Annotated in this window: 40 protein-coding genes and 1 pseudogene (1 of these 41 running past the window's edge); 23 read left to right on the forward strand and 18 right to left on the reverse strand. The window is 71.4% G+C overall.

Annotated elements, in window-relative coordinates; translation table 11 throughout:
- Window positions 1–249: 249 nt before the first annotated feature.
- Window positions 250–2631 carry a family 43 glycosylhydrolase gene (locus FLX08_RS26915; RefSeq protein ID WP_142622654.1) on the reverse strand — a complete coding sequence of 794 codons (2382 nt, stop codon included), beginning with the start codon at window positions 2629–2631 and terminating at the stop codon, window positions 250–252.
- Between the two features lie 203 nt (window positions 2632–2834).
- Complete coding sequence (locus tag FLX08_RS26920; RefSeq protein WP_142622656.1) at window positions 2835–5768, reverse strand: family 43 glycosylhydrolase; 2934 nt, start codon at window positions 5766–5768, stop codon at window positions 2835–2837.
- Window positions 5769–6417: 649 nt separating this feature from the next.
- Between FLX08_RS26920 and FLX08_RS26925 the strand changes: the two genes are divergently transcribed.
- The 3 genes and pseudogenes from FLX08_RS26925 to FLX08_RS43470 all read left to right on the forward strand — a co-directional run bounded on the left by FLX08_RS26925 (window position 6418) and on the right by FLX08_RS43470 (window position 8352).
- On the forward strand, window positions 6418–7224 hold the full coding sequence (locus FLX08_RS26925; protein WP_244312910.1) for an SAM-dependent methyltransferase: 807 nt from the start codon (window positions 6418–6420) through the stop codon (window positions 7222–7224).
- Window positions 7225–7289: 65 nt separating this feature from the next.
- Window positions 7290–7695, forward strand: a pseudogene (locus tag FLX08_RS40845) (class II aldolase/adducin family protein); the annotation flags it as partial.
- A 15-nt stretch (window positions 7696–7710) separates the two neighbouring features.
- A complete protein-coding gene (locus tag FLX08_RS43470) occupies window positions 7711–8352 on the forward strand; it encodes a S8 family serine peptidase (RefSeq protein ID WP_425280644.1) in 642 nt (213 codons plus the stop codon).
- 98 nt (window positions 8353–8450) lie between these two features.
- Here FLX08_RS43470 and FLX08_RS26940 read toward each other — a convergent pair whose 3' ends face one another.
- The 3 genes from FLX08_RS26940 to FLX08_RS26945 all read right to left on the reverse strand — a co-directional run bounded on the left by FLX08_RS26940 (window position 8451) and on the right by FLX08_RS26945 (window position 9987).
- On the reverse strand, window positions 8451–9023 hold the full coding sequence (locus tag FLX08_RS26940; protein WP_142622661.1) for a TIGR03086 family metal-binding protein: 573 nt from the start codon (window positions 9021–9023) through the stop codon (window positions 8451–8453).
- Window positions 9010–9150 (reverse strand): hypothetical protein, encoded by a 141-nt coding sequence (locus FLX08_RS40850; RefSeq protein WP_167530585.1) that lies wholly within the window; start codon window positions 9148–9150, stop codon window positions 9010–9012. Before FLX08_RS40850 ends, FLX08_RS26940 begins: the two co-directional genes overlap by 14 nt.
- 126 nt (window positions 9151–9276) lie before the next feature.
- Window positions 9277–9987 (reverse strand): sulfotransferase family protein, encoded by a 711-nt coding sequence (locus FLX08_RS26945; protein WP_142622663.1) that lies wholly within the window; start codon window positions 9985–9987, stop codon window positions 9277–9279.
- A gap of 406 nt (window positions 9988–10393) precedes the next feature.
- Here FLX08_RS26945 and FLX08_RS26950 point away from each other — a divergent pair, with 406 nt between their 5' ends.
- The gene (locus FLX08_RS26950) at window positions 10394–12778 is read left to right on the forward strand and encodes an extracellular catalytic domain type 1 short-chain-length polyhydroxyalkanoate depolymerase (RefSeq protein ID WP_167530586.1); all 2385 of its coding nucleotides are present in this window, start codon (window positions 10394–10396) and stop codon (window positions 12776–12778) included.
- 153 nt (window positions 12779–12931) lie between these two features.
- Here FLX08_RS26950 and FLX08_RS26955 read toward each other — a convergent pair whose 3' ends face one another.
- A complete protein-coding gene (locus tag FLX08_RS26955) occupies window positions 12932–13465 on the reverse strand; it encodes an XdhC family protein (RefSeq protein ID WP_142622665.1) in 534 nt (177 codons plus the stop codon).
- Window positions 13466–13670: 205 nt separating this feature from the next.
- Here FLX08_RS26955 and FLX08_RS26960 point away from each other — a divergent pair, with 205 nt between their 5' ends.
- Both FLX08_RS26960 and FLX08_RS41540 read left to right on the forward strand, forming a co-directional pair.
- Window positions 13671–16700 (forward strand): MGH1-like glycoside hydrolase domain-containing protein, encoded by a 3030-nt coding sequence (locus tag FLX08_RS26960; RefSeq protein ID WP_142622667.1) that lies wholly within the window; start codon window positions 13671–13673, stop codon window positions 16698–16700.
- A 154-nt stretch (window positions 16701–16854) separates the two neighbouring features.
- Window positions 16855–18492: a serine/threonine protein kinase gene (locus FLX08_RS41540; protein ID WP_208761680.1), complete on the forward strand. Its 1638-nt coding sequence runs from the start codon at window positions 16855–16857 to the stop codon at window positions 18490–18492.
- Window positions 18493–18501: 9 nt separating this feature from the next.
- On the opposite strand, the gene FLX08_RS26970 is transcribed toward FLX08_RS41540, so the two are convergent.
- Window positions 18502–19533, reverse strand: coding sequence for a LacI family DNA-binding transcriptional regulator (locus FLX08_RS26970; protein WP_142622669.1), 1032 nt, complete (start codon window positions 19531–19533; stop codon window positions 18502–18504).
- A gap of 137 nt (window positions 19534–19670) precedes the next feature.
- Between FLX08_RS26970 and FLX08_RS26975 the strand changes: the two genes are divergently transcribed.
- The 4 genes from FLX08_RS26975 to FLX08_RS26990 are packed head-to-tail and all read left to right on the forward strand — an operon-like array spanning window position 19671 to window position 24876.
- Window positions 19671–21041, forward strand: a complete 1371-nt coding sequence (locus FLX08_RS26975) for an ABC transporter substrate-binding protein (protein WP_142622671.1) — start codon at window positions 19671–19673, stop codon at window positions 21039–21041.
- Window positions 21041–21967 carry a carbohydrate ABC transporter permease gene (locus FLX08_RS26980; RefSeq protein WP_142622673.1) on the forward strand — a complete coding sequence of 309 codons (927 nt, stop codon included), beginning with the start codon at window positions 21041–21043 and terminating at the stop codon, window positions 21965–21967. The genes FLX08_RS26975 and FLX08_RS26980 overlap by 1 nt, the downstream gene beginning before the upstream one ends.
- Window positions 21964–22806, forward strand: a complete 843-nt coding sequence (locus FLX08_RS26985; protein ID WP_142622675.1) for a carbohydrate ABC transporter permease — start codon at window positions 21964–21966, stop codon at window positions 22804–22806. Before FLX08_RS26980 ends, FLX08_RS26985 begins: the two co-directional genes overlap by 4 nt.
- Before the next feature lie 30 nt (window positions 22807–22836).
- Complete coding sequence (locus tag FLX08_RS26990) at window positions 22837–24876, forward strand: glycoside hydrolase family 2 protein (protein ID WP_142622677.1); 2040 nt, start codon at window positions 22837–22839, stop codon at window positions 24874–24876.
- Window positions 24877–25061: 185 nt separating this feature from the next.
- Here FLX08_RS26990 and FLX08_RS26995 read toward each other — a convergent pair whose 3' ends face one another.
- Both FLX08_RS26995 and FLX08_RS27000 read right to left on the reverse strand, forming a co-directional pair.
- Window positions 25062–26153: a winged helix DNA-binding domain-containing protein gene (locus FLX08_RS26995; RefSeq protein WP_142622679.1), complete on the reverse strand. Its 1092-nt coding sequence runs from the start codon at window positions 26151–26153 to the stop codon at window positions 25062–25064.
- 79 nt (window positions 26154–26232) lie between these two features.
- Window positions 26233–27075 carry an NAD(P)H-binding protein gene (locus FLX08_RS27000; RefSeq protein WP_142622681.1) on the reverse strand — a complete coding sequence of 281 codons (843 nt, stop codon included), beginning with the start codon at window positions 27073–27075 and terminating at the stop codon, window positions 26233–26235.
- 380 nt (window positions 27076–27455) lie between these two features.
- Here FLX08_RS27000 and FLX08_RS27005 point away from each other — a divergent pair, with 380 nt between their 5' ends.
- Window positions 27456–29456 (forward strand): erythromycin esterase family protein, encoded by a 2001-nt coding sequence (locus FLX08_RS27005; protein WP_142622683.1) that lies wholly within the window; start codon window positions 27456–27458, stop codon window positions 29454–29456.
- Window positions 29457–29538: 82 nt separating this feature from the next.
- On the opposite strand, the gene katG is transcribed toward FLX08_RS27005, so the two are convergent.
- Both katG and FLX08_RS27015 read right to left on the reverse strand, forming a co-directional pair.
- Window positions 29539–31770, reverse strand: a complete 2232-nt coding sequence (katG, locus tag FLX08_RS27010; RefSeq protein WP_142622685.1) for a catalase/peroxidase HPI — start codon at window positions 31768–31770, stop codon at window positions 29539–29541.
- Between the two features lie 32 nt (window positions 31771–31802).
- Window positions 31803–32240: a Fur family transcriptional regulator gene (locus FLX08_RS27015; RefSeq protein WP_142622687.1), complete on the reverse strand. Its 438-nt coding sequence runs from the start codon at window positions 32238–32240 to the stop codon at window positions 31803–31805.
- Between the two features lie 257 nt (window positions 32241–32497).
- Between FLX08_RS27015 and FLX08_RS27020 the strand changes: the two genes are divergently transcribed.
- The 5 genes from FLX08_RS27020 (at window position 32498) to FLX08_RS27040 (ending at window position 37253) form a co-directional block, all read left to right on the forward strand.
- Window positions 32498–32800, forward strand: coding sequence for a hypothetical protein (locus FLX08_RS27020; RefSeq protein ID WP_142622689.1), 303 nt, complete (start codon window positions 32498–32500; stop codon window positions 32798–32800).
- Between the two features lie 38 nt (window positions 32801–32838).
- On the forward strand, window positions 32839–34206 hold the full coding sequence (locus tag FLX08_RS27025; RefSeq protein WP_142622691.1) for a cytochrome ubiquinol oxidase subunit I: 1368 nt from the start codon (window positions 32839–32841) through the stop codon (window positions 34204–34206).
- Window positions 34206–35219, forward strand: coding sequence for a cytochrome d ubiquinol oxidase subunit II (locus FLX08_RS27030; RefSeq protein ID WP_142622693.1), 1014 nt, complete (start codon window positions 34206–34208; stop codon window positions 35217–35219). Before FLX08_RS27025 ends, FLX08_RS27030 begins: the two co-directional genes overlap by 1 nt.
- A gap of 76 nt (window positions 35220–35295) precedes the next feature.
- A complete protein-coding gene (locus FLX08_RS27035) occupies window positions 35296–36690 on the forward strand; it encodes an MFS transporter (protein WP_142622694.1) in 1395 nt (464 codons plus the stop codon).
- 197 nt (window positions 36691–36887) lie between these two features.
- A complete protein-coding gene (locus FLX08_RS27040; RefSeq protein WP_142622696.1) occupies window positions 36888–37253 on the forward strand; it encodes an MmcQ/YjbR family DNA-binding protein in 366 nt (121 codons plus the stop codon).
- 16 nt (window positions 37254–37269) lie between these two features.
- Here FLX08_RS27040 and FLX08_RS27045 read toward each other — a convergent pair whose 3' ends face one another.
- From FLX08_RS27045 to FLX08_RS27055, 3 genes are all read right to left on the reverse strand, one after another.
- The gene (locus FLX08_RS27045; RefSeq protein WP_142622697.1) at window positions 37270–38595 is read right to left on the reverse strand and encodes a glycoside hydrolase family 6 protein; all 1326 of its coding nucleotides are present in this window, start codon (window positions 38593–38595) and stop codon (window positions 37270–37272) included.
- Between the two features lie 299 nt (window positions 38596–38894).
- The gene (locus tag FLX08_RS41545) at window positions 38895–40361 is read right to left on the reverse strand and encodes an MFS transporter (protein ID WP_208761682.1); all 1467 of its coding nucleotides are present in this window, start codon (window positions 40359–40361) and stop codon (window positions 38895–38897) included.
- Between the two features lie 43 nt (window positions 40362–40404).
- Window positions 40405–41061: a GntR family transcriptional regulator gene (locus FLX08_RS27055; RefSeq protein ID WP_142622699.1), complete on the reverse strand. Its 657-nt coding sequence runs from the start codon at window positions 41059–41061 to the stop codon at window positions 40405–40407.
- A gap of 345 nt (window positions 41062–41406) precedes the next feature.
- Between FLX08_RS27055 and FLX08_RS27060 the strand changes: the two genes are divergently transcribed.
- The 6 genes from FLX08_RS27060 (at window position 41407) to ligA (ending at window position 50512) form a co-directional block, all read left to right on the forward strand.
- On the forward strand, window positions 41407–42705 hold the full coding sequence (locus tag FLX08_RS27060; RefSeq protein ID WP_142622701.1) for a dicarboxylate/amino acid:cation symporter: 1299 nt from the start codon (window positions 41407–41409) through the stop codon (window positions 42703–42705).
- A gap of 189 nt (window positions 42706–42894) precedes the next feature.
- The gene (locus tag FLX08_RS27065) at window positions 42895–44514 is read left to right on the forward strand and encodes a M1 family metallopeptidase (RefSeq protein WP_208761683.1); all 1620 of its coding nucleotides are present in this window, start codon (window positions 42895–42897) and stop codon (window positions 44512–44514) included.
- A 97-nt stretch (window positions 44515–44611) separates the two neighbouring features.
- Window positions 44612–45505: a response regulator transcription factor gene (locus tag FLX08_RS43020; RefSeq protein WP_280117135.1), complete on the forward strand. Its 894-nt coding sequence runs from the start codon at window positions 44612–44614 to the stop codon at window positions 45503–45505.
- Between the two features lies 1 nt (window position 45506).
- Window positions 45507–47021, forward strand: coding sequence for a sensor histidine kinase (locus tag FLX08_RS27075; RefSeq protein WP_244312911.1), 1515 nt, complete (start codon window positions 45507–45509; stop codon window positions 47019–47021).
- 292 nt (window positions 47022–47313) lie between these two features.
- On the forward strand, window positions 47314–48363 hold the full coding sequence (locus tag FLX08_RS27080) for a D-alanyl-D-alanine carboxypeptidase family protein (protein ID WP_142622703.1): 1050 nt from the start codon (window positions 47314–47316) through the stop codon (window positions 48361–48363).
- A 61-nt stretch (window positions 48364–48424) separates the two neighbouring features.
- Window positions 48425–50512, forward strand: coding sequence for an NAD-dependent DNA ligase LigA (ligA, locus tag FLX08_RS27085; RefSeq protein WP_142622705.1), 2088 nt, complete (start codon window positions 48425–48427; stop codon window positions 50510–50512).
- Window positions 50513–50552: 40 nt separating this feature from the next.
- On the opposite strand, the gene FLX08_RS27090 is transcribed toward ligA, so the two are convergent.
- Window positions 50553–51791, reverse strand: a complete 1239-nt coding sequence (locus FLX08_RS27090) for a sensor histidine kinase (RefSeq protein ID WP_142622707.1) — start codon at window positions 51789–51791, stop codon at window positions 50553–50555.
- A 387-nt stretch (window positions 51792–52178) separates the two neighbouring features.
- Between FLX08_RS27090 and FLX08_RS27095 the strand changes: the two genes are divergently transcribed.
- Window positions 52179–53009, forward strand: a complete 831-nt coding sequence (locus FLX08_RS27095; RefSeq protein ID WP_142622709.1) for a helix-turn-helix transcriptional regulator — start codon at window positions 52179–52181, stop codon at window positions 53007–53009.
- Here the strand turns inward: FLX08_RS27095 and FLX08_RS27100 are convergent.
- From FLX08_RS27100 to FLX08_RS27110, 3 genes are all read right to left on the reverse strand, one after another.
- Window positions 52996–55362, reverse strand: a complete 2367-nt coding sequence (locus FLX08_RS27100) for a hypothetical protein (protein ID WP_142622711.1) — start codon at window positions 55360–55362, stop codon at window positions 52996–52998. The two genes, FLX08_RS27095 and FLX08_RS27100, sit on opposite strands and share 14 nt — an antisense overlap.
- A gap of 5 nt (window positions 55363–55367) precedes the next feature.
- The gene (locus FLX08_RS27105) at window positions 55368–57455 is read right to left on the reverse strand and encodes a hypothetical protein (RefSeq protein ID WP_142622713.1); all 2088 of its coding nucleotides are present in this window, start codon (window positions 57453–57455) and stop codon (window positions 55368–55370) included.
- A gap of 99 nt (window positions 57456–57554) precedes the next feature.
- On the reverse strand, window positions 57555–57671 hold the 3' portion of the coding sequence (locus FLX08_RS27110) for a hemopexin repeat-containing protein (RefSeq protein WP_167530587.1). The gene runs 1134 nt beyond the window's last position; the window shows 117 of its 1251 coding nt (coding positions 1135–1251); its start codon lies beyond the right edge, outside the window — the gene reads right to left on this strand; it ends in the stop codon at window positions 57555–57557.

Consider the following 57671-nt stretch of genomic DNA (forward strand, 5'->3'; position numbering starts at 1 on the left):
GGGGTCGTCGTCGGCCGCCGCGGGGCCGGCCAGGCCGGCACCCGCGAGGGTGAGGCCGAGCACGGACGCGGCGAGTATCTGGCTGGACCTGGTGATCTTCATGAATCGCTCCATCTATAAGGGGCTGGTCGGATTCGTGGGGGATGGGGCCGGCCGGCCCCGGGTTGTGCACCGGCGGTGTCCCCTGGCGGCTGGGCGGTGGTCACCGCCGGTGGCCGGCCGGCGATCGGCTGCCGGCCGGCCACGTCGTCAGCGGCAGCTCGCCGCGGTGTAGCCGGCGTCGTAGGACGAGGTGGCCTGCTTGCCGTCGATGGTTGCGGTCGCCTTCACGGTGACCGTGCCCGCGTCGATGTTCCCGGCCCGGGTGTTGAAGGACTGGTAGGCCTGCTTGCCCGGAGCCACGTCGGCCACCGTCTTGGACCCGTACGGGGTGGTCAGCGTGATCGTCGCGGGCACGCCGGAGTCGTTGACGGCCGTGACCGCCACGTACGCCGAGGTGCCGATGCAGCGGGAGGACGCGGTGACGGTCAGCGCGACCTCCGACGCGGCCTCGAACGACCAGGAGTCGACCTCGAAGAGGTCGGCCCCGTCGGGCCCGGCGTAGGTGAAGTACACGTCGTGCACGCCCGTGACGCCGTCGAGCGGGGCGGTCAGCTTCGTCCACTCGCCGAGCGGCGCGTCGACGGGGATGGTCGCCACCACGGGTGAGGTGCGGCCGTCGAGACGAACCTCGATCTTCCCGCCGGCCGCGAGCGGGCGCACCTTGGCGGTGACGCCGGTGGCGCCCGCCGCGCCGAAGTCGACCTTCGCGAGCGACGTCCAGTCGCCGTTGTCGATGTCGTGCACCACGAGGTTCGGGGCCTGCGCGCCGAACTCCTCCGACCCGCCGTCGATCTTCTTCGTCGCGATGCCCTGCTGCCAGGCGATCGTCTCGGCCTCGATCACCCGGTAGGGGTCGAGGTCGCGGATCTGCTCGACGCCCTTGTAGTCGCCCCGCACTTCCTTGATCGTGCCGTCGGCGTTGAAGTCGAGCTTGGCGAGGTGCGGGCTGCGGAAGCCCTGGGTGGCGCCGCCCGTGATGCGGCTGTTGAGCGTCTGGGCGTGGTAGGTGAAGTAGTACTGGTCGCCGAGCTTGAACACCGACTGGTGGTTGTTGCCGCCGGCGCCGAAGTAGGTGCCCGGGTTGCGGAAGATGATGCCCTTGTACGTGTCGGGGGTCCAGGGGCCCATCGGGCTGTCGGCCATGAGGTAGGCGATGGCCCCGGTCGGCGGGCCGTTGGGGTCGATCGGGCCGCCGAAGCCGAAGTTCGACGAGTACGAGTAGTAGTACTTGCCGTCGCGCTTGAACAGGTGGCCGGCCTCGAACACGAGCGGCGCGTCGATGACCTCCGCCGAGCCCTTCGTGCTGATCATGTCGTCGCCCAGCCTGATCACGCGCGTGGACTTCGGGTGGTTGGTGTTCTCGGCGCTGCGCGTGCCGTCGTCGCCGCCACCGCCGAAGACGAGGTAGCCCTGGCCGTCGTCGTCGATGAACACGCCGGGGTCGAACAGCCAGTTGATGCCGTTGGACGCGCCCGGCGTCGCGCTCGTGATGAGCAGGTTGCCCCGCTCGTCGTGCCACGGACCGATCGGCGAGTCGCCGACGATGACGCCGGAGCCGCCGCCGTTGTTGGCGAAGTAGAGGAAGAACTTCTCCTTGCCGTCGACGACCTTGCTCTCCATGGCCGGGGCCCACGAGTTGTTCGCGTAGCGAGCGATCCCGTTCGGGCCGGCGACGGGGATCTCGCCGTGGTCGACCCAGTTCATGAGGTCGTCGGACGAGATGACCGTGATCGTGTTGATGCTCGCGTACGTGTTCGTCGAGGAGACCCCCGTGGGACCGGGCTTGTACTCCTGCGTGTCGTTGGTCATGTAGATGTACACGCGGCCGTCGTGGACGAACGCGTTGCCGTCCGCGCCGAACTTGTGTGAGATGAGCGGGTTGCCCTCGCCGGGGTTCTTGCCGAGCGCCTCGATGGTCGTGGACGGCACGAACTCGGAGACGGACACGTCGTCGACCTTGAAGTCCATCAGATGCGTGTCCGGGGCGGACCCGGGATCCGACGTCCAGGGCGTCTCGATGAAGAGCCGCGCGGTCGCGACGCTCTGGCCCGCGGGGATCGTGAACGTGCCCTGGATGAGCCCCCACTGCCCGCGCGCGACCGTCACCGTGCCGACGTTCGTGTAGGTCGCGCCGCCGTAGTGCATGGTGGCGAAGAACTGCTTGGTCGCCGGGCTGTTGGGGTTCTCGTACTTCACCCGCGCCGTGACCGCGTACGTCTTGCCGGCCTGCACCTTGCCGGACAGGTCCTGCATCGGGCCGGAGCCGGTCGTCCTGCGGCCGGTGACGAGCACGGCGCTCGAACCGGCGTACGCGTCCGTGGTGGGCGACAGCGTCGCACCGTCGGTCGCGTTTCCGTTGTTGACGAACCAGCCGGCGAGGCCGTCCTCGAACCCGCCGTTCACGATGATGTTGGGGGCGGCGGCCTGGACCGGCCCCGCCGTCGCGGTGACGGCGGCGCCCAGCAGAGCGCCGGCCATGGCCATGGCGGCGACCCGTCGCCGGGTCGTCCTTCGAACGCGCTTCAACACGAATTATCTCCTTGACCTCGGACTTCTCCGGCAACACGACGCCCCGGCGAACCGCGCAGACGCGCGCGACGTGTTGTGGGGATGGGGCCGGCCGGATGGGCGGCCGGCCGGCCCCGGGGTGTGCTCCGGCGGTGGTCCCTGGCGGGTGGGCCGTGGTCACCGCCGGTGGCCGGCCGGCGATCGGCTGCCGGCCGGCCACGTCGTCAGCGGCAGCTCGCCGCGGTGTAGTCGGCGTCGTAGGTCGAAGTGGCCTGCTTGCCGTCGATGGTGGCGGTCGCCTTCACGGTGACCGTGCCGGCGTCGATCTGGGCGGCGCGGGTGTTGAAGGACTGGTAGGCCTGCTTGCCCGGAGCCACGTCGGCGACCGTCTTGGTGCCGAACGGGGTGGTCAGCGTGATCGTCGCCGGCACGCCGGAGTCGTTGACGGCCGTGACCGCCACGTATGCCGAGGCGCCGACGCAGCGGGAGGACGCGGTGACGGTCAGCTTGACCTCGGGCGTGGCGGACGCGAGCGTGCCGAGCCGGGCCAGCTGGTAGCTGAGCGCCCGCTCCGGCGCGTCGATCTGGTTCTGGGTGCCGAACTCACCGGCCCGCGCCGCCGTCGCGGCGTCGAGCGCGGCCTGCATGTCCGCCCAGGCGTCCGCCGGATAGTCGTGCTCGTCGAGCGTGCCCGCGTGTGCGATGGCCGCGTCGAGGGCGCTCGTGTCGAGCGCCTTGTTCTGCGCGGTCAGCGTGTCGCTGAGCTTGTAGTAGTCGAAGTCGACGTGCCCGCCCTTCTCCTTCGTCGCGTAGTCGAACAGGCCGACCCGGTGCCCCATGAAGTGCGAGAGGCTGCCGTCCAGCGTCTGCGGGCCGACACGGCTGCCGAGCCGGGTCCACTGCAGCCCGTCGAGGCTGTAGTAGAACGTGGTCCACAGCTGCCCGGCGGGCGAGCTGAAGTCGAGGTCCGCCTTCACGTACACCTGCGTCGCGTCGCCCAGCGGCACCGTCGTGCCGGGCACGAAGCTCTCGACCGCCGACTGGTCGATGTCGACCGCGAACGGCTGCACGCGGTTGACGACGCCCAGCGTGTTCTGGCCGTCGACGCGCTTGACCGCGACATAGGAGAAACCGCGGTTGTAGGCGGCCAGACCGGCGACGTCGCCGTTCTTCATGCCGGAGATGTCCATCCTGGTCTCGACCGACTGCCGCGGCCCGAACGTACGCTGCGACAGCGTGTTGCGCGCCTCCTCGAACCAGGTCAGCTCGTCGCGGCCGGACAGCTTGCCGTAGACGTACTTGCCGGTGACCACCTTGCCGGTCGTCAGCCGCAGCCAGCCGTCCCGGTCGGTGAGCGACCAATAGCGGTTGTCGGGGGCGTGGTTCCACTCCCACACCGGGTCGAGCCGCGACCCGTTGGGGGCGATCTCCTCCTCGGACGGGCTCTCGGTCGTCACCGGCTGCCCGACGATCGAGACGTCGTCGACCAGGTAGTCCACACTCGACGACGCCGGCTGCGGGTTGGCCCACGGGGTCTCGATCGCGAACTTGAAGTTGTCGACGTTGGCGGTCGCGGGAACGGTGTACTGGCCCGTGACGGTCGTCCACTGCCCGGCGGGAACGTTCCCGGACGCCATCGTCTGGACGCCCGTGCCCCAGTCGGCCACCAGGTTGAACCGGATGCTGCTCGGGCCCGAGGTGTACTTGATCTTCGCCGACACGGTGTAGGTCACACCGCGCTGCACCTTGCCGTTGAGGAACTGGTTGGGCCCGGAACCGTTGAGGGTGCGATTGCTCACCTTCAGCGCCGCCGCGCCCGCGGCCGGGTCGGTAGTGTCGCGGGTGATCGTCGCGCCGTACTGGGTGCCCCACGGGGAGACCGCGCCGGCCTCGAACCCGGGGTTCTGCAGGAGCTCGACGCCGATGAGGGAGTCGTCGTACGCGGGCGGGTCGGGGATCGTCCACTGCTCGTCCATGTACGGCCGGTGCGGCGCGTCGTTGGCGAAGTCGTCGGAGGCGACGAGGCTCTTCTGCCGCTCGAACGTCTCCTCCGCCGGGCTCAGCGTGATCGGCTTGGCGAACGCGCCGCCCACCGGCACGACCCCGTCGGTGCCGAACGTCGGCCAGCCGTCCTGCCACGTGGCGGGGATGAGCGCCGGAGTGCGCCCGATCGGGAAGTTGTCGCGGAAGAACATGCCATACCAGTCGGTGCCGCCGTCGCGGGAGATCGGCACGAGGCTGCCCTGGGCGAAGCCGTTGGAGTTGAGCACCCCGCGCGCCTCGTAGGTGTTCGAGCCGTCCGCCGACGTGTAGCGGCCGAGCAGGTCCTTCGAGCGGAACATGACGACCTGGCGTCCCTGCCCGGACGGCCAGGTGATGATGACCACGTAGTAGTAGCCGTTGATGTGGAAGACCTGGGCGCCCTCGAACAGCCCGCCGATGAACGGCTTTCCGGCGTAGTCGTTCGCCGTGAAGATGTTCGGATAATCCCTGTCGATGCCCGACATATCGGGCTTGAGGCGTACGGCGCTCGTATTGCCCGACCCATAGAAGATGTACGGCGTGCCGTCGTCGTCGAAGAACAGCGACGGGTCGTGCAGGCCGCGGCCGAGCGGGGTGCGCGTCCACTTGCCGTTCTCGACGTCGTCGGTGCTGTAGAGGTACGCGCCGCCGAGGTTGTTGGTGTTGAAGACGACGTAGAACCTGCCGTCGTGGTAGCGCAGCGACGACGCCCACTGGCCCTGGCCGTAGGAGTTCTGCCCGTTGCGCAGGGAGAACGCGTCGCCGATGTCCGCCCGGTCGAACACGTAGTTGACGATCTCCCAGTTCACCAGGTCGTACGACTTCATGATCGGCGCGCCCGGGCTCAGGTGCATGGTCGTGCTGATCATGTAGTAGACGTCGCGGTGCTCCTTGTTCTCCGCGGCCGGGACGCGCTCCACGCTGATGTCGGGCACGTCGGCGTTGGTGATCGGCACGGTGTAGGTGCCGTCGCCCTCGTCGGTCGAGGTGTACGACGGCACCGGCGACCACCCGGCGGAGGCGTTCGCCACGCCGCCGTGGGCCGCGAGACCGCCGCACACGAGCGCGGCGGCCGTCGCGAGTGAGATCCTCCGCAACCGTCGGGGGATCGCCGGGGATCGGCGATTTTCGGGCACGCGAAACTCCTCTGCTGAGCGATGTCAGGCAATGCCTGACACCAGGGGGGTGTGAGATCGGAGTGAGCGGTCGACTGAGGTGCCGCGGAACACCGGCCCGCGAAGGAGGGCCGGTCCCGGGTTCCGACCGGCGTGGTGGTCCCGCCGGGAGGGGCGCGGTGCGGGCGCTGTCCTACCGGTGGTGCCGGGTGGAGAGCGCGGTGTTGACCTCAGGCGCGTGGGTGGGCGGCCGTGAGGTGATCACTCGTGGGCGGGACCGTGTTCGTATGGGCGGGACGGTGCGAACGTTCCCGTGGAGGGGCGGGGTGAGCCGCGGTGGGGGGACCGCTTCTCATCAGGAGGGCTCCTCGGCTGTTAGCGCTAACATTTCGTGTTGCGGGTAGATGGCGGCGATGTTTCGTGACCGTAAGTGGGACGGCCCGCACTGTCAAGAGTGGGGGACGTGCATCGCGGCCGGTAACGTGCTGTCCCGAAAGCCGGAAAGTTACCGTCTCGGCACGTCAACGAGCGGTCCGGGAGCGTGGGTAACGGATTCGTCTAGCGGCATCCGCTTCGTGCCGGTTCCTGGCCTTGGATGACAAATCGGTGACGTGTCTTCCCTGTTGCGATCAAGGCCGTACGATCTTTGATGTACGACGAGGGGAGTGTTGTGGACGAGCGTAAGGCGCCCGCGGGCGTCGACCCGTTTACTCCGAGCGTCGCCCGGATGTACGACTACTACCTGGGCGGCAAGGACAATTTCGCGGCGGATCGCGAGGCCGCCGAGAAGATCATCGAGATCCTGCCCAACCTCCCCGACATCGCCCGGGAGAACCGCGAGTTCCTGATCCGGACCGTCACGTATCTCGCGGGGCAGGGCATCCGCCAGTTCCTCGACATCGGCGCCGGGCTTCCGACGCAGCGCAACGTCCACCAGGTCGCCCAGGAGCTGGCCCCGGAGTCCCGGGTCGTCTACGTGGACAACGACCCCATCGTCCTCGTCCACGCGCGGGCCATCCTGGCCGAGAACGAGCGGGTGCGCGCGGTCGAGGCGGACATGCGCGACACCGAGGCGCTGCTGCGGCATCCGGAGGTCCGGGAGCACATCGACTTCTCCCAGCCGCTCGCCGTCCTGCTGCTCGGCGTGCTCCACTTCATCCCGGACGACGACGAGGCGACGAGGATCGTCGCGGCACTCCGGGAGCCGCTCGTGCCGGGCGGCTACCTGGTCGTGTCGCACGGCTCCCTCGGCGAGCTGAGCGAGGACCAGGAGGAGGAGGGCCGGAAGGTCTTCAGCCGGACCTCCGTCCCCGGCACGACCTCCCGGTCGTACGACCAGGTCCTCGCGTTCTTCGAAGGGATCGACCTCGTCGAGCCGGGAGTGGTGCCGCTGCACGAGTGGCGGCCCGACACCGACTACCCCTTCGTGCGGGAGGGCAAGGCCGGCGCGCTCGGCGGCGTGGGCCGCGTCCGCTGACACCCTCCGCAGACGCCCTCCGGAGCGTGCGGCGGTAGGCGAGGGCCAGGCTCTCCAGCGCGCACCTGCTGGGAGCCGAGCCCCGCAACACGAACTTCGCCGGGGACAACGCCTCGGCCAAGGGCACTGCTCTCGACCCGGTCACCGGCACGGCGTGGAAGTGATGTGGGTGAAGGACTCGGGGGGCGACCTCGGCACGCTCACCGAATCGGGCCTGGCCGTGCTCCGGCTCGACCGGCTGCGCGCGCTCACCGACGTCTACCCGGGCGTCGAACGCGAGGACGAGATGGTCGCCGCCTTCGACCACTGCGCGTTCGGCAAGGGCGGGGCGGCGCCGTCGATCGACACCGCGATGCACGGCCTGGTCGACGCGGCGCACGTCGACCACATCCACCCGACGCGGGGATCGCCATCGCGGCCGCCGCCGACGGCGAGGAGCTGACCCGGCGCATCTTCGGCGACCGGGTCGTCTCGCAATATGACGCGCTGTTCGTGGTCTGCTCGGGCAACTACGGCCCCGGCACCTCCACCATCAGCTCCATCGGCGTCGCCGAGTCGGCGCTGACCGTGGGCGCGGTGGACCTGACCGACACCGTGGCGGGCTTCTCCAGCCGGGGTCCCGCCGGGGCCCAGGGGCTGAAGCCGGACATGACCGGGCCGGGGGTGGACATCAATCACCGCGGCCGTGCCCGGCGGTGGCTACGGCACGATGAGCGGGTGCTCGATGGCCACCCCGCACGTCGCCGGGACGGCCGCGCTCGTCAAGCAGCGCCACCCCGCGTGGGGCGCGCAGCGGCTGAAGGACGCCCTGATGGGCACGGTCACGGCCGCCGCCGGGCCCAGCCCCTACGGGTACGGCACCGGACGGGCCACCCCACGACCACGGTCCGGGTGCACTACGACCCGGGCGCGGGCAACCGGATCGCCATCCGCGGTGACGCGCCCCTGAGCTGGACCACCGGCCACGACTGCGTGAGCAGGGCGGCCGGCCTGTGGGAGTGCGGGGCCGTCGTCCCCGTGGGGCAGCAGTTCTTCTACAAGGTCCTGGTCAACGACGGCCTCTGGTCCACCGGTTCCAACTACTACGGCGTCGGCGGACAGACCTACGACATCTATCCCGTCTTCTGAACCCTCGCATCAGCGCCCTGCCGGCCCTGGCCGGCAGGGCGTTTCGCGCGCCGTCACCGCCACGAGTAGCACGGGGTCACACGTCAGAGGGTGTGCGGCTAGGCGCTCCGCCAGAACGGGTCCCTGCCGATGAAACCCAGGAGCTTGGCCTGGACGTCCGCATCGCCGGGCACCTCGACCCGGGCGCCGAACTGGCCGGAGGCGCGGATGACCCGCTCCATCTGCTCCATCCCGGCGAGCAACTCGGCGCAGAAGCCCGCGTCGAGCCGGTCGTCCTGGCCGGTGGCTCTGCACAGGTCCCACGTGTGCATGAACACGTCGGCGGTGTAGAACCGGTCGATCGCGGTCGCCAGGGGCACGCTGCCGATGTGCGGGTTGCTGAGCTCGCGGTGCGCCGTCTCCGGATCGTCCAGCACCGCCTGCACACCGTCGCAGTGCACCTGCCACGCGGCGACCGGGTCCTCGTCCACGGGCGGTCCGCAGGGCAGCGTGATGCCGGAGCCGGCGGCGAGGAACCCGGGGAACCACTCGGTCAGGTGGCGGACGACGTCACGGGCGGCCCAGCCGGCGACGGGGGAGGGCGCGTCCCAGGCCCGGGTGCCGCGGACGCGTTCGGCGAACAGCCCGGCGACCTGCCGGTGCCGTTCGGCGGGGTGGTCAGACAGCGCCATCGGCGAGCCTCCTCTCCGGCGGGCGGGCGCGGAACGGCTGCTCGGGCGTCGCCTCGACGTCGCGCGTCACCCCGATGACCGGCGGCCTCGCGCCGGCCTCGGTGGCCGTCTCTGTGATCCTGTCCATGCGCGTCTCTCCTCGTCTCGGTGATCACGGCACTGGGACGACAACACTGAGGCGACGGTAGCGCTGCCCGGCACCGGCGACCCGGGTTTCGTGCCTCATCGCAGCGATGCGTGCGGCCGCGCGCCGTCAGCCTCCTGCCGTGAAGGGGACGTGGACGCGGCCCTCGGTGCGCATGAGCTCGAACGTCCTGCGGATCGACGCGGCGTCGTTGAGGTGCGGGAACGGGACGCCCGGGGGAGCGGCGACCCCGAGGAAGGCGCACAGCGGTCCCCATCCCTCGCGTACGTCGAAGACCAGCAGCCGTTCGGCGGGAACGGCGGCCAGCACCGCGGCGACATGCCGGTGGTAGGCCGCGACGGCCCGCTGCTCGTCGGGGCTGTGGCCCGGCTCCCAGCTCTCGCCGAACACCGACCCCCTGATCCGCTCGAAGAGCGGCCGGAGGCTCGTCATCGCGGCGACCACCGGACGGATGGACTCGGGCGCCTCGTCCTCCCGCAGCGGCTCGCGTGGGCTCAGCGAGCCCAGTACGCGGAAGCTGGAATACCAGCTCTGCGGGTCGCGGACCGTGAGGACGACCTTGGCCTCCGGATAGGCCTGGGCCAGCTCCCGCCAGAAGAAGCTGGCGGGCCAGTCCACACAGGAGCGGAAGCCCTCGAAGACCCGCTCCCAGTCGGCCGCCGCCCCGACCGAGCAGAGGGGCAGCCATCGTCCGGCGAGCTCCGGGCGGAGCAGGACCTCGAAGGTGTGGTAGCAGGGCCCGAACCCGAGCCGCTCCAGGGCCACTTTCACCGACGTCGTTCCGGTGCGCGGAAGTCCCGCGCCGATGACCTCCAGCATGTCCAGGCTCCCGTCGTCGCCTCCCCCGGATGACGCGGTAGACCATGCCCGCCCGCCGGGTGCCGCTCACACCCCGCTCACTCCCCGCTCACTCCATGCTCCGCCCCCGCCCCCGCGGTCTGCCTCTCGGCGCTCTGACAATATTTCGGCGTCTCCATGAAACTTTCCAAAAGTCTTCGGCCTCCAGGCGGCGTGGAGTGCCCCTGACGTCCTGCTCTTCGCCACCGCAGAACTCGCGGTGATCTGCGGGTTGAGTGGCCAGAAAGTTTTAGGCACGCTTCGGAAACATTCACGTCGCCGATTCGGTGAGGGTGTGGCATCCGCGGCCTGCGAGCAGTACGGGAGCCCGGTCCCGGGCGCCATGGCCACACTCGCGGTCGGCGCTACCGGAGGAAGGACAGCGCACGTGAGACGACGCATCGTGGCCTTGCTGGCCGCCGTGCTGATGCCCGTGGTCGCGGCGACCACGTTGCTGGTCACCCAACCAGCCGCCGCGGCCTCGCTGACTCGGGTGACCAACTTCGGCAACAACCCGAGCAACCTGAACATGTACATCTACGTGCCGGACCGGGTGGCGGCCCGGCCGGCGCTCCTGGTCGCCGTCCACTACTGCACGGGCACCGCATCGGCGCTGTACAGCGGATACTTCCGCGACTACGTGACCGCGGCCGACCAGTACGGGTTCATCATCGTGTTCCCGGAGGCCACACGCAGCGGGCAGTGCTTCGACGTGTACTCGCCCCAGGCGTTGCGGCGGGGCGGCGGCAGCGACCCGGTCGGCATCATGTCGATGGTCGACTACGCCAAGTCGCGCTACAACGTGGACCCCGGCCGCGTCTACGTCAGCGGCGTCTCCTCCGGCGCGATGATGACCAACGTCCTGGCGGCCGAGTATCCGGACGTCTTCACGGCCGGTTCGGCCTTCATGGGCGTCCCGGCGGGTTGCTTCGCCACGACCGACGGCTCCACCTGGAACAGCCAGTGCTCCGGGGGGCAGAGCATCAAGACCGCCCAGCAGTGGGGTGACCTCGCCCGGTCGATGTACTCCGGCTACAGCGGCTCCTACCCGCGCATGCAGCTGTGGCACGGCACCAACGACACGACGCTCGCCTACCCGAACTTCGGTGAAGAGATCAAGCAGTGGACCAACCTCCACGGTGTCAGCCAGACGCCCGCGTCCACCGACAGCCCCTCGTCGGGCTGGACCCGCACCCGGTATGGCAACAACGGCACCCAGCCTCCGGTCGAGGGCATCAGCGTCTCGGGTCAGGGCCACTCGCTGCCCCTCAACGGCATGATCAGCTACGCGATCAACTTCCTCGGCCTCAACAGCACCACGCCGAGCTCCCCGTCGCCCACGCCCACGCCGACGCCGTCCCCCACGCCGCCGAACAGCCCGTCGCCGAGCCCGTCGGCCACCCCCACCGGAGGCCCGCCGGCCACCACGCTGGGCGCCGCCGCGGCCCGCAGCGGTCGTTACTTCGGCACCGCGATCAGCGCGAGCAAGCTCGGCGACTCGAACTACACGACGATCGCGAACCGTGAGTTCAACATGATCACGGCCGAGAACGAGATGAAGATCGACGCGACCGAGCCGAACCAGGGTCAGTTCAACTTCACCAACGCCGACCGGATCTACAACTGGGCGGTGCAGAACGGCAAGCAGGTGCGCGGGCACACGCTGGCCTGGTACTCCCAGCAGCCGGGCTGGATGCAGTCGCTGTCGGGCAGCGCGCTGCGCCAGGCGATGATCAACCACATCAACGGCGTGATGGCCCACTACAAGGGCAAGATCCCCTACTGGGACGTGGTCAACGAGGCCTTCGACGACAGCACCGGCGGCCGCCGCGACTCCAACCTGCAGCGCACCGGCAACGACTGGATCGAGGTCGCCTTCCGCACCGCGCGGGCCGCCGACCCCGCCGCCAAGCTCTGCTACAACGACTACAACATCGACAACTGGACCTGGGCCAAGACGCAGGGCGTCTACAACATGGTCAAGGACTTCAAGTCGCGCGGTGTCCCGATCGACTGCGTCGGCCTGCAGGGCCACTTCAACAGCGGCAGCGCCTACAACAGCAACTTCCGCACCACCATCTCCAGCTTCGCCGCGCTGGGTGTGGACGTGGCCATCACCGAGCTGGACGTCGAGGGCGCCTCGGCCACCACCTACGCCAACATCGTCAACGACTGCCTCGCGGTCGCCCGGTGCGTCGGCATCACGGTGTGGGGCGTGCGTGACAGCGACTCCTGGCGCTCCTACCAGAACCCGCTGCTGTTCGACGGCAACGGCAACAAGAAGGCCGCCTACACCTCGGTGCTGGACGCTCTCAACGCCGCCGTGCCGGACACCTCGCCCAGCCCGACCCCGCCGGTCAGCCCGAGCCCGAGCCCCACTCCGCCGGTCAGCCCGAGTCCGAGCCCGACTCCGCCGGTCAGCCCGAGTCCGAGCCCGACTCCGCCCGCCAGCCCGAGTCCCAGCCCCACGCCGCAGCCGGGCGGGTGCAGCGCGACGATCCGTACGGTCAACAGCTGGCCCGGCGGCTTCCAGTCCGAGGTCAGGGTCAACGCCGGCAACTCGGCGGTCAGCGGCTGGACGGTGAACTGGAGCTGGTCCGGCTCCCCGTCCATCACCCAGCTGTGGGGCGGCCTCACGTCCGGCTCCGGCTCCTCGGTCTCCGTCCGCAACGAGTCGTGGAACGGCACGCTGCCCGCCAACGGCAGCACCACCTTCGGGTTCACCGCCAACGGCAGTCCGGAGACACCGACGCTGACGTGCAGCGCCTCCTGACCGGTGACACCGTGATGACGCGCTCCTGACCAGGAGGAGCGCCAGGGGCACCCCCGCCACCCGCGGGGGTGCCCCGCTGCTTGTCCGTGGCCGGCGTTCGCCGGGCGGCCTGGGGGCGTGCGGGAAGCCAGTGCGGGAAGTCAGTGCGGGAAGTCAGTGCGCGAAGCCGCCGGGCCTGCCGTTCCTGTCGGCGATCAGGCCGGCGAGCGTGGCCACCGCGATCTCCGCAGGCGTACGCGAGCCGATGTTGAGCCCTATCGGCCGGTGCACGCGGGCGATCTCCTCGGGCGGGACGCCCAGCTCGGTCAGCGCGCGCACGTGCGGACCCTCGTGATGGGGGCTGCCCATGATGCCGATCCAGCGCGCGGGGCCGGCGAGGACGTCGCGCAGTATCGGCCCGATCTCCGCGCGGTGATGGTCGGTGACGACCACGTCGGCCGTGCCGTCCAGGTGGTCGCCCAGCTCTCTCACCACCGTGACCGGGCCCGCAGGAAGGCCGCCGGGCCCGCGGTCCGGGTCGGGCTCCAGCAGGATCGGCCGGAAGCCCAGTTCCACGCCGAACCGCAGCAGGTGATCGGCCACCGGAGACGCGAACACCGCGACCAGCGTCCGCCGCCCTGTCTCCTCCGGCCGCACGTCGCCGTGGGCCGCCGCGCAGGCGGGATCCTCGTCATGGCTGTGACTCATGCCCGCAGTTTCTCAGCCCGCGGGCGTTTCGGTCCCCCGGACGGTTCGGCGCTGCCGCGAAGAGCTATTGCGTTTCGTCCATAACTGGTCAAGACTGAGCGCTATCGATCAGATTCGGTCGTACGGTGCCGTGAAGTGCGACCGAACCTGAGCGATTTCGCCTGCCGTCACCCTCCTGAGATTGCTGAGAACGCCCGAGGTGACCATGAGACACGCCGTCGCGACGCTCGCGACGCTCGCGGTGCTGGCCGCGCCGACCGCCCTGATCCCCGCTCCGGCCGAGGCCGCCCCCGCCCAGGCGCCGCCCACGGCGTACCCGGAGGTCGGCAGGGGCACCGCCTTCCTGAACCACGACGCGCTCGTGTCGGGGTACGCCGAGCCGGAGTGGTACAAGGCCAACATCCCGTTCCTGGAGGTGCCCGACCGGGAGATCCAGGACGTCTACTACTACCGCTGGAGCACCTACAAGCGGCACATCCGCTACACCGACTCCGCGACCGGCGACGTCATCACCGAGTTCCACAACCCGCCCGGATACTCCGCCCCGCTCGGCGGCATCGTCGCCGCCGCAGGTCACCACGTGTACGAGGGGCGCTGGCTGCGCGACACCCGCCCGATCGACGACTACCTCACCTATTGGCTGCAGGGACCGGGCGCCGGCCCCAAGCCGAAGGAGGAGTTCCTCAACAAGGACACCGACGACTGGGCGCACCAGTACGCCTGGTGGGCGGCCGACGCCGCCTACCAGCGCTACCTGGTGACCGGCGACACGTCCTTCGTCAAGGGGCTGCTGCCCGACCTGGTGCGGCAGTACGACAAGTGGGGCGGCCAGTACGACAAGAAACTGGGTCTCTATTGGTCGGTGCCGGTGTGGGACGCGATGGAGTTCACCGCCTCCTCCTACGAGACCGACCCGGCCGATCCCTACCACGGCGGCGCGGGCTACCGGCCCACGCTGAACGCCTACCAGTACGGCGACGCCAAGGCGATCGCCGCCATCGCCACCATGGACGGCGACAAGGCGCTGGCCAAGACGTTCACGCAGCGGGCGGCGTCGCTGCAGGACGCGCTGCACCGCTATCTCTGGGACCCGGAGCGGTCGTTCTTCTACCACAAGGCCCGCGCCGACCTGGACCCCCAGGAGCGGCTGGTGTCCACCCGGGAGCAGATCGGTTTCGTGCCGTGGGCGTTCGACATGGCCAAGCCCGGCACGGAGAAGGCGTGGGCGCAGCTGCTCGACCCGCAGGGGTTCGCCGCGCCGTACGGGCCGACCACCGCCGAGCGGCGCAGCCCGCTGTTCATGCGCGACGCGCTGAACGGCTGCTGCCGCTGGGACGGGCCGAGCTGGCCCTACTCCACCTCGACGACGCTCACCGCGATGGCCAACCTCCTCGACGACTACGATCAGCACGTGGTCACCGCGGCCGACTACTACTCGGTGCTGCGCGGCTACGCGCTCACCCAGTACAAGGACGGGCATCCGTACGTCGCCGAGGCGCACCACCCGGACGAGCCGCGCTGGATCTACGACGCCGCGGGCCACAGTGAGCACTACAACCACTCGACCTTCAACGACCTGGTGATCAGCGGCTTGATCGGGCTGCGTCCGCAGCCGGACGGCACGGTCGTGCTGAAGCCGCTCGCGCCGGCCGGCTGGGACTACTTCGCGCTGGAGAACGTGCCCTACCACGGGCACAACGTGACGGTGCTGTGGGACCGCGACGGCAGCAGGTATGGCCAGGGCGCGGGCATGCGCGTCTATGTGGACGGCAGGCAGGCCGCCAAGCGGGCCACGGCCGGCGAGCTGACCGCCCGGGTGCCGGCCGCCGTGGCGCCCGACCGGTCCGCGAGGCCCGGCAACGACGCCGCCAACCCGTACGGCACCGGCTATCCCAAGCCGTTCGCGTCGTACACCAACGGCATCGACAACGTGTGGGACGCCGTGGACGGGCGGATCTTCTACGACGACGTCCCGCACAACCGGTGGACCAACTATCGCTCGCCGAACGCCGAAGACCATCTCGGCGTGGACTTCGGCGTGCCGACCCGGGTGAGCGACGTGCGGTTCTACGCCTACGACGACGGAGGCGGGGTCAAGGCCCCCGCGTCGTACCGGCTGGAGTTCTGGGACGGCGCGGCGTGGCGCGAGGTGCCGGGCCAGACCCGAACGCCGGAGCGGCCCGTGGGCGCCGCACTGAACCGCGTCACGTTCCCGGCCCTGACGACGACCAGGATCCGGCTGGTGTTCGGCAACCCGCCGGGCGCGTACGTCGGCGTCACCGAGCTGCAGGCCTGGTCGCCCGCGGCGGGCGACGCCTCGGTGGACGTGGCCGTCGCCGGGCAGGCGCGTTCCGGCGACCCCGCCGAGGTGACCACCACCTTCGTCAACCGGGGACGCACGCCCGCCACCCGGGTCACGGCGTCGCTGGCCGTGCCGCCGGGCTGGTCGGCCGAGCCGGTCGGCAGCCCGAAGGCCCACGTGGTGCGGCCGGGCGGCGAGTTCGCCGTACGCTGGCGGGTCGCGCCGCCCGCCGGGACCGCGCCCAGCCCCGGCGCCCACCCGGTGCGCGCGGCCGTCGAGTTCGACGGGTCGGCGCGGGCCGTGAGCCCGTACGCCCAGGTCACCGTGGGGCTCGACCCGGACGCCTACGGGAAGGTGGAGGTCGACGACGACTTCGCCGCCGACACCTCGGCGGGCTACACGCTCTACAAGCCCGAGGGCGGCGAGGCGTTGCCGGCGGTCACGGCCGGCGGCGGACGGTTCGCGGGCGGCGGCGCCCAGCCGTTCTTCGGCCTGGCGGCCGGTCCGGCGGCGCTCTCGTCGGGCGACGCGATCAGCGTGGTGACGGCGGGGGAGTTCGCCGGCACCGGCAGCCCGGAGGACAGCGTGTTCGTCGGCTGGGTGAAGGACGCGGGCACCTACGTGACCGCCTGGTACAACAACACCCGCAAGCAGTCGGGCATCAACGTGCGGGTCGGCGGCCGGTTCCTCGACACGCCCGGCGACGCCCCGCTGACGCTGAAGCCGGGCGACCGGTTCGCGCTGGCGGTGTCCGGCGACACCATCACCTCCTTCGCCTACACGGACGGCCAGTGGCGTCCGCTGCGTACGGCGGACATCGGCGGCACGCTCGCCACCCCGCAGGCCCGCGAGGGCTTCCGCTACGGCTTCGGCCTGCGCGGCACCTCCGGCACGATCGCGGTCGCCGGCCTGGAGGGCCGTAGTTCCTCGTAGCGCGCCCGTGGAGGGCGCGGTTCCGGCGCCGCGCCCTCCACGGATCGCGGGGACGATTCGCCGAGCACCGGCCGCGGTTGGGCCAACGCGGTCATGTGGTCGATCTCCGGCGGGATACTGGAAGCGCGTACGCGCCCCCGACCCCCGGAGAGTCATGCCGCAGCCGCTGGAGCCGAGCGATCCCGCACGCCTGGGCTCCTTCCGCATCACCGGCAGGATCGGCGAGGGAGGGCAGGGCGTCGTCTACCTCGGCGAGTCCGAGTCCGGCGCCCTCGTCGCGGTCAAGCTCTTCCACGCACGGCTTGGCCGGGACGCCGCCCGCGCCGACTTCACCCGCGAGGCGGAGCTCGCCCGCCGGGTCGCCCGGTTCTGCACGGCACAGGTGCTGGAGTCCGGAATGGACGGCAGCCGGCCGTACATCGTGAGCGAGTACGTCGACGGGCCTGCGCTGAGCCAGGTGGTGGCGGCGCGGGGGCCCTTGTCGGGCGGCGCGCTCGAACGGCTCGCCATCGGCACCGCCACCGCCCTGGTCGCCCTGCACGACGCCGGGGTGGTCCACCGGGACTTCAAACCGCAGAACGTGCTGATCGGGCCGGACGGGCCGCGCGTCATCGACTTCGGGATCGCCCGCGCCCTCGCCAATACCAGTACGATGACCAGTCAGGTCGTCGGGACGCCCGCCTACATGGCGCCCGAGCAGCTCGCGGCGGGCGAGCTCGGCTTCGCCCTCGACGTGTTCGCCTGGGCGTCCACGATCACGTTCGCCGCCACGGGCCGCCCGCCGTTCGGCGCCGACGCCATCCCCGCCATCATCAACAGGATCCTCAACCAGGAGCCCGGCCTGGAGGGGATCGAGGCGCCGCTGCGCGACCTGCTCACGGCCTGTCTCGCCAAGGACCCGGCACGGCGGCCGGCCGCGCGAGAGATCGTCGACCGCCTCGTGCGCCCGCGCCACGACGCGCCGGTCGCACCGGTGGCGCCGGGTGTGCCGCTCGCGCCTGCCGCGCCTGCCGGGCCGGGCACGCCGATGCCACCTTCCACGGGCGGTGTGCCCGTCGGGGCGTCCGGTCCTGCCATGGGGCCTGCCACGGGGCCTGTCGCGGGGCCTGCCACGGTGCCGGGGGGCGACAGGCGCGGGCGGGTGCGGGCCGTCGTCGCCGCCGTGGTCGTGGCGGTGGCGGCCACGGCGGCCGCCGCCGCCACGCTGCTGCCGTCCCTGCATCTGCCGTTCACGAGGACCGGCGCCTCCGCGACCGAGCGAGCGGCGGTGGTCGGCACGCCCCCGGCCGCCTCGGCGGACACCGGCGGCGGTCCGTCCCCGTCCCTGGCCCCGTCCCCGGCCGCGTCCTTGGCCCCGTCACCCCCCGCCGTCTCGCGATCCGCGTCGCCCGCCGCCTCACACCGGCCGCGGGTGAGCCGGTCCACGGCCAGGCCGGACACCACCCGGCCGGTCCCGACCCGGACGGTCACCGCACGCCCGACCGTCCGCCGGTCGAAGACGACCGCGCCGGTCCCCGCGGAGTCCCCGGTGGCGAAGCCCTCGCCCACGCAGGCCAAGCGGGTCGTGGAGCTGGGACCCGGACGGTTCACCGACTACTGCGTGAGCCTCGGCTGGGAGTGGGTCGAGTATCGCGAGACGCCCACGCCCGGCGCGTACTGCATCAAGCGCAAGGGCGAGACCATGTATCTCTCCCAGGGCCAGCGTGACGCGGGCTGCCGCTGGCGCTACCACGATCCGAAGGCGTTCCACCGGTTCAAGGGCAAGTCGAACTACTGCTACGCCTACCGCTGACCGGCTCGCTCAGGTGGGGACCGCGGGCGCCTGGCCGGTCGTGCTCTCCCGGACGATCAGGCGATGCGGCACCACGATCTCGGCGGGCGGACGGGGCGTCCCGCCGATCGACTCCATGAGGACGTCCACCGCCATGCGGGCGATCTCCTTCTTGTCCGGGGCGACGGTGGTGAGGCTGGGGGTGCTGTACTGGCCCTCCTCGATGTCGTCCATGCCCACCACGGCGACGTCGTCGGGGACGCGCAGCCCCGCACGCGTCAGCGCCCGCATCGCGCCGAGGGCGAGCAGGTCGTTGTAGCAGAAGACGGCGTCGGGCGGCTCGGGCAGGGTGAGGAGCTGCTCCATCGCCGTGGCGCCCTGGCGGCGGTGGAAGCGCGGAGTCGGCACGATGAGCCGCTCGTCCACCTCCAGGCCCTCCCGCGCGTGCGCCTGCCGGTAGCCGCTGGTGCGAAGCTGCGCGGTCTCGCCGGTGGCGTACGGCTGGTCGCCGATGGCGGCGACGCGCCGCCGGCCGAGGGCCAGCAGGTGGGCGGTGGCCTCCCTGGCGGCGGACACGTTGTCGATGGCCACGTGGTGGAAGCTGCCGTTGAAGATGTGCTCGCCCAGCAGCACGATGGGGACCCGGTGGCCCCGGGCCCGCAGCTCCTCGGCCGTGACGCTCAGCGGGCTCAGCAGTAGCCCGTCGAACATCGTGGCCCGCGAGTTCCGGCCCAGCAGTTCGCGTTCGCGCTCGACGTCGCCGTCGGTCTGGTCGACCATCACCACGTAGCCGCGGGCGCGGGCGGCGGTGATCACCTCGCGGGCGAGCTCGGCGAAGTAGGGGACGTCGAGCTCGGGCACGACCAGGGCGATCATCCCGCTGCGGCCCTGCTTGAGGTTGCGGGCGATGAGGTTGGGACGGTAGTCGAGCTCGTCCAGTGCGGCCTGCACGCGTGCGCGCAACTCGTCCGAGACGGGAGCGTATCCGTTGACCACGTTGGACACCGTGCGGATGGACACGTTCGCCCGCTTGGCGACGTCGCGCAGGGTTGGACCGGCCATGCGTCTCCTATACCTCCGGCTGCTGGGGTTGGGAAGATCCTAACTGGCGCTTGCATCGTTGCAGACAAGCATGCACTATGTCTGCATCGTTGCAGAGCCCTCACAACGTCTTTTCCCGGACGGCGAGGAGAACTTAGATGACCCCATCCCCCATGGACCGCCGCGGGTTTCTCAAGGGAGCCCTCGGCGCCGGAGCCCTCGCCGCCGCGGGCGGCGCGCTGACCGCCTGCGCTCCCGGCACGGGCGGCGCGGCGGCGCCGAGCAGGCTCGGCAAGCCCTCCGCCTCCGCGTCGTCGGTCAAGGGCGAGATCACCGTGTGGAACCGGTCCGGCGACCTGTTCAAGGTGTTCGACGCCGCGATCGCCAAGTTCCGCGAGGCCTACCCGGGCGTCAAGGTCGACCACATGGCCGTGGACATCGACGCCAAGCTGGCCGACACGCTGATCAGCGGCACGGACGTGCCCGACGGCAGCTTCTGGGACGACGCCAAGATCGGCGGCCAGGCCGAGCACCTCTACGACCTGTCCGACCTGATCGCGCCCTACCGCGACCGGATCGCGCCGTACAAGCTGTCGGTGAACACCGTGGCGGGCAAGATCTACGGCGTGCCCTGGGATCTCGACCCGGGCCTGCTGTGGTATCGGGAGGACATCCTCCAGGAGGCCGGGGTCGATCCCGCCGGGCTGGCCACTTACGACGACCTGCTGACCGCGGCCAGGACGGTGCGCGACAAGTTCCCGAAGACCAAGCCCATCCACCTGGACAAGAGCCCGTTCCTCGGCCAGCTCTGGCTGGAGATGCTGGCCAACCAGCAGGGCACGAGCCTCACAGACGCGCAGGGGAGGCTGCGGCTCGACTCGGCGGAGTATCGGCGGATCTTCACCTGGATCCAGACCGTGGTCAAGGACGGTCTCGCCACCCGGGCGCCCTACCTGGAGCCCGCCGACGTCAACACGCTCGACGGCGGCCAGCAGGTGTTCGTGCCGTGGGCGATCTGGTGGTCCTTCGCGCCGCAGCAGCTTCTCAAGGCCACCACGGGCAAGTGGCGGGCGGCTCCGCTCCCGGCCTGGACGCCGGGCGGCCCGCGCAGCGGCGCCATGGGCGGCAGCAGCTTCGTCATCCCGGCCAAGGCCAAGAACCCGGAGCAGGCCTGGCTGCTGTACGAGTTCCTGTGCTTCAAGGAGCCCGGATACAGCGCGTTGTACGGCCCGAGCAGCGTGTATCCCGGGGGCCTGTCCACGTCGGTCCCCAGCTTCACGCCCGCGCTCGACCCCGCCAAGCCGCTGTTCCAGCCGATCGACGCCCTCGGCGGCCAGGACCTGTGGAAGGTCGCCGTCGAGGCCGCCGCCACCATCCCGGCCGCGGCGCCGATCCCGGCGTGGTGGGCCAAGTCGGTGGACTACCTGGGCGACAACCTGCAGCGCCTCATGGACGGCACGATGGCGCCCGACGACGTGATCGGCGAATCGGCCGCGAAGATCCAGCGCAACCTGATCGACCGCTCCTGATGCCGGCTCTCACCACGATGGCGAGGCCCGGGCGGGCCACCGCGGCACGGCCGGGGCAGCGTCGCCGGATCCGGCTGTCGCCGTACCTGTTCATCGCCCCGTTCTTCCTGGTCTTCGCCGCCTTCGGGATCTATCCGCTGGTCTTCGCGCTGCAGCTCAGCTTCACCCGCTGGCACGGCGCCGGGGCGGCCACGTGGGTCGGCCTGGGCAACTACGCCTACCTGCTGACCAGCCAGGAGTTCTGGGCATCGCTCGGCAACAGCGCGGTGATGTGGCTGCTCATCGTGCCGGTCCAGATCGTGGCCGGGCTCGCCGGCGCGGTGCTGCTGGCCAACGCGAGGCTGCGGCTGCGCGGGCTGTTCAGAGTCGCCTTCCTCGCGCCGTTCGTCACCCCGCTGGTGGCCATGGCGCAGGTCTGGATCGTCGTGTTCGACCAGGATTACGGCCTGGTCAACCACCTGCTCAACCTCGTCGGACTGCCCGACGTGGGATGGCTGACCTCGACGGCGTGGTCCAAACCGACGCTCGCGCTGCTGTTCCTGTGGAAGACGACCGGCTTCGCGATCATCATCCTGCTGGCCGGGCTGCAGGCCGTGCCGGCCTCCGTGTACGAGGCCGCCGCGATCGACGGGGCGTCGCGCCGGCGGCAGTTCTGGTCGCTGACCGTCCCGCTGGTGCGCCGGAGCATGGCCTTCCTCGTGGTCGTGCAGACCCTCGCCGTGTTCCAGATGTTCGCCGAGCCCTTCGTGGTCACCGAGGGCGGCCCGTACGGCTCGACCACCACCGCCGGGCTCTACCTCTACGACCACATCGCCGCCTCCGACCTGGGCACCGGCGCCGCGAACTCGTTCCTGCTGGTGCTGCTGGTCTTCGGGCTCTCCCTCGGCGCGGTCAGGCTGCTGCGCCCGAAAGACGAGGTGTCATGAACCAGACCAGGCCGGGCCCGGTGCAGTACGCCCTGCTGGTGGTGCTCGCCGCGGCGTTCCTCTACCCGATCTGGTGGGCGGTGAGCTCCTCGCTCAAGCCCGCGGCCGAGATCATCACCGATCCCCTTTCCGTGGGGTCCCTCACGCTGGACAACTACCGGGCGATGTTCGCCGACGTGCCGATCGGCACCGGCTTCGCGAACACCGCGCTGGTGCTGGCGGTCAAGGGCGCGATGACGATGTTCTTCTGCCCGCTGGCCGGATATGCCTTCGCCAAATACGCCTTCCCCGGCAAGAACGTGCTGTTCGGGGTCGTGCTGCTCACCCTCATGCTGCCGACCCTGGTGCTGATCATCCCGCTGCTGCTGGAGATGAGCACTCTCGGCTGGGTCAACACCTACCAGGCGCTGATCCTGCCGGGCAGCGTCGACGCGTTCAGCATCTTCTGGATGCGCCAGACCATCGCCGCCATCCCCGACGAGCTGATCGACGCGGGACGCGTGGACGGCGCGAGCGAGTTCGGCGTCTTCGCCAGGGTCGTGCTGCCGGTGATCCGCCCGGGGCTGGCCGCGCTGGCCGTGCTGACCACGATGAACATCTACAACGACTTCGTCTGGCCGGTCGTCGCCGTCAACGACACCGCCCACCAGACGCTCCAGGTGGTGCTGTCCACGCTGGCCCAGAACGTCACCGGCAACCGCATCGGCGCGGACTTCGCCACCGTATGGGGCGAGTTGCTCGCCGCGGGCAGCATCGCCATGCTGCCGCTTCTGGTGATCTTCGTCCTCCTCCAGCGCCACTTCATCAACGGCATCCTCGCCGGCAGCGTCAAAGGCTGACCAGGCACATCTCTCATGAAACGGAGCACCATGACCCCGCGCGCGGAATATCCCCGGCCCCACTTCGACCGTTCGCACTCCTGGTCGAGCCTCAACGGCGAGTGGGACTTCCGGGCCGGCACCGAGCAGGGCTGGAACCGGACCATCACCGTGCCCTTCGCCTGGGAGACCCCCGCCTCCGGGATCGAGGCCCACTGGCTGCCCGTGGCCTGGTATCGCCGCCGCGTGACCGTGCCCACGGCCTGGGCGGGGCAACGGATCGTGCTCCATTTCGGCGCCGTGCACCACGAGGCCACCGTGTGGGTCAACGGCGTCGAGGTGGCCGCGCACCGCGGCGGCTACACGCCGTTCGAGGCCGACGTCACCGGGGCGCTGCGCGAGGGCGAGCAGGAGATCGTGGTGCGGGTCGCCGCGCCGCTCGACAAGCGCGACATCGCGCACGGCAAGCAGCGCAGCGTGCCCCGCGACGACTTCGACGGCGTGTGCTTCACCCCCTCGTCGGGCATCTGGCAGAGCGTCTGGATGGAGGCACGCCCGGCCACGCACATCGCCGCGCTGACGCTGCGCCCCGCCGAGGGCCTGACCGGCATCGTGGCCGAGGCGCGCGTGGAGGGCCCGGTGGCGGAGACCCGGCTGCGCCTGTCCGTACGCGGGTGCGGCACGCCGGTCGAGGTGCCGGTCGGCGACGGGCCGGTGCGGGTGGAGCTGCCGATCGAGGAGCCGCGGCTGTGGTCGCCGGACGACCCGCACCTCTACCACGTGGACGCCGAGCTCGTCTCACCCGATGGCACCGACCGGGTCGCCGGATACACCGGGCTGCGCACCATCGATGTCGTGGGGGAGGACCTGTATCTGAACGGCCGCCGGCTGTTCGTGCGCGGCGTGCTCGACCAGGGCTATTGGCCGCGCACCGGCATCACGGCCCCCGCCGACGCCGCGCTGCGCCGCGACATCGAGCTCGCCGCCGCCGCGGGGTACAACCTGGTGCGCAAGCACCTCAAGCTGGAGGATCCCCGCTTCGTCTACCACGCCGACACCCTCGGCATGCTGGTCTGGGCCGAACCGGCCGCCACCGGACGCTTCTCGCCCGAGTCGGTGGCCGCCTTCGAGGAGCAGGTCGCTCCCATGGTCGAGCGGGACGGTAACTCCCCGGCGATCGTCATCTGGGGCCTCTACAACGAGGAGTGGGGCCTGGACTGGGACATCCCGGGCGACCCCGCCAAGCAGCAGGCCGCCGCGCGGGCGTACGACCTGCTCAAGAGCCTCGACCCGACCCGGCCCGCCGTGGACAACTCCGGCTGGACCCACGTCAGGACCGACCTGCTCGACTGGCACTATTACGACGAGTCGGCCGCGTCCTGGGGCAGGACCGTGGCCGCGCTGCTGGGGGGCGAGCAGGACGACTTCCCGGTGAAGCTCGGCCCCGACTTCGTCGTACGCAAGAAGCTCGCCGGCGCGCCGTCCCAGCCCCTGCGTGGGCTGCCCAACCTGAACAGCGAGTATGGCGGCGGCTTCACCTCGGTGGAACGCGCCTGGCACCTGCGCTGGCAGACCCAGGAGATGCGCCGCCACGACCGGCTGGCCGGCTATGTCTACACGGAGCTGTACGACATCGAGCACGAGTCGGCCGGGCTGCTCGACTTCGAACGCCGCCCCAAGGACCTGGCCGGCGTGGACCCCGCCCACGTCAACGCCACCACGACGCTCGTGCTCGACATCGTGCCGGTCGCGCCCGGCCGCGATCTGCTCAGCGCGTCGTGCGAGGTCGCCGTCGGCGTACGGGTCTCCCACCACGGCGCCGAGCCCGTGACCGGCCGCCTGCACACCGCCTGGACCCCGGTCTTCGGCGCCGCCCCCGCACACCCGGGGGAGCCGGGCCCCGCCGCGGAGGCGAAGCCGTTCCTGCTCGGCGCGCCCGCCGAGGTCCGCGCCGTGCTGCCGGACGGCTGGACCAGCGGGCGTCTGCACATCGCCCTGGTCGGCGGCGGGGGCGTGATCGCCCGCACCGCGCTCGACGTGGACACCCACACCGCCCACGTCATCGGGGACGACCCACGGGCCCGCGCCTGAGGCGGCAAGGTCGGCCGGCGGCCGGGCCGCCGGCGCGATCGTCATCGGTCCGCGCCGGGTCCCGCGCCCCCGTCCCGGGCGATCGGGTTCGGCCCGCCCAGTGGGATGCGCAGGGAGACGGCGCCGCGCAGGTCGAGCCAGGCCGCGTCCGGGCTCCGGACCAGGGGCGGCGGAGACCTCCGGAATCAGGTGGTCAGACGGAGATCGTGTGCGGCTCCGAGCGCGGCGAACTCCAGGAGCCGGGCGCCTTCCGCCTCGACCTCGGCGCGTTCGGGGGCGGACAGCGGCAGGAAAGAGTCGATCTCCAGAGTCGCCGACGTCCTGTCCGCGTCGAGTTTCCACGCACCTCTCACTTGGCCGTCCACGAGGAAGGTGGCGCGCATGCCGTTGCGGGTCGTCACGCGCCGGCGGGCTTCGTCCGAGATCACGCGGGTGCGGTCGGCATGGGAGGCCAGCAGGTTGTCATACTCGGGCAGGAAGCGAACCGGCGCGAGGGCGTCGGCGCCGGGGCGCGGCGCGTCCGGCAGGTCGAACAGCTCCACCCCATGCTCGTCGCGGAAGACCGCCAGGCGTGGCCGCAGCCGCTCCATGACGGCGTGCAGCCGGGTCAGACCCGCCCACGTCTGCACGTCCTTGACCGATGCCGGGCCGAACGCAGCGAGGTAACGCAGCACGATCCGTTCGGGGTCCGGCACCGGTGCGGGCGCGGTTCCCGTCCAGGTCGCCGCCGTGGCGTACCGTGCGGCACCGCCTACGCCCCAGACAGCGCGCGGCGGCACCTGAACCAGGGGCACCAGGTTCCGTACCACTGTGGCGAGCGCGCGGGGCTCGCGGCCGGGCCACCGCTCGCTCAGCGCCTGCCCGAGTTCTCTGGGAGTGAGGCGCCGCTCGCCGAGCAGGACGCGCCCCGCCTCCGCCACGGCCGCGCGGTCGAGACCGGCCAGGGCCTTCTTGAACGCGGTGTCCAGCTCCCGGTCGAGCGCGGGCTGGACCCATGTCCGCAACGAGCGGTAGTCCGCCGTCGTGACCAGATGGACGGTGCTGCGCATCAGCGCGACCCGCACCAGCCGGCGCCCTGTCAGCGCGTCCACCAGGTCATCGGTGCCGAACCTCTTCAACCTGGTCCAGAGCCCGAAGTAAGGCGCGTACGGAGCCTGGGCCTGCATTCCGGCCAGCCGCGCGATCGCCTCCTCGGCTGTCGCGTCGGCCCGCTCCAGCAGCATCTGGCGGGCCAGCAGCGCTCGCCCCAGCTCGCGTCGCTGCAGCACCGGCGGCATCGTGGCCTCCTTACGGTTCTCGGGGGCAGGGGGCAGGGGGGCAGGGGGCGGCGGTTCTCCGTCCCCCTGCCCTGGTCGGTCAGCCGCCGAAGTCGGCCTTGTGATCTGTGGTCCACTCGGCGTAGGTGCGCGCGGGGTGCCCGGTGATCTGCTCGATGACTCCGTTGACCGGCGCCGGCTTCCCGACCGTCCTTGCCATGAGACCGAACAGCGCCGCCAGGAAGCCGGCGTCCATGAACTGACTCATCTGCGCTCGCACGGGCTCGGGATCGAGGTCCTCGACGGTCAGCGTGCGTCCCAGCGTTTCGCCCAGGATGCGTACCTGCTGTGCCTGGGTCAGCGACTCGGGGCCGGTCAGGTCGTAGACCCGGCCCGCGTGCCCGCCGCCCGTCAGGATCCGTACGGCCACCTCGGCGACGTCCCGCTCATGTACGGCGCTGAAGGCGGCCTCGGTGTACGGCGCGCGGATGACATCGCCGCCCTGCAGTTGCATCGCGAACGTCAGCGAGTTGATGGCGGGGAACAGCAGCCGGAGGAACGTCCACTCGATTCCGGAGGCCTCGATGGCTTGCTCGACGTCACGGTGATATCGGGCGATCACGTCGGGCTGCCGCTCGGCCCCGTCGTCGACGGCCCCCGACGACAGGAACACCACCCGTCGCATTCCGGCCTCGCGCGCCGCCTCCAGGAGCGGAGCGATGTCCGCTCCATACTGCAGGACCAGGAAGGCGGCCTCGACACCCCGCACGACCGCCGGCAACGTCTCGGGCTTGGTCAGATCACCCTGGACGACCTCGACGCCCTCCGGCAGCCCGGCCTTCTCGGGGGTCCGGGTCAGCGCACGCAACGGAGCCCCAGAGGAGACGAGCTCCTCGACCGCCTGACGTCCGAAGTGAGCCGTGGCGCCAACGACCAGATACATAGGGTTTCCCTTCATTCGATGACAGTCCTGACATAACGGCCTGGAATGCTCTGCTCGCCGCAGGCCTCGCCGTCATGGAGGCGGCGTCGTCGTCCGTGATGCCGTCCCCGCCGTTCGTCATGGCCGTCACGCTAGATGCCAATTAGGTAAGATTCCGTCCTAAATTGGCTGGCAGACATTCGGGGAATGCTGGAAACCTGCCGCCATGCGCTGATCGCCCGCAGGATGCGAACGACGCCCTCGTACGAGGCCCCCGGCAGACGGAGCGGCAGGCCGGCGGTCAGAGCCGTCGGGCAACCGGTCCGGCAGTGCGATGCGATGAACGGTGTTTGCGCTGCTCATGGTGGGGTATTCGGCTGCGCGACCGGGAGGCGAGGCTTATGAACGATCGCCTGTTTTCAGATCGCCGGGAGGCGGGCCGGGTGCTCGCGGGACTCCTCGGCCGCTATCAGGGGCTGCCCGATGTCGTCGTCCTCGGACTGGCGCGCGGCGGCGTCCCGTTGGCGTACGAGGTGGCGACCGCCCTGGGCCACCCGCTCGATGTGCTCCTGGTGCGCAAGCTCGGCACGCCCGGCCGCGAGGAGCTGGCCATGGGGGCGATCGCCCCGGGCGGGGTGATCGTGCTCGACGAGGACGTCGTCCGCGGGTTCGGTCTCCAGCCCGACACCATCCGGCAGGTCGCCGAGCGGGAGTCCCGCGAGCTGGCGCGGCAGGAGCGGGCCTATCGGAGCGATGCGCCCGCCGCGGAGCTGCGCGGCAAGACCGTCATCGTGGTCGACGACGGGCTCGGGGCCGGGGTGAGCATGCGCGCGGCCCTCCGCGCGCTCTGGCAGCGCGAGCCGGCCGGGATCGTGGTCGCCATGCCCGCCGCGGCCGAGTCCACCTGCCAGGAGCTGTTCGTCCTGGTGGACGAGGTCCTCTGCGCGACCACGCCCATGCCGTTCCTCTCCGTGGGGGACTCGTACTGGAACTTCACCCAGACAACCGACGACGAGGTGCGCAGGCTGCTGCGCGCGGCGGCCTCGGTGCGGGCGGGGGCCCCGCCCGTCCGGACCGACCTCGCGGTCCTGCGTTCGGAGCTCGTGCCCGTGCGGGACGGGGTCCCCTCGGACGAGGTGCTGTTCAACATCGTCGGCGACGCGCGGTTCGTGCTGATCGGCGAGGCGTCGCACGGCACCCACGAGTTCTACGCCGCGCGCGCCCAGATGACGCGGCGGCTGATCGAGGAGAAGGGCTTCGTCGCCGTGGCGGTGGAGGCCGACTGGCCCGACGCCTACCGGGTGAACCGGTATGTCCGGGGGCGGGGTGACGACGCGACCGCCGAGGAGGCGCTGCGCGGCTTCGAACGCTTCCCGGCGTGGATGTGGCGGAACGCGGACGTGCTGGAGTTCGTCGGCTGGCTGCGCGAGCACAACGATCGGCTCGACGAGCGGGCGCGGGCCGGGTTCTACGGGCTCGATCTCTACAGCATGCACCGGTCCGCGGACGAGGTCGTGGCCTACCTGGAGAAGGTGGACCCGGCCGCGGCGGCGCGGGCCCGGGAACGTTACTCCTGCTTCGACCACAACGACGGCGAGGACGGGCAGGCATACGGCTTCGCCGCCGCCTTCGGCGCGGGCGAGTCGTGCGAGCGGCAGGTGATCGAGCAGCTCGTGGACCTCCAGCGCAACGCGCTGCGCTACCAGCGGGCGCAGGGGCTGCTCGGCGAGGACGAGTTCTTCCACGCCGAGCGCAACGCCGTGGTGGTGGCCGCCGCAGAGCGGTATTACCGCACGATGTTCGGCGGCAGGGTGTCGTCGTGGAACCTGCGCGACCGGCACATGGCCGACACCCTGTTCGCGCTGGCCGAGCACCTCGGCTGGCAGCGCAGCGAGGCGGCGAAGATCGTGGTGTGGGCGCACAACTCCCACCTCGGCGACGCGCGGGCCACGGAGATGGGCGCGCGCGGCGAGCTCAACCTCGGCCAGCTGGTGCGCGAGCACAACATCGCGGACTGCCGGCTGATCGGCTTCACCACCTACACCGGCACGGTCACGGCGGCCGACGACTGGGGTGGGCCGGCCGAGCGGAAGAACGTGCGCCCGGGGCTGCCCGGCTCGGTCGAGGAGCTGTTCCACAAGGTCGGGCAGGAGGAGTTCCTGGTCAGCTTCGCGCATTCGGCCGACGCGGCCGACCTGCTGCGCATGGCGCTGCTCGAACGCGCCATCGGAGTCATCTACCGTCCGCAGACCGAACGGCAGAGCCACTACTTCCAGGCCCGTCTGTCCGACCAGTTCGACGCGGTGATCCACATCGACGAGACCGGGGCGCTGGAGCCCCTGGAGCGTACGGCCGCCTGGGAGCGGGGAGAGGCGCCGGAGACCTACCCGGTGGCGGTCTGAGCCCCGGACCTGCCGGTCGCCTGGAGAAAGCGGAACGTCCGGGCCGGCGCCCGTGTGGGCCGGCCCGGACGTCAGGTCATGCTCAGACCAGGTCGAACCGGTCGAGGTTCATCACCTTGTCCCACGCCCGGACGAAGTCCGTCACGAACTTCTCCTTGGCGTCGTCGCTCGCGTAGACCTCCGCGACCGCGCGCAGCTCGGAGTTCGCCCCGAAGACGAGGTCGGCCCGGGTGCCGGTCCACTTGACCTCGCCGGTGGCGGTGTCGCGGCCCTCGAACGTGGACTGGTCCTCCGAGATCGACTTCCACTCCGTGCCCAGGTCGAGCAGGTTGACGAAGAAGTCGTTGGTCAGGACTTCCGGGGTCTGGGTGAGGACGCCGAGGTTCGACTGCTGGTGGTTGGCGCCCAGGACGCGCAGGCCGCCGACGAGGACGGTCATCTCGGGGGCGCTGAGGTTCAGCAGGTTCGCCCGGTCGATCAGCAGGTATTCGGCCGGCAGCCGGTTGCCCTTGCCGTAGTAGTTGCGGAACCCGTCGGCGGTCGGCTCGAGCGCGGCGAACGACTCGACGTCCGTCTGCTCCTGCGACGCGTCAACGCGGCCCGGCGTGAAGGGGACCTCGACGTCGAAACCGGCGTCCTTGGCGGCCTTCTCGACGGCGGCGCACCCGGCGAGCACGATCACGTCGGCGAGGGAGACCTGCTTGCCGCCGGTCTGCGCGGCGTTGAACGACTGCTGGACGCCCTCCAAAGTGCCCAGCACGGTCGCGAGCTGGTCGGGGTCGTTGACCTCCCAGCCGATCTGCGGCTGCAGGCGGACGCGCGCGCCGTTGGCGCCGCCGCGCTTGTCGCTGCCGCGGAAGGACGCGGCCGACGCCCACGCGGTGGACACGAGCTGGGAGACCGACAGGCCCGAGGCGAGGATCTGCTCCTTGAGGGCCGCGATGTCGGCGGCGTCGACGAGCTCGTACGTCCGCTCCGGCAGCGGGTCCTGCCACAGCAGCACCTCGCCCGGGACCTCCGGGCCGAGATAGCGGGTGACCGGGCCCAGGTCGCGGTGGGTCAGCTTGAACCACGCACGGGCGAAGGCGTCCGCGAACTCGTCGGGGTTCTCGTAGAAGCGCCGCGAGATCTGCTCGTAGATCGGGTCGGCCTTGAGCGCGATGTCGGTCGTCAGCATGCCCGGCGCGTGCCGCTTCGACGGGTCGTGGGCGTCGGGAACCGAGCCCTCACCGGCGCCGTTCTTCGGCTTCCACTGCCACGCGCCGGCCGGGCTCTTGGTGAGCTCCCACTCGTAGCCGAACAGGTTCCAGAAGAAGTTGGTGGACCACCGGGTCGGCGTCGAGGTCCAGGTGACCTCCAGACCGCTGGTGATCGTGTCGCCGCCCTTGCCGGTGCCGTAGCTGTTCTTCCAGCCGAGGCCCTGCTGCTCGATCGGGGAGGCCTCGGGGTCGGGGCCGACGTTGTCGGCCGGGCCCGCGCCGTGGGTCTTGCCGAAGGTGTGACCACCGGCGATGAGGGCGACCGTCTCCTCGTCGTTCATCGCCATCCGGCGGAACGTCTCACGGATGTCGCGGGCCGCCGCGATCGGGTCGGGCCGGCCGTTCGGGCCCTCCGGGTTGACGTAGATGAGGCCCATCTGCACCGCGGCGAGCGGGTTCTCCAGCTCACGGTCGCCGCTGTAGCGCTCGTCGCCGAGCCAGGTGGTCTCCGGACCCCAGTAGACGTCGTCGTCGGGCTCCCAGGCGTCCACGCGGCCGCCGGCGTAGCCGAAGGTCTTGAAGCCCATCGACTCGAGGGCGACGTTGCCGGCGAGGACCAGGAGGTCGGCCCAGGAGATCTTCTTGCCGTACTTCTTCTTGACCGGCCACAGCAGGCGGCGGGCCTTGTCGAGGTTGCCGTTGTCCGGCCAGCTGTTCAGCGGGGCGAAGCGCTGCTGGCCCGAGCCGGCGCCGCCGCGGCCGTCGCTGATGCGGTAGGTGCCCGCGCTGTGCCACGCCATACGGACCATGAGCGGGCCGTAGTGGCCGAAGTCGGCCGGCCACCAGTCCTGCGAGGTCGTCAGCACCTCGGCGATGTCCCGCTTGACCTCCGCGAGGTCGAGGGACTTGAACGCCTCGGCGTAGTCGAAGTCCTCACCGAGCGGGTTGGCCACGGCCGGGTTCTTGGCAAGGATCTTCAGGTTGAGGCGCTCCGGCCACCACTTGTGGTTGGCGTTGCCCTGCGTCGGGTGCGGGGCGCGCGTGTGCGCGACCGGGCAGCCGCCTTCGCCCTCCGTTTTCGGGTCGGCAACGATTGCGTCGTGGTTCTCGGTCAAGGGAATCCTCTGGAACTAGTCGATCATGGGGCTCAGGAAGCGCGGGCGCTGGAACAGCCGGGGCACAGGCCCCAGTAGATGACGTCGGCCTCGTCGATGGTGAAGCCGTGGTCGTCGGACGCGTTGAGGCACGGCGCCTCGCCGGTCGCACAGTCGACGTCGGCGACGACGCCGCACGACCGGCACACGACGTGGTGATGGTTGTCGCCGACGCGGCCCTCGTACCGGGCCGGGCTGCCGGCCGGTTCGATGCGACGGACGAGTCCCGCTGCGGTCAGGGCATGAAGGGCCTCGTACACGGCCTGGAGGGAGACGTGGCCCACGCGATCGCGGACCCCGGAGGCGATCGCCTCGACGTCGAGGTGGTCACCGCTGCGGACGGTCTCGAGCAGTGCCACACGGGCGGCCGTGACCCGCAGGCCGGCCCCCCGCAGTTCCTCGGCGGTCGTCGGAGTCCTGGGCGCGATCATGTCGCTAATTTATCGCCTAAACACGAAGAGTTCAAGAGAGCGAATCGTCCAAGATTATGTGTCTCTAAGGTGATTTCCGTCTCAGATCGCGCTCGGAGAAGACGGCCGGCAGGCCGCCGCGAGACGGCACGTGCCCCAAACGGGAGTAGAGGCTCGCATCGGCTTGCGCAAAAGCGGTCGGGGGCGCTGCCTCCTCGCGGACGTGCGGGGTACCTACGCAACCAGTCCGCGGGTTCACGGAGAGGGGGCATCCCCCCATGACCACAATGACCGAGCATCGGCAGCACGGGGCACACGAGCACCGGCACGGCGCCGGGTGCGGCCACGTCGCGGTGCCGCACGGCGACCACGTCGACTACGTCCACGACGGCCACCTGCACCGGGTCCACGAGAACCACACCGACGAGTGCGAGGCGAGCGGGCACGCCGTACACGACGACCACGACCACGAGCACGGGCCGGAATGCGGGCATGTGGCCGTGCCGCACGGCGACCACGTCGACTACATCCACGACGGGCACCGCCATGTCCGCCACGACGGTCACTGGGACGACCACTGACCTCGGCCCCGGCCGGGGCTCCCCGGCGGGGGAGGGCGATGCGGCCCGCCCTCGCCGCGCCGCTGATCGCCGCGGCCGGCCCGGCGAGCGGGGCCGACCTGGCCGCGGCGCGGACCCAGATGGCCCTGTCCCTCGGGTGGCACATCATCGTCGCGTGCCTGGGGGTTGGCATGCCCGCCCTGCTGCTGTTCACCGAATGGCGGGGGCTGCGCAGAGGCGACGACGACTACCTGCGCCTCGCCCGGCGCTGGGCCAAGACGGTGGCCGTCCTGTTCGCCGTCGGGGCCGTGTCGGGCACGATCCTCAGCTTCGAGATGGGCCTGCTGTGGCCGGGCCTCATGGGCGCGTACGGCCAGGTGATCGGGCTTCCGTTCGCGCTGGAGGGCATCGCGTTCTTCCTTGAGGCGATCTTCATCGGGATCTATCTCTACGCGTGGGACCGGCTCTCGCCCAGAGCCCACCTGCTGGCCGGGGTGCCGGTGATGATCGCCGGTGTGGCCTCGGCGTTCTTCGTCGTCTCGGCCAACGCCTGGATGAACCAGCCGCGCGGCTTCCGCCTGGAGGGCGGCCGGGTCACGGACGTGTCGCCCTGGGCGGCCATGTTCAATCCCGCCACTCCGCCGCAGACGATCCACATGATCGTCGCGGCGTTCATGGTGTCGGGCTTCGCCACCGCGTCCGTCTACGCCGTGGCCCTGCTGCGCGGGCGGCGGGACCGCTACCACCGCCTCGGCTTCCTCGTGCCCTTCACCCTCGCGGGGGCGCTGACGCCCGTCCAGATCGTGGTGGGCGACTACGCCGCACGTTTCCTCGCCGACTATCAGCCCACCAAGCTCGCGGCCATGGAAGGACTGACCAGGACCGGGCCGAACGCGCCGCTGAGCCTCGGCGGGATCTTCGTGGGCGACCGCCTGCGCTACGCGCTGGAGATCCCCAGCGGACTGTCGCTGCTGGTCGGCTACAGCCCGGACACCGTCGTCCAGGGGCTGGACCGCACGCCGCCCGCCGACCGGCCGCCCGTCACGCCGGTCCACCTGTGCTTCGACGTGATGGTCGGCATCGGCGTCCTGCTCCTGCTGCTGTCGGCCTGGCTCGCCTTCAGCTGGTGGCGGCGGCGCGAGATCCCGCGATCCCGCCTGTTCCTGTGGCCGGCGGCCGCCTCCGGCGTGCTCGCCGTCGTCGCCGTCGAGGCGGGCTGGGTGGTGACCGAGCTCGGCCGTCAGCCGTGGGTCGTGTACGGCAAGCTGCGCACCGCCGACGCGGTCAACCCCGCGCCCAACCTGTGGGCGGGACTCCTGCTGCTGATCGTCGTCTACACGGTTCTCACGGTGTCGACCGTGTATGTGCTGCGGCTCATGGCCCGCGCCCGGCCGGTGGCCGCGCCGCAGGAACCGGAGACGCCCTGATGGAGCCGGCGCAGGTCCTGCTCGGGGTCATGTGGCTCGGCCTGATCCTCTACGCGCTGCTCGGCGGCGCCGACTTCGGCGGCGGCCTGTGGGACCTGCTGGCCGGGGGCAGCCGGGCGGGCATGCCCCAGCGGCGCCTCATCGAGCACTCCCTCGGCCCCGTCTGGGAGGCCAACCACGTCTGGCTGATCTTCGTGCTCGTGATGCTGTGGACCGGTTTCCCCGCGGTCTTCGCGGCGGTGATGTCCACGCTCTACATCCCCCTCACGCTGGCCGCGTTCGGGATCATCGGCAGGGGGGCCGCGTTCGCGTTCCGCAAGAGCAGCACCGAGCTGTGGCAGCAGCGCCTGTTCGGCGCGGCCTTCGCGCTGTCGTCGGTGCTCACGCCGTTCTTCCTCGGCACGGTGGCCGGGGCCGTCGCGTCCGGCCGGGTGCCGCCCGGCCTGGCCAGGGGAGACCTGGTGGGCGCGTGGGTCAACCCGACCTCGATGCTGGGCGGCGTCCTCGCGGTGGCCGTCTGCGCTTATCTCGCCGCGGTCTACCTGTGCGACGACGCCGTGCGATCCCGCCTGCCCGGGATGGCCGAGGTCTTCCGGCGCAGGGCGCTGGCCGCGGCCGTCGTCACCGGCGTGGTCGCCCTCGGCGGCATCGGGGTGCTGCACGCCGACGCCCCCCGGCTCTTCACCGGCCTCACCCACGGCGCGCTGCCGTTCGTGCTGGCCAGCGCCGTGCTCGGCGTCGCCTCCATCGCGCTGTTGTGGCTGCGGCGCTACCTGCTCGTCCGCGGCACCGCGGCACTGGCCGTGACCGCCGTGCTGTGCGGATGGGCCGTGGCGCAGTATCCGCTCATGCTGCCGCCGGCCGTGTCCTACCGGGAGGTGGCGGCGGAACCGGCGGTGATCACGGCGGTTCTCGCCGTCACGGGCGTGGGCGCGCTGCTGGTGCTGCCGTCGATCGCGTGGCTGCTCGCCGTCCAGCACCGCCTGCCGTTGGAGCGGGGCGACCTGGGCTGAGCGGCCCGGACGGCCCGCAGGCCGGCACGGAGCCGTCCCCACCTGCGGGGATAGGCTGGGAGGCAGGGGTCGGAGCATGCGTGATCTGCTGAGGGAGTCGCGCCGCCCCCACCGCGTGCGCGAGCACCCGTACGCCCCCTGGTTCGCCGTGGGCGCCGTGTGCATCGGCGCGTTCATGGGACAGCTGGACGCGAGCATCGTCACCCTGGCCTTCCCCGCGATGCAGCGGGAGTTCGGCGCCTCGCTGGCGGCCGTGCAATGGGTGTCCCTGGGCTATCTGCTGGTGCTGGTCGCGTTGCTGGCCGGGGTGGGACGGCTCGCCGACGTGGCGGGCCGCAAGCTGGTCTATCTCTACGGTTTCGTCGTGTTCACCGTCGCCTCGGCCGCCTGCGGGCTGGCGCCGTCCCTGGCGGTGCTGGTGGCCTGCCGGCTGGTGCAGGCCGCGGGGGCGGCGATGCTCCAGGCCAACAGCGTGGCCCTGGTCGTGTCGAGCGTCCCCCGGGCGCGGATGCGGACCGGGCTGGGCCTGCAGGCGGCGGCCCAGGCGCTCGGCCTGGCACTCGGGCCGGTCGTCGGCGGCGTGCTGGTCGCCACGGCGGGATGGCGGTGGGTGTTCTGGATCAACGTGCCGGTCGGCTGCGCGGCCGTGATCGCCGGGCGCTACCTGCTGCCGCGCACGCGGCACCGGGGGAGGGGCGGCCGCTTCGACTGGCCGGGGCTGGTGCTGCTCGGGGCCTCCACCAGCGCCCTGCTGCTCGCCGCCTCCGTGGTCTCGGGCCTGGACCTGCCGTCGTGGTCGGTGCCCGCCCTGCTCGCCGTCGCCACCGGGGCCGCGATCGGCTTCTGGCGGTGGGAGGCGCGGGTGCCGTACGCGCTCATCGACACCGCCCTGCTCCGCAACCGGGTCGTCACGGCCGGGCTCGCGGGAGCGCTGGGAGGCTACCTGGTGCTGTTCGGCCCGCTGGTGTCGATCCCGCAGGTCCTCGTGGCGGGCGGCAGCGGCGAACTGGTCGCAGGCCTGGTCCTGACCGCGCTGCCCGGGGGCTTCGCGGTGAGCGCCCTGATGGGCGACCGCCTGCTGCCCCGCGCGTGGGGCGACCGGCGCAGGTGCGTCGTGGGCGCCGTGTCGGCGGCCGCCGGTTGCGCGCTGGCGGCGGCGGATCCCGCCGCCGAGGGCTGGGCCGGGGCCTGCCTGGCGCTGACCGGCGCCGGGCTCGGCCTGTTCGTGCCCGCCAACAACACCGTCGTCATGGCCGCGGTCCCCGAACGGGCGGCCGCCACCGCCGGCGGCATGGTCAACATGGCGCGCGGCATCGGCACGGCGCTCGGCGTCGCCGTGGTGACCCTGGCCCTGCATCTCGCGGGGCACCCGCACGAGGCCGGCGCCCGCGCCGCCTCGGCCGTCCTGGCGGCCGTCGCGCTGCTGGCCGCCCTCACCGCCTCGCGCCGGGTGCGCGACCGGGCGCCGTGACGCGTGCCGTGAGCGGGCTGTGCGGCCGGGTGGTGCGGCCGGGTGGTGCGGCCGGGTGGTGCGGCCGGGTGGTGCGGCGGGTGGTGCGGCCGGGTGGTGCGGCCGGGTGGTGCGGCGGGTGGTGCGGCCGGGTGGTGCGGCTCGAAGGCGGCCCCTACCCTGGTCGGTCATGACGACCGTGCGAGGGGGCGAGCCGCGTGAGCGATGAGGATGTGGCGTCCCGGCTCAGGGAGATCTGCCTGAACCTGCCGGAGGCCGTGGAGAAGCCGTTCGGGGGCCACACCGCGCCCACCTATCGGGTCGGCGACAAGATGTTCGCGATGACCGGTGAGGACGGGCGGTCGCTGACGTTCAAGGCCGGGCCGGGGGTGCAGGACGCCCTCGTGGGCTCGGACCCGGAGCGCTTCTTCGTCCCGCCGTACGTCGGGCGCAACGGCTGGGTGGGCGCACGCCTCGACGTCGAGCAGGACTGGGACGAGATCGCCGGGCTGATCGAGGACAGCTACCGGCTGATCGCGCCGAAACGGCTGGTCCGGCTCCTCGACGAACGGCCGATCGCTTGACCGGGTCGCTGCTGCCTCACAGGGGCGGGTAGGCGTTGGCGAGGAGCTCCCGGAACTGCGGCCCGAACCACTGCCCGGCCGCAGGCGCGTACGGCAGCGCCCCACTGGGCACGGTGCCCTGCATGTAGGTGGGATCGCACATGGGGTCGGGCTGGAGGCCGTCGGGGCCCGGGACGTTGACGCTCGATCCGTCGGAGACGCCCGGCGGCTTGATCCACGCGTACGCGTCGATGCCGTAGGCGGGCATGGCCGCGGGCCGCGCGCCGAGCCCGGCCCCGGCCTGGTTGCACCAGTTGCCGACGCTGTGGCGGCGATCCGTCCGCGACTCGTCGACGAACCGGTTCACGTCGCCCGATGTGCTGGTGCGGACCGGGCGATAGGGGCCGCCCCAGCCGCTGCGCGAGGTGTCGATCACCATGCCGATGCCGGGCCCGAAGCCGGCCGCGATGAGCCGCTGCCGGAACGCCTGGGCGAACGACAGCTCGTCCACGTAGTCGTTCCCGGCCACCCACCGCGAGTTCTTCACCGGCAGGCCCATATGCGTGGTGAAGTAGGGCTCGACCAGGGCGCCGTAGCCCGCGACGTTCACCGTGAAGCCGTGCACGGGCGAAGGCTGCCCTCCGGCCGCGCCCGCGATGCTCGCGAGCAGGTCGGCGGCCCTGCCGAAGTTGTCCGGATGACCGACGACGCCGTGATGGGAGGCGTCGAGGTAGACGTACACGTTGGGGATGGCGTGCAGCCGGGTCATCGCGTACCGCAGCGCCATGGGATAGGCCCCGCTCGCCTGTACGGCGGCGCAGCGGGAGGTGGCGGCGGGCAGGAGCAGCCCCGGCAGGAAGTCGGGCTCGACGATCGCCACGATGCGCAACCTCTGGTAGGCCGGGTCGGCCAGGATCTCGGCGATCGGATCGACATACTCGGTCCGATAGCGGTCGAGGCCGTCGGCCGCCACGCTGAAGTCCCCGTTGGACACCGCACGGGTGCAGTTGCGGTCGGGCAGGTCGTTCAGCACGATCTGGATCGTGAGCGGGGCCGAGCCGTAGGAGTCCTGCACGACGGCCTCGTCCAGATGCGCCCGCAGCCCGGGGAAGGAGGCGGTGCCCTCGATGTGGGAGACGCTGTCGAGCCAGACGCCGGTCGGCTGGATGGCCACCGCCGCCCCGCCGGGCTCGGACACGGCCGACGCGTACCACCAGGGATCGACGTAGCGTTCGGCGGCGACGTACGGGTTGTCGGCACGGGTGTCCGCGGCGGCGGGGGTGCCCGTGAGGACCGCCGTGACCGGCAGGAGGATCGCCGCCGCGATCGTCGCCATGAGACGCGCTCCCAGCCGCACCGCCATGCCGTGCCTCCTCACCGCGCGAGACCGTCGCCACCACGCACGATTCACCGGCCGGGCGGGCGCGTACAGGGTTTGATCGCACCTGCCGCCGTACGCGCGTGGGGACCGGGGGAGATCACCCGCCCTCAGCTTGGCGAACGCCGCGTCGCGCGAGGTCGGCCGGTGCCGCCGCGCGCCCGGTCGCCTGAAAGCTTCAGCCGGCCCGAACGGCAGCAGGGCGGAGGGCGGCGGTGCAGGAGGGCGGAGGCGCGGACGGTAACGAGGCGAGGGCTTCTGGTGGGACGCCCTGGAGGCCGCCGTCAGCGCGCCGCGGCGGCCGGCTCCGTGACGCGGGCGCCCGTCACGACGAGGCCCAGGCAGACCAGGGCCGCTGCCGCCACCGCCGCCAGCATGACGGGGTAGGAGAGCCACGACGACAGACCGGCCAGCACGGTGGGGAGCAGGAAGCCCGCGTAGGCGAGCATGTAGTAGACGCCGGTCAGCCCGGCCAGGTCGTCGGGGCCGGCCATGCGCTGGATCTCCAGCAGCCCGGAGACCACCGCGATGCCATAACCGGCGCCCAGGGCGGCGGCGGTGACGGCCGCGAGCCACGGCGACAGCAGCACCGCGTTCGCCGCGCACAGCGCCGCGCCCAGAAGCATCACGGCCATCGCCACAACCGGAGCCCGCCCGGTCCGTGCTCCCGCCGCACGGTCGCCCGCCGCGCCGATTCCCACGGCACCGATTTCGGCGCCCGCCTCTCCGGACATGGCCACGCCGACGTCCGTGTGGCGCAGTGCCGGGGCGTTCTCGCCGCTTTTCGCCGCGCCGTTTCTCTCCCCGCTGTGCAGCCACCTGGCCACGGGCTGCACCGCCGCGCCCGTGCCCAGGGTCAGCACGGTCAGCCCGGTCGCATACGCCAGCCCCCAGTCACCGACGCGGAAGCCGACGAGCTGGGGCGTGACCGCGTACGCAAGCCCGGCCGCGCCGAACACCCACGGCGCCATCGGCAGCACCACGAGCCGGAACCGCCTGCGGGCCGGTGCCGGGACGCGAAGGTCGTCCGCCAGCGCCCCGAGGAGCTCGCGCACCGAACCTCCCGCCCGCGCCGGCCGCGTCTCCGGCACCCTCAGGAGCAGCACGGGTATGGCCGCGGTGAGGAGGAGGTGGACGGCGTACGGGCTCACCATGGGCCACGGTCCCCACTGGGCGAGCACGCCCGCGACCCCGGCGCCGAGGCCGAAGCCCGCCGTCTGGCACAGCGCGGCCCGGCGCGCGGCGAGCCCGCCGTCCGTCCCTCTCGACAGCTCCTTCACCCAGCTGCTGCCCACCGACATGGCGATGCCGACGGCGAAGCCGGTGATCAGCCGTCCCGCGTAGATGGGCCAGGCGCCCTGGCCGCCGAAGCAGAGCACCAGGCTCGCGAGGGCCGAGGCGACGGTGCCGGCCACCAGCACGGGACGCCGTCCGCGCCGGTCGGACACGGGCCCGGCGAGCAGGAGCCCCGGCACGAGCCCGACGACGTACGCCCCGAGGAAGGCGTCGACGCTGAGGGCGGAGTAGCCGCCCAACCGGCGATACATCAGCAGCAGCGGGGTGAACTGGTTGCCGCCCCAGCCGCAGGCGAACATCGCCGCGGCGACGGCCCGCCAGGCGCCGGGACTGAGGACGACGGGACTGAGGGCGACGGGGTTGAGCGTGACGGGGTTGAGCGTGACGGGGCTGGGCGTGACGGCAGGCTTGGGGGCGGCCTGCCGGGGCTCCGGCATCCGCTGGGTTTCGGGCATGGGGACGTCGAACCTTCGAGAGGAGCGTGGGAGAGGAAGCGGATCAGCGGTCGGCGGGATAGGGCGAGCCGTGTGTCGCGGTGAGGTGATCGAGCAGGGCCGAGGCGAAGGCCGCGCTGTCTCCGGCGAGGAGGTGGCCGAGGAGGGCCTCGTGCTCGCCGGCCAGCACGGACAGCCGCTCCGGTCGCGGGCGCAGCGCGGCGATGCTCATCCGCCGCTGCCGGTCGCCGAGCGTGGCGTAGAACCGGCCGGCCAGCCGATTGCCCGACGCCTCGACGATGCACCGGTGGAACGCCTCGTCGGCGTCGGCGAACCGGCCGACGTCGGCGGCCTCGGCGAGGGCCCGCTGCTGCCGCAGCAGGTCGCGCATCCTCTCGTGGTGGTCGTCGCGCAGGCCGGTCCTGGCGATGCGCTCCGCCGCTGACCGTTCGAGGGCGAGCCGCAGCTCCAGGACGTCCGCGGCCTCTCCCGGCGGCACCGGCACCACCACCGCGCCGCGCTTGGGATGCAGCGCCAGCAGTTCCTCCGACTCCAGCCGCAGGAACGCCTCCCGGACGGGCGTCCTGCTCACGCGTACCCGTTCGGCGATCTCACCCTCGCTGATGAGGCTTCCTCCCGGCAGCTCGCCGGAGAGGATCAGCTCCTTGGTCACGGCGTACGCGGTGTGGGCGGCGGACGGGCGCTTCGCGGGATCGGCCATGCGAAGGAGCGTAGCAGTCATAGATACAACTTGTATCTATGGCTCTGGCCCATGCCCGACATCGCGGTCAGCAGGCTCATATGGGATTCCTGGGGCGATTGAGGCTTCACCCGCGCAGCGGAACGTGATACGGATCACATTGAACACCGGAATTTACTGCCGGTTGAGGAGGTTTTCTCGCGCTATGAGATCCATCCCGGTGTCCGTGCTGCTCGTCAAGCGGCTGCACGTCGACCTGTGCCGGTTGAGCAGTCGTCTCTGTCACTGAACGCAGTCACCACTCCCTCCCCCTCCACCACGCATGCCGCCTCGGCGTCAGCATGCCCTCCTGCCGGAGTCTCGTTCGTGAAGAAACTCTCCTTTTCCCTGCAGCTGCTGCTCGGCCTGGTGATAGGCGCGGCCCTCGGGTTCGTCGCCCGCGCCGGTGACGTCACCTGGCTCACCACCACCCTCACCGAAGTCGGCAAGATCTTCGTCCAGCTCCTCAAGCTCGCGGTCGCGCCGCTGGTCTTCACCGCGGTCGTCGTCAGCGTGGCCAACCTGCGCAACGTCAGCGGCGCCGCCAGGCTCGCGGGCAAGACGCTGCTGTGGTTCCTGATCACCTCGCTGATCGCGGTGGTCTTCGGCATCGGCCTCGGCCTGATCCTCAATCCCGGGGAGGGCGTCACCATCTCCACCGCCGGGGCGAAGGCCGTCGACCTGGACGGCGCCGGAACCTGGCTGGACTTCCTGACCGGCATCATCCCGACCAACATCGTCACCGCCTTCACCGAGCTCAACGTCCTCCAGATCGTCTTCCTGGGGGTCGTCCTCGGGGCCGCCGCCCTGGCGGCCGGCGAGAAGGCCGAGCCGTTCCTCGGCTTCAGCCGGTCGGTCCTCGATCTGGTCCAGAAGGCTCTGTGGTGGGTCATCCGGCTGGCCCCGATCGGCACCGCCGGTCTGATCGGCAAGTCGGTGGCCAGCTACGGCTGGGACCTGCTCGCCCCGCTCGCGAAGCTCAGCGCGGGCGTGTACATCGGCTGCCTGCTTGTGCTCCTGGTGAGCTACCCGCTGCTGCTCGCCTTCGTCGGCAAGGTCAGCCCGCTCGCCTTCTATCGCAACGCCTGGCCCGCGATCGAGCTGGCCTTCGTCTCCCGTTCCTCGGTCGGGACCATGCCGCTCACCCAGAGGGTCACCACCGAGCGCCTGGGCGTCGACCGCGACTACGCCTCCTTCGCGGTGCCGTTCGGGGCCACCACCAAGATGGACGGCTGCGCCGCCATCTACCCCGCGCTCGCGGCGATCTTCGTGGCCCAGGTGTTCGGCGTCCACCTGAACGTGGGCCACTACCTGCTGATCGCGTTCGTCTCCGTGGTCGGCTCGGCCGCGACCGCCGGTCTGACCGGCGCGATCGTGATGCTCACCCTGACCCTGAGCACGCTGGGCCTGCCGCTGGAGGGCGTCGGGCTGCTTCTGGCGATCGACCCGATCCTCGACATGATCCGCACCGCGACCAACGTCACGGGACAGATGGTGGTGCCCGTCCTGGTCGCCCGTTCCGAGGGCCGTCTCGACGAGGAGGTGTTCAGCGCTCCGCCGCAGTCTTTGGACGAGGCCCCCGCCGCGGTTCGTCCCGCGTCGGGTCCCGAGCCTGCGCTCGCCTGATCCTCCCTCCCGTCCGGCCTCGCCCACGACACTGCGTCGCGGGCGAGGCCGTTCCCTGCGGGCGGCGTGCACGGTGATACATGCCCGAGCGGTCGCTGATACACGGTCCAGGCGGTGCCGACACATGCCCCACCCACGATGGGCGGAGTGCGCGAACCCAGCGCGTCTTCTTCCCAAAGGTGGTCATCGATGTCCTCTGCTCGCATGTCCGGCCCGCGACCGCGGCCCAGCACCACAGGCAGCACCCAGTCGCCCGTGCCCCAGCCGTCCCGGCGCCGTACGCGGGGATCGCTCGCCGCGCTGGCGACGACGGGCGCGCTGACGCTGGCGGTCTCCGCGTGCGGCGCGGCGGCCCAGGCCGGGGACGGCGCCGCGGCCGTCAGTGCTGAGGTCCGCGCCGGCGCGTCCACGCCGGACGTACGGACGCCCCGGCCCGGCGCTCACAGCGCCGGTGACCCGCTCTTCACCTACCTCGGCAACGGTGGATACGACGTCGCCTCCTACGACATCCGGTACGACTACCGTCCCGGCACGACGAAGATGAACTCCTCCGTGCGCATCACGGCCACGGCCAAGCAGGCTTTGTCCAGCTTCAGCCTGGACTCGAAGGTGGACCGCATCACCTCGGTCTCCGTGCAGGGCGAGCCGGCCGCGTTCAAGGCATCCGGCGAGAAGCTCGTGATCACGCCGCGGCATGCCCTGCGCGAAGGCGAGTCCTTCCGTGTCGACGTCTCCTACCGCGTCGATCGCGGCGACGACACGCGGTCGCCCTCCTACCCGCCCACGGCGCACTACCTGCAGGCCTGGCTCGAAAAGGACGACGGTTTCGCGGTCATGGGCCAGCCCGACCGCGCCCACATGTTCTTCCCCGGCAACGACCACCCCAGCGACAAGGCCCGCTTCACCTTCCGCGTCACCACGCCCAAGAACCTCCAGGCGGTGGCGAGCGGGACGCTGCGCTCGCGCAGGACGACCGGGGGCCGCACCACGTACACCTACACCACCCGCGATGCCATCCCGACCGACGTCGCCCAGGTGGCCGTCGGCCGCTTCACGAAGGTGACGGCGCGCGGGCCCCATGGCCTGCCGATCCGCAGCTACCTCGCGACGGCCCGCTACAAGGCGGCGAAGCCCCGGGTCGACGACATCCCCGAGCAGGTCGCCTGGGTGGAGAAGGAGATCGGCCGCAGGTATCCGTTCGAGACCTACGGGGTGCTGGGGGTGCCGGGAGACTACGACGGCGTCGCCCTGGAGTCCGCGACGCTTTCCACGTTCAGTGTCGAAGGACTGACGCGTCCGGCCGAGGAGATCGCGCCGACCATGATCCACGAGCTGGTCCACCAGTATTTCGGCGACGCCGTCTCCGTGCGCACCTGGAACGACATGTGGATCAGCGAGGGCCACGCCGAGTACTACCAGCTGCTCTATTCCGTGGCGAAGGGGTATCGGAAGCTCGACGAGGTTCTGAAGCAGCGCTACGAGTTCGAGTTCGACAAGCGGGTCGAATCCGGGCCTCCCGCGCGGCTCAAGACGGCGCAGGACGTGCTGACCGGCGGGAACAACGGGGGCGTGCTGATGCTCGCGGGCCTGCGTCAGCAGGTCGGCGACTCCGTCTTCAAGAAGATCGAGCAGACGTTCTACGACCGATACGTGGGCAGGTCCGCGACCACGAAGGACTACATCGACGTGGCCAACCGCGTCAGCGGGCGCGACCTCACCTCCTATATCGAAGGCTGGCTCTACGGGGCCCAGGTGCCCCCGATGCCGGGCCACCCGGACTGGAAGCGAGCGGCGGCCCCGGCCTCCTGACGCTTCCCCGCCGTACGCCACTGAGAGGGGAGCACCGGGTGCGTCCTTATAAGCTCGCAAGCGCGCCATTCGCCGCCTTCGGGGAGACATTTCAGGTTTGGATATCAAGGGCGGGCCGCAGGCCCCTGTCACCGTGCTGCTCGTCGAGGACGACGAGGTGATCCGCAAGACGGTCGGGATGGCCCTGGAACGCTACGGCTACGCGGTGTCGACGGCCGGCGACGGCCTGACCGGCCTGGAGCTCGCCCGGGAGGGGCGGCACGACCTGTTGCTTTTGGACGTGATGCTGCCGGGCCTGGACGGCATCGGCCTGTGCCGCGCGGTCAGGGAGACCAGCCTGATCCCGATCCTGATGATGTCCGCGCGCGGTGACTCGCTCGACGTGGTGTCGGGCCTGGAGGCGGGGGCGGACGACTACGTCGTCAAGCCGGTCGACACCGGCGTGCTGGTGGCCAGGATCCGCTCGCTGCTGCGCCGGGCCACGTTCACCCCCGATCGCGCCCTCGATTACGGTCCCGGTCGCGCTCCCGATCATGTTTTCGATCGCGGTCCCGGTCCCGGTCGCGGCCCCGGCAGCGAGCCCGAGCGCTGGCCCACTCCGGGGTCCTCTGCCGAGCCCCCTGCCGAGCTCCCTGTCGGGCCTTCTGCCGGGCCTTCTGCCGGGTATCGACCGGATGATCCCCCGCGATCCGCGTCCGGCGGGGCAGGCGACCTCGTCTTCGGCGACCTGACCATCGACACCGACGGCCTCGAAGTGCGCCTGGCGGGCGAGCCGGTCGCGCTCGCCCCCACCGAGCTTCGGCTGCTGCTGGAGTTCGCGGCGCATCCGGGGATCGTGCTGGACCGCCAGACGCTGCTGCGCAACGTCTGGGACTACGGCTGGGACGGCGACAGCCGCGTCGTGGACCTGTGCGTGCAGCGGCTGCGCAAGAAGATCGGCGCCGACCGGATCGAGACCGTCCGGGGTTTCGGCTACAAGCTGCGGCGCTGATGTGAGCACCGAGCCCACCCAGTCCGCCGAGTCCACTCGCTCTGCGGAGCCCACCGACCTCCCCGGGCCCACCCAGTCCACCCGGTCCACCCAGTCCACCCGGTCCACCCGGTCCACGCGGTTCGCCGAGCCGGCCGAGTCCGCCGTGCTCGCGGAGGCTCGCCGTACGGCGCGGAACGGGCGGCGGACTCCGCCGGACACCCGGCACGGCCCGTCGGAGGCCCGGCGCGCGCCGCGCATCCGGGCGCCGCTGCACTTTCTGTCGCTCCTGGACCCCCGGTCGCTCCGCTGGAAGATCGCCGCGCTGGCGGCCGTGGCGTCCTGCGCGGTCGCCGTGGCGGTCGGGGTTCTGGTGCACACCACGACGTACGAATGGTCGCTGAACACGGGCAGGAGCGAGGCGTTCCAGGCCGTCATCCGTGCGGCGAGCGGCACCTCTGGCGAGGACCCGCCGGACAGCGCGATCGAGGACCCGGCCGAGCTTCCGCCGGAACTGCTGCGGCAGGTGACACCCCGGAAACCCGCGACCTGGCATGACGACTCGAAAGCCGTCACCTGGTACGACGACACGAAACCCGACGAGCCGTGGATGTGGGCGGCCGTCCGTGAAGACGGCCGTGTGCTGGCCGTCAAGGTGGACATGGGCGCCGAGCGGCGCAGCCTCCAGGCCCTCGACCGGCATATCGTCATGGCCACGCTGGCCGCGCTCGCGATCGTGGTGCCTCTCGCGGCGCTGGTCGCCGAGCTGCCCAACCGGCGGCTGCGGCGCGTGGCGGGAACGGCCCGGCGCATCGCGGGCGGAGACCTCGACGCCAGGATCGGGCCGGGTGGCCGGACCCGTGACGAGATCGGCGAGATCTCGGCGGCCGTCGACTCGATGGCGAGCGCGCTGCAGGAGCGGTTGCTCGCCGAGCAGCGTTTCACGGCCGATGTGGCCCACGAGCTGCGTACGCCGCTCATGGGTCTGATGACCTCGGCGGAACTGCTCCCGGAGGGGGAGATCACCGAGCTGGTGCGCGACCGGGTCGGGGTGCTGCGCGGGCTCGTCGAGGACCTGCTGGAGATCTCGCGCCTGGACGCGGGAGCGGAGCGGGCCGAGCACGTGCCGGTGCCGCTGGGCGGGGTCGTCGAGGAGTCCGTGCGCCGGACCGGGCTCCCCGCCAGGGTCGAGGTGATCGGCGATCCCGTGGCCGACACCGACCCACGTCGTCTCGACCGGATCATCGCGAATCTGGTCGTCAACGCGCACCGCCACGGGCGGCCTCCGGTCGAGGTCGGCGTGTGCGGCACGACGATCGTCGTACGCGACCACGGACCGGGGTTCCCCGGCACGCTGCTGGATGAAGGGCCGCGGCGCTTCCGTACGGGCGCGGCGGAACGCGGCAGGGGCCACGGCCTCGGTCTGACCATCGCCCTCGGCCAGGCACGGGTGATCGGCGCGGTCCTCGACTTCGCCAACGCTCCGGAGGGCGGCGCGGTCGCCACCGTCCGCCTCGACGCGGGCCCGCGCAGCTGAGACACGCGCGCTGACACGCGGGCGGCCGAGGCATTCCGGGGACGCGCAGCCCGCCGGAGCCGGACGGCCGCTGTCCGCCTCGACGCAGGCACGCGCAGCTGAGACACGCGCGGCCGGCACACGGGCATCCGGGGCGCGGTCGCAGGACCGAGGAGAAGCCGATACACGGCGGATACACAACCGCGAGCCAGTCGAGCGGCCGCTGACTTCTCACCGCGGCGGCGCGGAAATTCGCCCGGCACAGGGTGGGTGACGTGCGCAAACGCGCACCTGCCACCCGGAGGTGCCTTTCATGCCCCCAGCCCGCCTGCCCGCCGTTCCCGCTGTTCCCACCGGTCGCGCCGTTCGCGGCGGAGAGCGGCCGGGCTACCGCCCGCTCCTGCCGCTCCGCCGCCGTCGCGTCCTCCGCCTCGCGGCCTCGATGTGGGCCCTCGTCCTGATCGCCGTCGCCGTCGGCGGCTGCTTCGGATCTCCCGGGGGCGACGCGAACACGGCGGACGAGGGTCTCGCGGCCGGAATCGACCTGCCGTGGCCCGAGGACGGCCAGACGAGCGTCATGGTCGAGGGTCTCGGCGCTCTCGGCACCAGGGGGGAGCGGGAGCCGGTGCCGATCGCGAGCGTCACCAAGGTGATGACCGCGTACGTGATCCTCGGCGAGCATCCGCTGAAGGGCGCCGCCACCGGGCCGGTCATCGAGGTCGACAGGCAGGCCGCGGACGAGTCGTCGTCCAGCGAGGAGTCGAGCGCGCCGGTCAGGGAAGGCCAGAGGTTCACCGAACGTCAGCTGCTCGAACTGATGCTGATCCCCTCGGGCAACAACATCGCCCGCCTGCTCGCCCGCTGGGACGCCGGGAGTCAGGAGGCGTTCGTGGTGAAGATGAACCGGGCCGCCGCCCGGCTCGGCATGACCCACACCACCTACACCGGCGCCAGCGGCATCGAGCCGACGACCGTGAGCACCGCGGCGGACCAGCTCAGGCTGGCCCGGCAGGTGATGAAGAACGGGGTGTTCCGCTCGATCGTCGCCAAGCGCGAGGTCACGATCCCCGGCGTGCCCGGCACGATCGTCAACACCAACACACTGCTGGGCAGGTCGGGTGTGATCGGCCTCAAGACCGGTTCCACCACGGCGGCCGGGGGCGCGCTGATGTGGGCGGCCGAGGCCGAGGCCGCCGGCCGCACGTGGCTGGTCCTCGGCGTCGTCCTGCACCAGAGCGCAGGCTCGCCGCCCGCGGCCGGCCTGCGAGCCGCTCTCGACCGCAGCCGGGAAATGGTCGACGGGGTCCGCGCGGCGCTCGATTCGGTGATCGCGGCACAGGCCGCGAGCGCGCGGGACAGATGACGTGGGATGCGAGGCGGCGGCGACGGGCGACTTTGTCGGACCCGCTTGGCACGATGACCCCATGACTGAAGCGCCCCCGATCGACGCGATCCCCGACGAGATCGCCTACGCCGAGGCGGTACGGCTGGCGGCCGACGCGGCCGCGGCCTACTACGGTGACGGAACCTCCTCCCTGGACGACGACGCCTACGACAGGCTCGTCCGCGGCATCGCCGCCTATGAGAGGGCCCACCCCGATCAGGTGCTGGAGGACTCGCCGACGGGCAAGGTCGCCGGGGTCGTGGGCGATGTCCCGCACATCGTGCCCATGCTCAGCCTCGACAACGTGTTCGGGCCGGAGGAGCTGGCGGGCTGGGCCGCCTCGCTGGAGCGCCGGCTGGGCCGTCCGGTGAGCGCGTGGTCGGTGGAGCCGAAGCTGGACGGGCTGGCGATCGCCGCCCGCTATCGTGACGGCCGCCTCGTCCAGTTGGTCACCCGCGGCGACGGGAGCGCGGGCGAGGACGTCTCCCACGCGATCGGCACGATCGTCGGCCTGCCCCGGCGGCTCGCCGACCCGGTCACGGTGGAGCTGCGCGGCGAGGTGATGATGACCGCGCGGCAGTTCGAGGAGGCGTGCGCGAAACGGCAGGCGCACGACGGGACCACGTTCGCGAACCCGCGCAGCGCCGCCGCTGGCACGCTGCGGGCGCAGGACCGGCCGTATGTCTGCGAGCTGACGTTCTTCGGTTACGGCGCGCTGCCGCGGCCCGACGACACCTCCGGCCTCGCCACGCGGCTGCGGGAGTCGCCGCACAGCCAGGTGATGGACTGGGTCGCCGGTCAGGGTGTGCGGACCACGGCCGAGACGGCGGTCGCCGGGATCGTCGCGACGAGTGTGGAGCAGGTGCAGCGGCGGGTCGAGGAGATCGCGGCCGCGCGGCCGGAGCTGCCGTTCGGGATCGACGGCATCGTGATCAAGGCGGATGACGCGGCGGACCAGGCGCAGGCCGGGTTCGGCTCGCGGGCGCCGCGGTGGGCGATCGCCTACAAGCTGCCCGCCGTGCAGAAGATCACGAAGCTGCTCGGCGTGGAGTGGAACACCGGGCGGACCGGCGTGATCGCCCCGCGCGCGGTTCTGGAGCCGGTGGAGCTGGACGGCTCTGTCGTGACGTACGCGACGCTGCACAACCCCTCCGACATCGCGCGCCGTGGGCTGATGCTGGGGGACAGCGTCGTCGTCTACAAGGCCGGCGACGTGATCCCGCGGGTGGAGTCGCCGGTGGTGCACCTGCGCACCGGCGACGAGCAGCCCATCGTGTTCCCCGAGGTGTGCCCGGCCTGCGAAGGTGAGATCGACACCTCCCAGGAGCGGTGGAGATGCGTGCGCGGCCGCGACTGCCGTGCGATCGCGTCGATCCGATACGCGGTCGGCCGCGACCAACTCGACGTGGAAGGGCTGGCGGACAACCGCATCCAGCAGATGCTGGACGCCGGGTTGATCGCCGACTTCGGCGACCTGTTCTTCCTCACCCGCGAGCCGCTGCTGGGCCTGGAGCGGATGGGGGAGGTGTCCACCGACAACCTCCTGACCGCCATCGACAGGGCCAGGACCAGGCCGCTGAGCCGGGTGTTCTGCGCGCTCGGGGTCAGGGGCACGGGGCGCTCGATGAGCCGCCGCATCGCCCGGCACTTCGGCACGATGGAGGCCATCCGCGCGGCCGACGCCGAGGCGCTTCAGCAGGTGGACGGCATCGGCCCGGAGAAGGCACCCGTGATCGTCGCCGAGCTGGCCGAGCTGGGCGACCTCGTCGACAAGCTCGTCCGCGCCGGGGTGAACATGGTCGAGCCCGGTGTGGTGGCGGTGGCCGGTGGCGAGGGCGGCACGACCGTCCCGGCGCCGGAGGGTCAGGAGCCGGCTGCGCTGCCGCTGACCGGGATGACGGTCGTGGTCACGGGCGCGATGAGCGGGCGGCTGGCGGCCTTGTCCCGCAACCAGATGAACGAGCTCGTCGAACGGGCCGGAGGCCGGGCCTCGTCCAGCGTTTCCGCGAAGACCTCGTTGGTCGTCGCGGGAGAGAACGCGGGATCCAAGAGGGCCAAGGCCGAGTCCCTGGGCGTGCGGATCGTGTCCCCCGAGGAGTTCGCCGAGATGGTCGCGCAGTTGCTGTAGGCGCCCTGCCCGCTGTAGGCGACCCGGGTCCGCGCGTGGCTCACGCGCTCTCGCCGTCGGCAGCCTCGTCGGCGTGCTCGTCGGCAGCGTCCTCGGCAGGGTCGCCGGCAGGGTCGCCGGCAGGGTCGCCGGCAAGGTCGTCCGAGGACCGGGCGCCGGCGGACTGAAAGGGGATGCGCGCCACCAGCATGAAGCCGCCGTCAGGCGTCCCCTTCGTCTCCAACCGGCCGTCGAGAATGGCGATGCGCTCCTCGAGCCCCGCCAGGCCGAACCCCGATGGGGGAAGCAGGCGCTGGAGGGACATCCGCGCCCGGCCCTCATCCCTGCCGTTCGCCACCGAGACGGTCACGACGCCGTCGCGCGCCTCGCAGGCGACGCGCACCCGGGACCCGGGAGCGTGCTTCCTGACATTGCTCAGCCCTTCCTGCACGACCCGGTAGCAGGCGTGCCCGACCTGGGCGGGGAGGCCGATATCCGGCAGGTCGTAGTCGAGACTGACCCGCGTGCCCGTGGCGGCCGCCTCTTCCACGAGGGAAGGGATCGCCTTGGCCGCCGCCGTCATCCGGGACCCGTCGTCGCGCCTGAGCATCGCGAGCAGCTCGCGCAGCTCGGCGAGGGCCTGCACGCCCTTGTCCTCGATGGTCGTGGCGAGCCTGGCGACCTCGGGTCCCGCGTCGTCGCGGATGATCCCCGCGTTGAGGACCATCACGGTGACGGCGTGCGTCACGGTGTCGTGCATTTCTCGCGCGATCTTGCGGCGCTCCCGGACGGCCGCCCGCTCTTCGCGGTCCCGCACCTCGGCCCGCAACTCCGAGATCATGCCGCGGTAGCCGCGCACCCACGTGCCCACCAGCGCGGGCATGAAGATGAACATCAGCGCGCGTATCACGCAGAGGTAGAGGACGTCGTCCGTCCTGGGGTCCACGTAGTCGACGGCTGTGGCGGCCGTGATGAGAGGGAGGGTCACCAGCTGCCACTGGCGCACCTTGCTGCCGGCCGTCATCGAGTATGCGGCGAAGGCCATGGGCACGATCTGCCCGGTGGTCACGGCGCAGAGAGCCGAAGCGACGATCATGGGCAGTCCGGTGCGCCGGCGTAGCAGCAAGGCGCCCGCGGTGATCACCTCGATGACGATCTCGATCCAGGGCGGAACCGGGCCCCACAGGGAGAAGGACAGACCCAGGAGCGTCGGCGGGATGGTGAAACAGAGAATCGAGAGAGCCAGCAGCGCGTCGACGATCTGCCGTCGGTGCGCTGTGGTGAATTCGGCCAGCGTCAAGGGGACGCAGGCTGGACTCAGGGTGTTTCGCACAAGAGGGCTCTTTCTGGGAGGCAGCTCGGCTCCGCGCCCTCGTAACGCACCCTGACTGATCGCTTCTCCTCTCGGAGGAGATCACATGCTGAGGCGGGGAGCCGTCTTCCATGTACGCGACCATCGTGTGCCGAGAAGGGCCACATGGATAAGGCCGTGGTCTTCCTATGTGTGTCCATCCTGGGGGTGACACAGCCACCCAAAGCCGGTCGTCCTGGCGGACCGGTGCGAGCACTCCGCTTTCTCGAACGTGATCGGCGCAGCCTCCGCCGAACGATCGGCGATCAACCCAACACTACCCCAAATTGGGACATATTTCCTAAAAAATCCCCATAAGTGACGTACGGTGAAAAAGTGGACCGTAAGCGCCTCCTGGGAGACTTTCTCCGGGCTCGCCGCGAGGCCGTGAACCTGGAGGACACCGGACTGACGCGAATGGGCCGCCGCCGTACCCCTGGATTGCGCAGGGAAGAGGTGGCCATGCTCGCCGGCGTCAGCAACGACTACTACGTGCGGCTGGAGCAGGGCAGGGAGCGCCGTCCGTCCGAGCAGGTCCTCAACGCGCTCGCCCGGGCGCTGCGCCTCGACGCCGCCGCCACCGAGCACCTGTACGAGCTCGCCTACCCGAGGCCCCGGCCCCGGCCGGTCTGCCGGGAGGAGCAGGTCAGCCGCCGTCTGCTGCACCTGCTCCGGATGTGCGACGCCGCCCCGGCGTTCATCGTCGGCCGCTGGATGGACATGCTCGCGACCAACCGCCTGGCCGACGCACTCTGCGAGGGCCTCGACCACAACGACAACCTCCTGCGCATGTGTTTCCTCAGCCCGCAGGCACGCACCTTCTTCCCGGAATGGGAGGAGGCGGCGGCGACGAAGGTGGCGCAACTGCGAGCCATCGCCGGCACCGACCCCGAGGACCCCTTCCTGCCGCTGCTCGTGGACGAGCTGTCCGACCAGAGCGCGGATTTCGTACGAATGTGGGCTCGCCACGACGTCCTGCCTGGGGACGTGGAGGGTAAGCATTTCCACCACCCCTCGGTGGGCGAGCTGACGTTCTCCTACGAGACCTTCACGGCCAAGAGTGCCCCGGGCCAGCAGCTCGTCGTCTGCCAGGCCGAACCGGGAAGCGCGTCGGAGGACGCGCTCGCCACCCTCGCGCGCCTCCGGCCCGCCGTCACCCCTCCATGAGCCGGGACAGCCGGACGATCGCGCCGGCCGCGAGGTCGACGACCACCGGGCCGTGCGGCGACGGTCGTACGGTGCCGTCGTCCTGCGTGAGCGTGACGGACACGGCGACCTTCCGGTCGAACGTCGCCCGGTCGGCGACCAGCGGCTGCACCAGGGTGACCTCGAGCGTGGGCGCGTCCGCGGGGAGGACGGCCCGCGCCACCTCGACGCCGGACACCGCGAAGGCCAGCCCCACGCCGGAGACGCCCGCGGCCCGCAGGTCCACGTCCCGGCGGATCAGGACGGCCGTGTGGAGGTTCTCCAGGTAGACGTTGCGGACGACCAGCTGGGCGGGGTCCGCGGGGTCGAGCAGCGCCTGCGGCACGACGGCTCCGTCCCGGACGGCGGCGGGCAGCGCGACGTCCCCGTGGGCGGGCACGCGCGCCGGCGGGTCGAGCGGGACGCGCTCCCACCCCCCGACCGCCGGCCGCACCCACAGGGCCGTCACCGTGGCCGCCGTGTCGGCGTCGTTGCGCAGCCCGGCCGCGGTGACCCGTACGGGCCCGCCGGGGTAGGGGCCGGCCAGCTCGTCCACGTCCAGGTGCACGGTGGTCGCGATCGAGGTGGAGGAGTCGCCGGTGTCGAAGACGATCTGCGAGACCGCCTCGCCCCCGCGCAACTGCGTGACCGCCACGACGGCGTCGTCGTAGTCCACGTGCAGCGCCAGACGGATCGCGTCGTCGTCCAGGACGGCGCGCAGGCCGCCCTCCAGCGTGCTCGACCGCACCGACACCCCGGTCGACCCCACCGAGGGGGATGTCGGAAGCAGCAGGCGGACGTCGCGCCCGCCGGCGTCCGCACGCAGCAGCGACTCCAGTTCGGCGACCTCGGCCGCCGACAGATCGGGCACGCACCGGGCCTGCAGCCGGCACGGCAGGCCCGCGTCCACGGTGGCGTCGAACACCTGCAGCCACTCCAGCTGAGGGCGGCCGGCCACGTCGCGGGCCACCCGATAGTGGGAGGGCACGACGAGGTAGGTGGCCGGCTGCTGAAGCGACTCCCACACCGAGTATCGGTGGTCACGGTCCAGGCGCGGAGCCGGCGCGAACCGCCGGGCCGGGGCGCGGCCGAGCTGGAAGGCGTCCTGGCAGCCGACGATCACGGGCTCACCGCTCCCGACGTCCTGCCGGTAGAGGCCGGGGTCGTCCCGGCACGGCACCAGCAGCGGCAGACGGTGCGAGCGGGTCACCGTCACGCCCATGTCGATGGTGAACGACGGAGGGTCCGTGGCGAGCCCGCTCGTTCCCCTCGGGCCGGTGAGGATCCCGCCGAGCCGCCCGCCGAGCCGTCCCTTGAGCTGTCCGTCGAGGTCATCGCGGAGCACCAGGCGCCGGGCAGTGGGCGGCAGGGGGAGCGGCATCCGGGCGAAGGCCAGCCGGGCCGGCAGATCCTCCGCCGTCGCCTCCATCGGGGCCTCCGCCGGGGCCTCCCGCGAGACCTGCAGCGGGACCTCCGCCAGGGGCTCCACCGGGTCCTGCGCCAAGGCTTCGAGCAGTCCGTCCGCCGGGGCCTCGGCCGGCGACACCGTGAGGAAGGCCCGCCCCGCCACCGCCGATTCCGTGAACGCCGACTCTGTGAACGCCGACTCCGTGAGCAGCGGCGACACCTCGGCCAGCCGGATGGCGCCCCGACCGGCGATCATGAGCTCGCCGGGGACGCGGACCTCGGTGGTCATCACATCCGACCAGTTCGGATGCTCTTCGGGGATCGGGTGCTCCTCGCGGGGCGGCTCCTCGATCGGCCATCCCTGGACCGGCACGATCTCCAGACGCTCCGGCTCGCCGTGGACCATCGCGGAGAGGGCCCACGCGGCGAGCGTCTCCTGCACGCCGACGAAGCTCGTGCTGACGATCAGCCCGGCCCCGTCGCCCGGCTGGAAGCCCGGCGTGCTCAGCGCGCCGTACGCGGCCCTGGCCACGGCTCCGCTGATCTCGGCCCGGCAGTGGACGACGTCGTCGCGCCGGTCCACGTCGACCGGGAGCTCGGTGGAGGTCGGCCGGCCGGTGTCGGCGTCCACGAACGGGATGCGCAGCCGTACGCTCACGTCCGTCCACGGGACGGCCTGGGCACCGGCGGGCGGCGGGGGGAAGCGCAGCGCGGCGGTGACCGTCGCGCTGAGGACGGGCGATCCCTCGCCGTCGTGACCGGTGACGCGGAACAGGAACCGGAACGTGCCGGCGGAGGCGGGCACGAGCTCCGGCGCGGGCGCCCACCAGGGCGAGCCCAGCTGCGAGTCGGGCAGCAGGGGCTCGCCCCCGTCGGCCGCCCTGATGCGGGGGCCCGGCTCGTCGGACGGGAGTCCTGGGGTGTTCATCGCGGTCAGACCTGGCTCACGACGGTGACGCCGGGAGCGGTCTTCTTGGGCACCCGCACGGGCAGGTCGCCGCTGCCCTCGCCGTCTGTCCAGGGCCCGATCCACTCGTCTCCGTCCTCGAACAGCGTGCCCTTGATGATCACCCGCACCCGGTAGCGGTATCCCGGCGGCCGTCCCGGCTGCCCGGTGTAGAGGGCGAACCGGCGTTCCTTGTGGTGCTCCCCGGTGTCGGCCATGGTGAAGGTGAACGTCACGATCGGGCGTTCGCCGCCGTCGGGGCTCTCGCCCTTGGCCTGCACCTGCACCTCGACGATCTGGTTGCCCGCCGTCAGGTCGACGTTGATCGTGATCGGGGCGAGCACGAGCACGCCGGCGTTGTCGGCGCGCACGGCCACGTTCAGGCTGTCGGTGAGGGTGCCGAACGGGCCCGGGTCGAGGTTCACCTCGTTGGCCTCGACCATGATCCGGGTGAACCGGTCGTCGAGGGCGGACGGCGCCTCGTCGAACTGGATGGTGCGCCGGACGAACACCTTGTCCGGACGCCATCCCTCCGGCGCGCCGGTGACCTCCTCCGCCTTCTTCTGGCTCTGGCGGGCGAAGAAGACCTCGCTGGTCGAGCCGCCGGCATAGACGAGGGTCGGCGAGGAGGCGGGGGCGAGCGGCGTGGTCTCCCCGACGGGGGCGCCCTCGCCGCGCACGCCGGTCGTCGCGTCGACCTCCTGCGGCCGCGGCGGCGGCAGGAAGTCGTGGGCGGACCATGCGATCTTGCCGTCCACATCGGGATAGCCGATCTGGACGCTGGCGAACTTCACCGGGTCGCCGCTCACGCCGTGGTCCGGGTCTGGCCACTTGATCACGGGCCGGCAGACCGTGGTGATCTTGCGGTCCCAGTTGTCCAGGTAGAGCGTGCGGATGTAGCGGCTCTTGAGCTCGGGGTGGGCGGCCAGCAGGTCGGCCACGCCGTCCACGGTGCCGCCCATCGTGCTCGGCTGCGCGTACATCTCGTCGACCTCGAACGTGAAGGAGTTGGCGATCTCCACCCGGTCGTGGCGGAAGTTGAGGCTGAGCCCCGCGCCGAACCCCCAGCCGAAGATGTTGAGCAGCCCGCCGGGCTTCGGCGGGGCCGGGTCCTGGACCTCCGGCATCGGCTGGAAGATCACCTGCTTCGCCTGGTCCAGCCACATCGCCACGAGCATGTCGATGTATTTGGTGACCATCGCCTCCTTGTTGTCCGCGCCGGGGATGGTCCGGTCCATCTCCAGCTCGACCTTGATGTCGCCGTTCATCCGCAGGGTGTTCCAGGTGGCCTTGAGGTCGGCCGAGCTCCACCACCAGCTGGCGCCGGCCTGGGCCGTGAAGTGGCTGAACACCCGCTCCCAGTTGGCGGTCATGCGCAGCCGCGTGATCGGTGCCCACAGCGGCAGGGTGAGGTCGGCCGTCACCGCGATGGGCGCCTCGGTGCCCAGGAGACCCTGCTCCACCTGCGCCGCCGCGAACGTGCCGAGGTTGACGATGAACGGGTGCTCGGCGGTGGGGATCAGGCTGCCGGGCCCGGCGCCCTGGGCGGTGAGGAAGAACGGGTCGCCCGCGTTTCCGCCCTGAGTGCCGTCCTGGTCGGTGATCATGAGGCGCAGCGTGGAGCTCCTGATCGGGATCGGCCGGATGTCGGCGATCGTGGACCGGTCGGCCACGCCCGGCTTGACCTGCCAGAACCGGTCCCGGCTGCCCTGCTGCATCCGTTCCAGGATCTGCTTGTGCGCGTCCCGCAGGACGCCCTCGGGCGGCGCGCCGGTCATCGCGAAGCTGAGCACCCCGCCGGAGGTCTCCCGGGTCTGCCCGGGGGCCACGCCGAGGTTGGTCTGGCCGTCCTGCACGCCGAGGAAATGCAGGAAGCCGAGCCTGAGGTCGCCGTTCGGCTTGCGTGCCAGGCGCATCCGCTCCGGCAGCCAGTAGAAGACGGGGTTGGACCCCTGGGCCTGGAGTTCGTCGTTGTGCTTGTCGGGGAGGAAGACGAGGGAGTGTTCGACGCCGGCGTCGTTGAGGGTGACGGTCTCGAAGCCGCCGGCCATGATCGGTCCTGCTGGGTTCACCATCGCTGTCTCCTGAAGTGTGCTGGCTCGTGAACTGTGCTGGCTCGTGAACTGTGCTGTCTCCTGAACTGTGCTGGCTCCCGAACTGGGCGGGGACGCCGCTCACAGGGCGGCGGGGTAGTAGATGCGCGACCGGTCGAGGCCGCGGGCGGCCACGGCGGCCGCGTTGCGGAACAGCCGGAGGTTCGCCTGGTTTCGCGGGGCGATGCCGGGGTTGCC

The sequence above is a fragment of the Microbispora hainanensis genome, from assembly GCF_006874475.1.
Taxonomy (GTDB): Bacteria; Actinomycetota; Actinomycetes; order Streptosporangiales; family Streptosporangiaceae; genus Microbispora; species Microbispora hainanensis.

Excerpts from the sequence above, each read along its gene's own strand:
- FLX08_RS26975 (WP_142622671.1), top strand. The coding sequence starts at position 19,671 with ATGACCCCATCCCCCATGGACCGCCGCGGGTTTCTCAAGGGAGCCCTC.
- FLX08_RS27100 (WP_142622711.1), bottom strand. The coding sequence starts at position 55,362 with ATGAACACCCCAGGACTCCCGTCCGACGAGCCGGGCCCCCGCATCAGG.
- FLX08_RS26940 (WP_142622661.1), bottom strand. The coding sequence starts at position 9,023 with ATGGCGCTGTCTGACCACCCCGCCGAACGGCACCGGCAGGTCGCCGGG.
- FLX08_RS26995 (WP_142622679.1), bottom strand. The coding sequence starts at position 26,153 with ATGCCGCCGGTGCTGCAGCGACGCGAGCTGGGGCGAGCGCTGCTGGCC.
- FLX08_RS27055 (WP_142622699.1), bottom strand. The coding sequence starts at position 41,061 with ATGGCCGATCCCGCGAAGCGCCCGTCCGCCGCCCACACCGCGTACGCC.
- FLX08_RS27030 (WP_142622693.1), top strand. The coding sequence starts at position 34,206 with ATGGAGCCGGCGCAGGTCCTGCTCGGGGTCATGTGGCTCGGCCTGATC.
- FLX08_RS27000 (WP_142622681.1), bottom strand. The coding sequence starts at position 27,075 with ATGTATCTGGTCGTTGGCGCCACGGCTCACTTCGGACGTCAGGCGGTC.
- FLX08_RS26990 (WP_142622677.1), top strand. The coding sequence starts at position 22,837 with ATGACCCCGCGCGCGGAATATCCCCGGCCCCACTTCGACCGTTCGCAC.
- ligA (WP_142622705.1), top strand. The coding sequence starts at position 48,425 with ATGACTGAAGCGCCCCCGATCGACGCGATCCCCGACGAGATCGCCTAC.
- FLX08_RS27035 (WP_142622694.1), top strand. The coding sequence starts at position 35,296 with ATGCGTGATCTGCTGAGGGAGTCGCGCCGCCCCCACCGCGTGCGCGAG.
- FLX08_RS26985 (WP_142622675.1), top strand. The coding sequence starts at position 21,964 with ATGAACCAGACCAGGCCGGGCCCGGTGCAGTACGCCCTGCTGGTGGTG.
- FLX08_RS27025 (WP_142622691.1), top strand. The coding sequence starts at position 32,839 with ATGCGGCCCGCCCTCGCCGCGCCGCTGATCGCCGCGGCCGGCCCGGCG.
- FLX08_RS26960 (WP_142622667.1), top strand. The coding sequence starts at position 13,671 with ATGAGACACGCCGTCGCGACGCTCGCGACGCTCGCGGTGCTGGCCGCG.
- FLX08_RS27015 (WP_142622687.1), bottom strand. The coding sequence starts at position 32,240 with ATGATCGCGCCCAGGACTCCGACGACCGCCGAGGAACTGCGGGGGGCC.
- FLX08_RS27005 (WP_142622683.1), top strand. The coding sequence starts at position 27,456 with ATGAACGATCGCCTGTTTTCAGATCGCCGGGAGGCGGGCCGGGTGCTC.
- FLX08_RS26970 (WP_142622669.1), bottom strand. The coding sequence starts at position 19,533 with ATGGCCGGTCCAACCCTGCGCGACGTCGCCAAGCGGGCGAACGTGTCC.
- FLX08_RS27080 (WP_142622703.1), top strand. The coding sequence starts at position 47,314 with ATGCCCCCAGCCCGCCTGCCCGCCGTTCCCGCTGTTCCCACCGGTCGC.
- FLX08_RS40850 (WP_167530585.1), bottom strand. The coding sequence starts at position 9,150 with ATGGACAGGATCACAGAGACGGCCACCGAGGCCGGCGCGAGGCCGCCG.
- FLX08_RS41545 (WP_208761682.1), bottom strand. The coding sequence starts at position 40,361 with ATGCCCGAAACCCAGCGGATGCCGGAGCCCCGGCAGGCCGCCCCCAAG.
- FLX08_RS27065 (WP_208761683.1), top strand. The coding sequence starts at position 42,895 with ATGTCCTCTGCTCGCATGTCCGGCCCGCGACCGCGGCCCAGCACCACA.
- FLX08_RS26945 (WP_142622663.1), bottom strand. The coding sequence starts at position 9,987 with ATGCTGGAGGTCATCGGCGCGGGACTTCCGCGCACCGGAACGACGTCG.
- FLX08_RS27105 (WP_142622713.1), bottom strand. The coding sequence starts at position 57,455 with ATGGTGAACCCAGCAGGACCGATCATGGCCGGCGGCTTCGAGACCGTC.
- FLX08_RS26980 (WP_142622673.1), top strand. The coding sequence starts at position 21,041 with ATGCCGGCTCTCACCACGATGGCGAGGCCCGGGCGGGCCACCGCGGCA.
- FLX08_RS41540 (WP_208761680.1), top strand. The coding sequence starts at position 16,855 with ATGCCGCAGCCGCTGGAGCCGAGCGATCCCGCACGCCTGGGCTCCTTC.
- FLX08_RS27020 (WP_142622689.1), top strand. The coding sequence starts at position 32,498 with ATGACCACAATGACCGAGCATCGGCAGCACGGGGCACACGAGCACCGG.
- FLX08_RS26955 (WP_142622665.1), bottom strand. The coding sequence starts at position 13,465 with ATGAGTCACAGCCATGACGAGGATCCCGCCTGCGCGGCGGCCCACGGC.
- FLX08_RS27045 (WP_142622697.1), bottom strand. The coding sequence starts at position 38,595 with ATGGCGGTGCGGCTGGGAGCGCGTCTCATGGCGACGATCGCGGCGGCG.